Here is a 57,671-nt window from a genome sequence, read left to right as displayed (position 1 = left end):
TGCGCCAGCTGCGAAGCCGGTTCGAAGATGGCCAGCGCCAGCGGCGCCTGGGCCTGGCGCAACACCTGGATCGCCACCAGCACCCCGGCCGCACCACCACCGATGATTGCCAGGTCCAGTTCGCCATTACGCGGTGAATCAGTCATGCGCCGATTGTAGGCCATCGGCGATGACGGGCCGGGTTGCCGAAGCGGGCGGTTGCCGCCGTTTCACATCAACGCATCGGCCAGCCGTGCGATGCCTTCGCGGCTGCGCCGCCACGTGGGGCGGCTGCGCCACTGCTGCAGGTCCAGCTGCCGCGACTCACGCAGGTAGCCGTCCTCGATCGCGCACAGCTGCTGCACCAGCGCGTGGTCGTAGCAGATCAGGCCGATCTCGGCATTCAGCGCGAACGAACGGATATCCATGTTGATCGAGCCGAGTACGGCGATGTCCTCGTCCACGCTCATGTGCTTGGCGTGCAGGAACTGCGGTTCGTACAGCGCGATGCGCACGCCACAGCGCAGCAGCTCGTCGTAGTAGGCCTCCTGCGCCCATGACGTCAGCCGCTGGTTGTTGCTGGCCGAAAGGATCAGTTGCACCTGCACGCCGGACAAGGCCGCAATGCGCAAGGCGCTCAGCGTGGCTTCGTCGGGCACGAAATACGGGGTGACCATCACCAGCCGGCGCCGCGCCAGGTGGATCAGCGCCGCCACTGCATCGCGTGCGTTGCTGTAGGGATAGGCGGGACCGCTGGGCAGCAGCTGGGTGGCGATGTCGTCGCTGCACTCGGGCACATCGGCGATCACGTCCAGGCGCTGGCCGGTTTCCATGTACCAGTCGCTGGCGAACACCGCTTCCAGATGCGCCACGGCCGGGCCACGCACGCGCGCCACCAGCTCGCGGTTCGGGTGGCCGGGCACGAACTGCGGACCGGCCAGGTTCTGCGAACCGACATAGGCCACTTCGTTGTCGATCACCGCTATCTTGCGGTGATTGCGCAGGTCCATGCGCCCGCTGCGGCGCCAGCGCAGGCCACCGGGCAGCATCGCGCGCACTTCGATGTCGCGCGCTTCCAGGCGCTTGCGATAGGCGCGCAGGCCGCGCTTGGCGCCTACTGCGTCGAGCAGCACGCGGCATTGCACGCCACGTGCAGCCGCACGCTGCAGCGCCTCGACGATCGCCTCGCCCACCGCGTCGTCGAACATCAGGTAGTACAGCAGGTGCACGCGGTCTTCGGCCTGGTCGATGTCGGCGATCAGCGTGTGCAGCGATTCGTCGTAGTCGGTCAGCAGATCGACGGCGTTGCCGTGCACCGGCATGAAATCGCCCTGGCGCTGCACCAGCGGCACGATCTCGGCGCTGGCGGTGTCCGGCTGCGGGGTCCAGCGCAGGCGATGCTGCAGCGCCTGTTCCTCGCGGATGACCTGCGAGGCCTCGGCCTGGCGGCGGATGCGCTCGCGCGACAGCCACGGGTGGCCGAACAGCAGGTACAGCGGCAGGCCCAGCAGCGGCACGAAGCCCACCAGCAGCAGCCAGCTGCGCGCCGCCCCCGGCGTGGTGCGGGTGGGAATCCAGCACAGCGCGACCAGCCGGATCAGCCAGTCGATCAGCAGCAGATACGAACCCAGCAACCACTCGAACAGCATCGCGTCGCCCGTCGGGAGGTGATGGGCCATTCTGCCCAGCAGGATTTGTAGAGTCGAGCCATGCTCGACTGCCTTTCGAACCGACGGCAGAGAGCCAGCGTGTCGACCAGGGTCGACAGCTACCGGGTGCGGGGAGAGCGTGCCGACCAACGGTCGGCACCCACCACCTGGATGCCAGGCATGAAAAAACCCGCCACAAGGGCGGGTTTCTTCGCGGGGATCAGCAATCCGTGCGGATTACTTGATCTTGCCTTCCTTGTACAGGACGTGCTTGCGCACGACCGGATCGTACTTCAGGAATTCCATCTTCCCCGGGGTGTTCTTCTTGTTCTTGTCGGTCGTGTAGAAGTGGCCGGTACCGGCCGAGGAAATCATACGGACCTTATCGCGCTTGCCTGCCATGATGCTTTACTCCTCAGACCTTTTCGCCGCGCGCACGCAGCTCAGCCAGAACGGAATCAATGCCGTTCTTGTCGATGGTGCGCAGTGCATGCGCGGAAACACGAAGCTTGACCCAGCGGTTCTCGCTGGCCACCCAGAAACGGCGCTCGTGCAGATTCGGCAGGAAACGACGACGGGTCTTGTTGTTGGCGTGCGAGACGTTGTTACCCGTCTGCACTCGCTTGCCGGAAACCTGGCATACGCGGGACATTGCGCACCTCGATAGTAGTAGTTGTCAGCCCGTAGCCCGGGCGACGGCGGCCTCGATGGTTGCCCACCACACGTCAAGAGAATCAAAGGGTTACGCTGGCGTTGGGCGGCCGGGGACGTGCTCCCGGGGGCGCCGCCCGGTAGAAAACCGGACACAGCGAGCCGCGCATTATGCACGGGTTCAAGCACTTGCGCAAGTTGCCCACAGGCGGGGACTGAACCGGCAGGGCCGGGGGCACTCCGCCAACCGGCATACTGGCCCGGATCACTGCGGAGCTTTCCATGCGGCTGCTGGCCCTGACCTACGGAACCGAAGGCGATACGCGCCCGCTGGCCATGCTCTGCCATGGGCTGATCGGCGCAGGCCACGCGGTGACACTGCTGGCCGATGGCGGCACCCTGGGCAGCGCGCAGGCCTTGGATGTGCCCCACGCGGCCCTTGAGGGTGACATCCATGACGACGTGGTCGCCCTGGTGTCGCGTGGCAACGGTGTTGCCGCCGCCAGGTCCGGTCTGGCACGGATGGCGCTGCAGCATGTCAGCGGCTGGATGCGCCAGGCCGATGCGGCTGCCGAAGGCTGCGATGCGATTCTGACCGGCGGACTGGCGGCCTTCGTCGGCATGAGCGTGGGCGAACGCCGCGGAATGCCGGTCATCGGCACCGGCATGATCCCGCTGACCCCGACGCGGGCCTTCCGCTCTCCGTTCCTGCCACCGGGACGCTCGCCGGGCTGGTTGAACCGCGCCAGCTATGGGCTGGTCAACGGCCTGATCTGGCGCCAGTTCCGCCGGCCGATCAACGCGGCACGCCAGCAACTGGGGCAATCGCCGCGCCGCGCGTTGTGGTCCGGCCTGCCGATGCTCTATGGCATCTCGCCGCAGCTGCTGCCGCCACCGGCGGACTGGCCAGCCGACCACATCGTCTGTGGCCAGTGGCGGCTTCCTGATGCGCCGTGGAAGCCCCCGGTCGATCTGCAGGCCTTCCTCGATGCCGGGCCGCCGCCGGTGTACCTGGGCTTTGGCAGCATGACCGGGTTTGATCGCGAGCGCGTGCTGCCGGCCCTGCTGCAGGCGCTGGCGCCACGCCGGGTGCTGCTGTTTCCGGGGTGGGCCGGGCTGCCGACGGGCGCGCTGCCAGCAGATGTGTTCGTGCTCGGCCCGACGCCACACGAAGCACTGTTCCCGCATTGCGCACTCGCCATCCACCATGGTGGCAGCGGCACCACGCATTCGGCCTGCCGCGCCGGCATTCCCTCGCTGGTGATGCCGTTCGCCGCGGATCAGTTCTTCTGGGCCGATCGCCTGCATCGGTTGGGCGTGGCACCGGCACCGTTGTCATCGAAGCGACTGGATGCAGCAACGCTGGCGGCAGCCATCACCTTCGCTGAAACCGACGCAACACGCGCACGCGCGGCAGCCCTGGGCGCGGCGATGAGCCATGAGGACGGGGTGGCACGTGGGGTGGCAATGATCGAGCGCTGGTTGCGGCCGGTGTAACAGCGGCCAGGCCTCAGCGCAGGTGCGGAATCACCTGCGCCAGCAGATGGGCATCCTTGAGCGCGCCGTGCAGGCCGCGCTGGCTGGGAATGCGCAGGCGCTGCAGCACATCATCCAGCTTGTTGCCTTGGCCCGGCCAGCGCCCGCGCGCCAGCTTCAGGCTGCAGGTGATGCGGCAGTGCTGGGCCAGCGTGCCGGGGATACCGGACAGACGCAGCTCGTTGTCCAGGAAGCCCACATCGAAGGTGGCGTTGTGCGCGACCATCTCGCTGCCGCGCAGGAACTCCAGCAGTTCGGCCGCCTTGCTGGAGAACAGCGGCTTGCCCACCAGCATCGCATCGCTGATGCCGTGCACGCGCTGTGCGCCCCAATCCACCTTGCGCTGCGGCTGCAGGTAGGTGTGGAACTGGCGACCGGTGAGCTGGCCATCGATCAGCTCGACGGCACCGATTTCGATCACCCGGTGCCCCAGGCGGTGGGAGATGCCGGTGGTTTCGGTATCCAGTGCGACGATGCGACTCATGCGTGACGCTGTTTCCTTTTGCGTGCTGTGGTGATTTTCGCATGCCTGCAGCAGGAAGCCCTCCCTGTAGCCGAACCCGTGCTCGGCTCACGCGCGAAGCGCGGGCCTTGAGCGTTGGAGCGAGAAGCAGCCGAGCGTGGGCTCGGCTCTACAGGTGCGTGTGCATCACCCCAACGCTTCCACCACCCAATCGATGAACACCCGCAGCCGCTGGCTCATGTGCCGGTTCGGCGGGAACATCACGTGCATCGGCATCGGTGGCAGCTGCCAGTCCTGCAGCAGCGGCAGCAGTTCGCCACGCGCCACGTGCGGCGCGGCCATGTAGCTGGGCAGCGCGACCACGCCCAGCCCCGCCAACGCAGCGGCCAGATAGGCATTGCCGTCATCGAAGCCAACCGTATAGCGGCCCTGCACTTCTACGCGCTCCTCGCCGCGCTGCGCGCTGAACACCCGGGCCCGCCCACTGCGCGGGCTGAGGAAGCCGACCATGTGGTGGTCGGGTCCTTCCAGCGCGCGTGGGTCGGTCGGCAGGCCGAAGCGCTGCACATAGCCGGGGCTGGCGTGGAAACCGATCGACAGCGCGCCGAGCGGCCGCGCCACCAGTGCCGGATCGGCCGGGGTGCCGCCGCGGATCACGCAGTCAACGTTGTCGGCGATGACGTCGACCTCGCGGTCACTGACGCCGATGTCCAGCTGGATCTCCGGGTAACGCGCCTGGAAATCCGGCAGTGCGGGTACCAGCCGCAACCGCGCGTAGGGTCCGGGTACATCAACCCGCAGGCGGCCGCGCGGCTGGCTGGCCGCGTCACCCAGCCCGCCCTCCACCTCTTCCAGCTCGGCCAGCAGGCGGGCGATGCGCGGGTAGTAAGCCGCGCCATCGGCGGTGACGCTGACCCGTCGGGTGGTGCGGTTGAGCAGGCGCAGCCGCAGGTGTGCCTCCAGCTGCTGCACCAGCTGGGTGACCGTGGTGCGGCTGATCTGCAGGGTCTGCGCGGCGCGGGTGAAGCTGCCGGTTTCCACAACCCGGGCAAAGGCCCGCATCGCCTCGAAACGGTCCATGGCGGGCCATGATTGTTTGGGATTGGCAATCAATCTAGGCTGATCATCGCGGTTTATCCAGACAGCACTGGCGCGGAGGATGGCGTTCTCTCCCACGGATTCCTTCCCATGTCACAGCGTGATGTCGTTTTCCCCACCGGCCGCCAGGCCCTGTACGAGCGCAACCGCTACTCGCCGGCGATCCGATCCAATGGCTTCCTGTTCGTCTCCGGCCAGGTCGGCAGCCGCGAAGACGGCTCGCCCGAGCCGGATTTCGAGGCGCAGGTGCGCCGCGCCTTCGAGAATCTCAATGCGGTGTTGGCTGCCGCAGGCTGCACGTTCGATGACGTGATCGACGTGACCGTGTTCCTGGTCGACCCGGAGAAGAACTTCGAGAAGGCGTGGGCGATCGTGCCCGAGTACTGGGGCGAGGCGCCGCACCCGACCCTGACCGGCATCGGTGTGACCTGGCTGTATGGGTTCCAGTTCGAGATCAAGGTGATCGCGAAGCTGCCTGCAGACCGGTAGTGCCGGCCGCTGGCCGGCAACGTGGGCGATGGCCTTCGCTCGCCTGCTTTCAGGTCGTCGGGTGAGTCAGATCGGCTTGATTCGCGGCCATTCCGCATCAGTGGTATCGACAAATTCAACGCCGCTGAGACTATCGCCAACGTAAGCGCGAAAGGCCTCCGAGCAGATCAACGTGTTGCTGGAGCCTTCCATTTTTTCAAGCCGGAACAAGTGTTCATTGAAGGAGCTTTTCACGCGCAGCTTCTTGATCCTGCGAGACTCTCCATACTTGCTATACGCCATCTGGTTTTCCTCAGAGGCGACGGAGGAGAGGCAGGTCTCATGGAAGATGATGGCACTGTACTCGCTCTTTGAAGTCGTCCATCCCTTCTCTGAAATATGAGGAATATCCCTGAAGTCGACCATCTTTACATCAAATTTCAGGCAAGCGGCCAAGAACTTCCGGCTTGCAATGTAGAGGTGCGAACAGATACGGATGATGTCCTGGGAATGGCTGGCCTCAGGGCCAACCAGCACCATGGTGTCTGTGAAGACCCGCGCCGTGTCAGTTCTGGCCCTGGCGTACCAAGGGAATCGGCCGTAGGACACGGCAGGATGGAAAGGATAGAACCTGTCGTGAAGCTGGGCGTCCAGATCGCACGAGGGGCATCCCGGCGGCTTTGCTTGGCATAGCGCGTAGTAGTTCATCGAGTCGATTCTCTGGGGTTCTGCGGCGTGTTGCCGGAATTTTCCCGGCCCCGGCCTTTCCCACCAAGAGCCAATCCCGACAAGCAGGCGTTGGTGCGCATGGATTGGAGCCGGTGCGATCTGCCAGGCAACGTCCGCCTCCCGACCCTGACCGGTATCGGCGTGACCTGGCTGTATGGGTTCCAGCTCGAGATCAAGGTGATCGCGAAGCTGCCGTGACACGGGTAGTGCCGGCCGCTGGCCGGCAACGTGTCGGGGGTCGAAAAGCGTGTCGACCAAGGTCGACACCTACCAGGGCGGCTGGTCGCGCGAAAGCAGCCGAGCGTAGGCTCGGCTCTACAGACGCGCAGCCCGGTGTCCGACCCCACGGGCCGAAAGGCGTGCCGACCAAGGTCGGCACCCACAAGGGCAGGAAATCGGCACCCACCAGGGCAGAAGGTCCCACGCCGGCCACCTGAACGGGAGATTCCGACGTATTCCCGAAGCGGCCATTGATATTGTATCCGGCGAAAACCGCTTGCTAGCCTCCCCTTCATGCGCTGGATCACCCGCCACCTCCGTTCGACCCTGCTGATGCTGCTGATGGCGGCATTCGTGGTCGTGCCGGTGGCCGACGCGCTGGCGTGCACGGTGGAACCGCACGCCAGCACGGTGCATGTGGAGTCCGCACCGGATTCCGATGGCGACAGCGACGGCAAGCATGTCAGTGCCTGTGGCCACAACCACTGCCACCATTCGAACCTGAGCCTGCCGGCACACACGCTGGCCGCGTTCGGGGCGCCGCTGCCGGCGCGCTGGATGAGTGCTGGCGATGCGGCGGCCTATGCGGTTGCCCAGGATGAATTGACGCGTCCACCCCGGGCGTGAGTTGAGCGCGTCCCGCGATTGCGGGCTCCCGTTTCACTCACAACCGGAATCCCCCTATGTCGATCCTGACACCTCGGTCGCCGCGTGCGGCCGGGCTGGTCGTCGCCGTGTTGCTGGGCCTGGCCCCGGCGGCATCGGTGATGGCGCAAGCCGCCCCCTCCTACGACACCCTGCTTGAACGCCTGGACCAGCTGCCCGGCACTCGTGTGGGCACGGCACTGGCTGAGGCCGCCGATGCGCGCGCCGACCAGGCCCGTGCGCTACCCAACCCCTCCCTTTCCTGGTCGGCCGAAAACGCCTGGGGCTCCGGCACCTACCGCGGCATGGGCAAGGCCGACACCGTACTCACCCTGTCCCAGCCGCTGGAGGTCTGGGGCCAGCGTGGCGCGCGCGTTCGTGCCGCCCGTGCCGAGGCCCAGGCGGCCAACCTGCGTGGCGCGCAGAGTCGCAGCGACGTGGCCAGCCAGCTGGCGGTGGTCTATGCACAGGCGGAAAGTGCACTGCGCCGCTACACCCTGGCCGAGGAAGCACTGTCACTGACCCGCGATGACGCCAACGCCGTCAACGCCATGGTCAAGCAGGGCCGCGAACCACAGCTGCGCGCGGTGCAAGCGCAGAGCGAAGTAGCCAATGCCATGGCGTCGCTGGATGAAGCACAGGCGTTCCGCGATGCCGCGCTGGCCCGCCTGGCCGGTGCTGCACTGCTGGATGCGCCGGTGCAGTCGATCGACAACAGCCTGCTCGACCGCGCACCACCGCTGCCGCGCGGTGCCACCGATACCGCACTGGCAGTGCGCATTGCCGAAGCCGAAGCCGATGCGGCGAGCAAGCTGGTCGACGTGGAGCGCAAGCGCGCCCTGCCCGACCTCAGCGTCACCGCCGCACAGACCCGCTTCCGCGAAGGCGGCGAGCGTGCCTACAACCTCGGGCTCAGCCTCAGCATCCCGCTGTTCGACCGTAACCGCGGTGGCATCCGCGCCGCCAATGCCGACCAGCGCGCGGCCGAGGCACGCCTGGACCAGCAGCGCCGCGACAGCGAGGCCGCACGCCTGTCCGCCGTGGCCGGGCTGAAGGCGGCCGGCAGCCGCACCCGTGCCGCCGATGAAAGCGTGGTCGCCGCCGAAGAGGCCTACCGCCTTGCACGCATCGGCTTCGACGCCGGACGCATCTCGCAGCTGGAACTGCGCAGCACGCGCAGCGCCCTTATCGCCGCCCGCGCCGCCGCCGTGGATGCGCGCCTGTCGCGCGTCGGCGCGGAAATCGATCTTGCCCGCCTCGAAGGGCGCGCACCTTTTGTGGAGGCCCCATGACTCTCTCCCGTACCTTCCCGCTGATCGGCGGCGTGCTGCTGACCGTGCTGCTGGCCGGCTGCGCCGGCAATGCGCAGACACCTGCAAATGAAGACCCCGCCGCGGCCAAGGCCGGCACCGACGATGGCCATGGCCACGCGACCGACAGCAAGGAAGCCAAGGCGGAAGCCGCCAAGGCGCCGGCTGGCGCCGATGAAGGCGTGGTGCCGCTGACCCCGGAGCAGATCAAGGCGTCCGGTATCGAGGTGGTCGCCATCGGCCGCGGTGGCGGTGGCTCGACGCGCCTGTCCGGCCGCGTCGAGCCGTCGGTGGGCGCACGTGCCTCGGTGGCGTCGACCGTTACCGGCCGCGTCGAACGCGTGCTGGTCGCACCGGGCACCGCAGTGAAGCAGAACCAGGCCCTGGCCATCGTGGTCAGTGGCGAAGCGGCGGTGTTCCGTGCCAATGCGCTGGCCGCCTCGGCCGAAGCCGAGGCCGCGCGCCTGGCCTATGGCCGCGACAAGGCGCTGGTCGACCAGGGCGTGGTCGCGCGCCAGGAGATGGAAGCCTCGCGCGCACGTTCGCTGGCGGCACAGGCCCAGGCCGCTGCCGCGCAGGCCCAGGCCGCCGCCAACGGCGCGCCCGATGCCAGTGGCCGCGTGCGCATCACCAGCCCGGTGGCCGGCATCGTCGGTAACGTGCAGGTCACTCCGGGCGGTGTGGTCGCCGCCGGCAGTGCAGTCGCCGATGTCGCCGACCCGTCGATGAACGAGCTGGTGTTCACCGCACCGCCGGCGCTGGCTGCACAGGTCACGCCGGGCATGAAGCTGGAAGTGAGTGTGCCGGGGGGCAGCTTCACCGCCACCGTCACCGGCTCGGCCGCCGATGTCCGCCAGCAGGGGGGCGTCGCGGTGATCCGCGCCACGCCGGTCGATGCGCCACTGCCGCCGGCCGGTTCGCCGGTGTCAGCCGTGGTGGTCACCGAAGGCCAGGACGGTTCGCTCAGCGTGCCCGCCGATGCGGTGCAGAACGTCGATGGCAGCAGCGCGGTGTTCGTCGCCGTCGAAGGCGGCTTCAAGGCGCAGCCGGTCCTGGCCGGGCGCCGTGCCGGTGACCGCATCGAGATCCTCGGTGGGTTGAGCGGCAGCGAACGCATCGTCGGTGCCAACGCCTTCCTGCTCAAGGCCGAACTGGCCAAGGGCGAAGCCGAGCACGGCCACTGAGGAGGCGACCATGTTCAAGCTGATCATTGAAACAGCGGTGCGCCACCGCTGGCTGGTGGTGTTCATGGCCGCGCTGATCGCCGCCGTGGGCCTGTTCCAGCTCGGCAAGCTGCCGATCGACGCGGTGCCGGACATCACCAACCGCCAGGTACAGATCAACACGGTGGCGCCGGCGCTGACCCCGGAGCAGATCGAGCGGCAGGTGACCTATCCGCTGGAAACCGCGCTGGCCGGCATTCCCGGCCTGACCACCACCCGTTCGCTGTCGCGCAATGGCTTCTCGCAGGTCACCGCGATCTTCACCGATGCGACCGACATCTACTTCGCCCGCCAGCAGGTGGCCGAACGCATGCGCGAGGCATCGGAGGACCTGCCCGATGGTGCGTCGCCGATGCTGTCGCCGGTCACCACCGGCCTCGGCGAGGTGCTGATGTGGACGGTGGACTTCACCGCGTTCGATCCGGCCAAACTGGCCAAGCCCGGTGAAGCCGGCTGGCAGGCCGGCGAGGTCTACCGCACGCCGGAAGGCAACCTGCTGCGCACGCCGGAAGAGCGCGCGACCTACCTGCGCACCGTGCAGGACTGGATCATCGCGCCGCAGATGCGTTCCAGCCCGGGGCTGGCCGGCGTCGATACGGTCGGCGGCTATGTGAAGGAATACGGTGTGCACCCGGACAGTGCCAAACTGGCCGCGCACGGCCTCGGCCTGGCCGACCTGGTCACTGCCCTGCAGCGTTCCAACGTGCAGGCTGGTGCCGGTTTCGTACAGCGTGCCGGTGAGGGCCTGGTGGTGCGGGCCGATGGCCTGGCGCTGACCACCGACGACCTGGCACAGGCGCCGGTGGCGACCCGCAATGGCGTGGTGGTGCGCGTGGCCGATGTGGCCGACGTCGACCTGAGCCGCGCGCCGCGCCTGGGTGCGGCCAGCCGCAACGGCCACGAGGCCGTGCTCGGCACTGCGCTGATGATCGCCGGTGGCAACAGCCGCACCGTGGCGCAGGCCGCTGCGGCGCGCCTGGAACAGGTGAACAAATCGCTGCCGGCCGACATCGTGGCCGCGCCGGTGCTGGACCGTAGCGTGCTGGTCAATTCCACCATCAAGACCGTGGCCAGGAACCTCACCGAGGGCGCGCTGCTGGTAGTGGTGGTGCTGTTCCTGCTGCTGGGCAATCTGCGTGCGGCGACGATCACCGCGCTGGTGATTCCGCTGTCGTTCCTGTTCGCAGTGATCGGCATGAACCGCTTCGGCATCAGCGGCAACCTGATGAGCCTGGGTGCGTTGGACTTCGGCATCCTGGTGGATGGCGCGGTGATCGTGGTCGAGTCGACCCTGCTGATGCTGGGCCAGCGCCGCGCCGAACTGGGCCGTGCGCTGACCGCGATGGAACGCCTGCGCGTGGCCGCCGATTCGGCGCTGAAGATGGCGCGCCCGGCGGCGTTCGGCCAGCTGATCATCCTGCTGGTGTTCGCGCCGATCCTCACCCTGGAAGGCGTGGAGGGCAAGACGTTCCACCCGATGGCGGCGACCTTCATGCTGGCCCTGGTCGGTGCCTTCCTCTTCTCTTTCACCTTCGTGCCGGCGATGACGGCGCTGCTGGTGCGCGAGCCCAAGGTGAAGGAAGGCGATGCGCATGCGGACGACGGCGAGCACGAGACCAGGCTGATACGCGTGCTGCGTGCGCGCATCGAGCCGGTGATCCGCAAGGCCGTGGCGCATCCGCGCACGGTAGTGGCCAGTGCGGTGATGATGGTGGTGGTGGGCATCGGCTCGTTCTCGCTGCTGGGCCGCGAGTTCATGCCGACGCTGGACGAAGGCAACGTGGCGATGCAGGCCCTGCGCGTGCCATCGACGTCGCTGGAGCAGTCACTGGCCATGCAACTGGCGTTGGAGAAGGTGATTGCCAAGCAGCCGGAAGTGGAAACCGTGTTCTCGCGTACCGGTACCGCCGAGGCGGCGATCGATCCGATGCCGACCAATATCTCCGACAGCGTGATCGTGCTGAAGCCGCGCAAGGACTGGCCCGATCCGAAGCTGGACAAGGAAGCCCTGGTGGCGCGCTTCGAGAAACTGGCCGGGCAGCAGCTGGGCAACAGCTTCGAGTTCAGCCAGCCAATCGAGCTGCGCTTCAACGAGCTGATTTCCGGCGTGCGTACCGACCTGGCCGTAATGATCTTCGGCGATGACTTCAGCCAGCTGCAGAAGGTGGCCGACCAGGTGGCGTTGAAGCTGCGCGCGGTGAACGGCGCGGCCGACGTGCGGGTGGAACAGATCTCCGGCCTGCCTACGCTCAACGTAGCGATCGATCACGTGGCGGCGGCGCAGTACGGGCTGACCGCTGCGGACGTGAGTGATGCGCTGTCCACCGGCATTGGCGGCACTGCGGCCGGCAAGATCTTCGAAGGTGATCGCCGCTTCAACGTGGTGGTGCGCCTGGACGATGCCTCGCGCAACGATCCGGACCAGCTCGCGTCACTGCCGATCGCCACGCCGTCAGGGCTGGTGATTCCGCTGTCGTCGGTGGCGCGCATCACGGTGAGCGAAGGGCCGAACCAGATCAGCCGCAACAATGGCAGCCGCCGTGTGGTGGTGCAGGCCAATGTGCGTGGCCGCGACCTGGGCGGCTTCGTCGGCGAGGCACAGGCAGCGGTGGCCGGCGTGGCACTGCCGCCGGGTGCCTACCTGACCTGGGGCGGTCAGTTCGAGAACCTGCAGCGCGCGGAGAAGCGGCTGGCGACGGTGGTACCGGTGGTGTTCCTGCTGATCGGCAGTCTGCTGTTCATGGCGCTGCGCAGCGGCAAGGAAGCCATTCTGGTGTTCAGCTGCGTGCCTTTGGCGCTGGTCGGCGGCATCCTCGCGCTGCTGCTGCGTGGCATGCCGTTCTCGGTATCGGCGGCGGTGGGCTTCATCGCGGTATCCGGCGTGGCGACCTTGAACGGCTTGGTGTTGATGCAGGCGATCCGCGAGCGCCTCGACGCCGGCGACCTGCCGCTGCAGGCGGCGATCAACGGTGCCTCCAGCCGCATCCGCGCGGTGCTGACCACGGCGCTGGTAGCGATCGTCGGCTTCATTCCGATGGCGATTGCCAGCGGTTCCGGTGCGGAGGTGCAGAAGCCGCTGGCGACGGTGGTGATCGGTGGCCTGATCACCGCCACCGTGCTGACCCTGCTGGTGCTGCCGACGTTTGCCGCACGCGTGGCCAAGCCGCGGGCGGTGGGGTGAGGTGAGAGGGGGTCGGAGCCCCGCCCTTCGGGCGGGGCTCTGACCCGATCGCATCACGCTCGCCGGGCATGGCCCGGCGCTACCACCGCGCATTCTGGTAGCGCCGGGCCATGCCCGGCGACGCGTCGGGTCAGGCCTTCTTGCGTTCGGCGATGTAGGCCTGGATCTGCTGTTCCAGCACCGGCAGCGGCACCGAGCCCTGCTTGAGCAGGGTGTCGTGGAAACCCTTGATGTCGAACTTGTCGCCCAGCTCCTTCTCGGCCTGCGCACGCAGGCGCACGATGGCGATCTCGCCCAGCTTGTAGCTCAGCGCCTGGCCCGGCCAGGAAATGTAGCGATCCACTTCGGTGGTCACTTCATGCTCGCTCAGCGCGGTGTGGTCACGCAGGTAGGCCAACGCCTGCTCGCGGGTCCAGCCCTTGCTGTGCACGCCGGTGTCGATCACCAGGCGCGCAGCACGCCACATCTCGTAGGTCAGACGGCCGAAATCCTCGTACGGGGTTTCATAGATGCCCATTTCCACGCCCAGCTTCTCGCAGTACAGCGCCCAGCCTTCGCCATAGGCGGAGATGTAGGCGTTGCGGCGGAACTCGGGCAGGTTCTTCTGCTCGGCGGCGATGGCGCCCTGCAACGCGTGGCCCGGATCGGACTCATGCAGGGTCAGTGCCGGCAGGTTGTACAGCGGGCGCGACGGCAGGTTGTAGGTGTTGAGCCAGTAGGTGCCCATGCCACCGCGGCCGGCGGTCCAGAACGGCGCAATGTCCGGCGGCACCGGCACGATGGTGAAGCGGGCGCGTGGCAGCGTCATGTACTTGCCAAGCTGGCCATCGGCGCGCTTGGAGATCCACGCGGCACGCGACAGCAGCTCCTCCGGCGTCTTGGCGTAGAACTGCGGGTCGGTACGCAGGAAGGTCAGGAATTCGGCGAAGCTGCCCTTGAACTTCACCTGCTTGATGATGTCGTTCATTTCCTTCTGGATGCGTGCGACTTCATCCAGGCCGATGCGGTGGATCTCGTCCGGCGACAGGTCCAGCGTGGTGTATTCGTGGATCTGCTGCTTGTAGTACGCCTTGCCGTCGGGCATCGCTTCGGCGGCCAGGGTGGTGCGCGCCTGCGGCACGTACTCGTTGACGAAGAAGGTGCGCAGCTGCTGGAACGCCGGCACCACCTTGCCGCTGATCGCTTCACGCGCCTGCGCCTGCAGCCTGGCCTGTTCGGCCGCCGGAACGGTGTTGGGCAGCTTCTTGAACGGCGCGTACAGTGGCGACTCGGTCGGGTCCTTCAACTCGGCGACGGTGGCGATGGACACCTCGCGGCCATCGAGCACCGCGCGCGGCACGCTGAAGCCACGCTTCAGGCCGGCGCGCATGTTCTCTGTCTGCTGCCCGAAATAGCGCGGCACATCGTTCAGCCGTGCGATGTAGTTCTGGTAATCCTGCACGGTCTTCATCTCGCGCCGGGCCATGAAGGACAGGTTGGACCAGAACGAGGAGTCGGCGTTGAACGGCATCTCGTAGCCGCGCAGGCGCACCTCTTCGGCGAGGTTGAACACCTGGTCGCGGTAGATCGCGTAGTTGACCTGGTTGTCGGGCGACAGGGTCTTCGGGTCGATCTTCTTCAGCGCGGCCAGGGTCTCGTCCCACACCTTCAGGCGCGCCTGCTGCGCGGCCGGGCCGACGTCGGGCATGCGGGTGGCATTGGCCGGGGCGTCCTCGTCCTCGCTGGCCTCGCCGCCGCCATCCTGGCGCCACTTCCATTCCTTCTCGTACACCGCACGGAAGGCGGCATCCGCGGGCGATTCGGTGGCCACGCTGGCCGACGCGGCGGTGGCGGGCGGTGCAGCCAGCGCCACAGCGGGGGCGGACAGGGCGAGCAGCAGGGCAACGGCAAGACGGGTTTTCACGAGCACAGGTTCCCGGGAAGGCAGACCCCGATCATGGCACCGCCCACGGTCCAAGGCATGGGACGAAGGTCCTGCCTGCGCAGCAGGCAGGACCGGGAACCGCCCGCAGGCCGGGGACCCAGCGGCGCAGGCGCGTGGTAGAGCCGACTGTCAGTCGGCTGCTCTTCCGCCACATGCAGCAAAGCCCGCGCTCCGCGCGAAAGTCGACTGACAGTCGACTCTACCCACGGCGGGCAGGACCGGGCCCCGGCCGAAGGCACGTAGTAGGCCGACTGGGTAGAGCCGACTGTTAGTCGGCTGCTCTTCGGCCAAACGTGGCAAAGCCCGCGCTCCGCGCGAAAGTCGACTGACAGTCGACTCTACCCACAGCAGGCAGGACCGGGCCCCGGCCGAAGGCGCGTGGTAGCGCCGACTGGGTAGAGCCGACTGTTAGTCGGCTGCTCTTCCGCCAAACGTGGCAAAGCCCGCGCTCCGCGCGAAAGTCGACTGACAGTCGACTCTACCCATGGCAGGCACCCCGCAGGCCTCAGTGGCTGGCCTTGTCGCGCTTCCAGCCGCGGTGCTTGATGTCCAGGTGCAGGCTGTACAGCGCGGTGAACGCCGGGAACAGGTTCTGCAGCACACCCACCGAGTCCTGCTTGGCCGAGAACAGGAAGTAGCTCAGCGTCATCAGGCTGCCGATCACGCTCATGTACCAGAACAGGCGCGGGATGACGGGCTTGCCGGCACGCTTGGAGGCGATGAACTGGACCAGCCAGCGGCCGCCGAACATCAGTGCGCCGGTGTAACCGATCAGCTTCCAGCCGGTTACATGCAGGCCGGTCCAGTACAGCCAGGTCAAGGGCTGATCCAGCCAGTGAAGCTCCAGATCCATCAGCGCTCCTCCACCGCGGTGCGCTTGCTTCGGGTGATCAGCCAGGCCACGCCACGCAGATCGCGGATGCCGACCAGCGCACGGCCGAGGTTGTTGTACTTGGACACGCCAGCGGTACGGTGGCGGTGGTTGACCGGCACACTGGTGGTCTTCCAGCCGGCGCGCTGCATCAGCGCCGGCAGATAGCGGTGCATGTGGTCGAAATACGGCAGGTCGAGGAACGCGCTGCGTTCGAACAGCTTGATGCCGCAACCGGTGTCGGGGGTGTCGTCGCGCAGCATGCGCGCACGGATGGCATTGGCCCAGCGACTGGCCCAGCGCTTGCTGCTGCTGTCCTGCCGGTTGACGCGCCAACCGGCGAACAGCTTCACCTGCGTGTCGGCGGCGTCGCGTGCGGCGAGCAGCTTGGGAATATCGGCCGGATCGTTCTGGCCATCGCCATCCAGGGTCGCGATCCACGGCGCCCGCGCATGCTTGACGCCGGTGCGCACCGCCGTGCTCTGCCCGCTCTGGTTCACATGGTGCAGCACGCGCAGTTCCGGGGTGGTTGCCTTCAGCCCCTGCAGCACCGCCAGGGTGTCATCACGCGAGTGGTCGTCGATGTAGACGATCTCGAACGGGACTCGGCCACGCAGCGCAGCGGTGATTTCGGCGACCAGCGGGGCAACATTGTCGCGCTCGTTGAACACCGGGACGACAACGGAAAGCTCGGGTTGGCTCATAAGGCACTCGGCCAAAGGGGGGACAAAGACCGCGCATTCTCCGAAACCGAGGTTATCCGAAGATGAACCCGGCGGCGTGAGGATCCGTCCTCAGGCGCGATCGCCAAAATACTCGCGGCACCACAGCACCACAGGCGGCAGGCCTTGTTCGATCGGGGTCACCGCATCGAAGCCGAAAGCGTCATGTGCGCGCCGGGTATCGGCCATCGTGCGCACCATGTCGCCCGGCTGCATGGGCTTGTAGACCTTCTGCGCAGGGCGGCCGGCCGCCTGCTCGATCACGCTGATGAAGCGCTCCAGCTCGACCGGCGTATGGTTGCCGAGGTTGAACACCCGGTGCGGCACCGGGCCGTCGGCCGGATGCGCGAGGGCACCGAGGATACCGGACACGATGTCGGAGACATGTGTGAAATCGCGCTGCATGCGGCCTTCGTTGAACACGTCGATCGGCCGACCGGCCAGCACCGCGCGCGAGAACAGCAGCGGTGCCATGTCCGGCCTGCCCCACGGGCCATACACGGTGAAGAATCGCAGCCCGGTGGCATGCAGGCCGTACAGCTGTGCGTAGGTGTAGGCCATCAGCTCGTTGGCCGCCTTGGTCGCCGCGTACAGCGAGCGCGGCTGGTCCACGCGCTGGTCCTCGGAGAACGGCGGCGTGGCCGAGTCGCCATACACCGAACTGCTGGAGGCATACACCAGGTGCTGCACGCCACGGTGGCGGCACAGCTCGAGCATGTTGACGAAGCCGACCAGGTTGCTGTCGACGTAGGCCTGCGGGTTTTCCAGCGAATAGCGCACGCCGGCCTGTGCAGCCAGATGGATCACGGCGGTCGGCTTCACTTCGTCGAACAGCGCGGCCAGGCCTTCGTTATCGGTCAGGTCCAGCGTGCGCAGGTCCAGCGCCGGGCACAGCGCGGCCACGCGGTCACGCTTGATCTGCGGGTCGTAGTAATCGTTGAAGTTGTCCAGACCGACCACGGCCTGGCCGGCCTCCAGCAGCGCGCGGGCGGTGTAGGCACCGATGAAGCCGGCAGCGCCGGTAAGCAGGATGGTCATCGCGGGTCTCGATCAAAGCACCCCGCTGCCATCGGCGTGGCCGACGTCGCGGGGATGCGTCGGCCGGCGTGATGTGGCGCCGGGTTCAGCCCTGGCGCGTACGCAGCTTTTCCAGCACGCCGTCCAGGGTGTCCAGATCGGTGTAGTGGATGATCAGCTTGCCCTTGCCGCCACGGCCGTGGTTGATCGCCACCTTGGCACCCAGCGCTTCGGACAGTTCGGTTTCCAGCGAGGCGATGTCGGCCTGCTGCACCTTCGGCGTCGCCACCGGGCGGTTGCTCGGCACCTTGCCGGCGGCGAAGGCCTGCGCACGGCGCTCGACCTCGCGCACCGACCAGCCTTCATCGGCCGCTTCCTGCGCCAGCTTGCCGGCCAGCTCGGGAGCCAGGGTCAGCAGCGCGCGGGCGTGGCCCATTTCCAGGCGGCGGGTTTCCAGCAGCAGCCGGATCGCCACCGGCAGCTCCAGCAGGCGCAGCAGGTTGGACACCGCCGCGCGCGAGCGGCCGACGGCCTCGGCGGCCTCGGCATGGGTCAGGGTGAACTCGCTGATCAGGCGCTGCAGCGCCTCGGCTTCTTCCAGCGGGTTGAGGTCTTCGCGCTGGATGTTCTCGATCAGCGCCATCGCGATGACGGTGCGGTCTTCCAGCTCGCGCACCACCACCGGCACTTCGTCCAGCCCGGCCAGCTGCGATGCGCGCCAACGGCGTTCACCAGCGACGATTTCGTAGTTGCCCGCCGGCAGCTGGCGCACCAGGATCGGCTGGATCACGCCCTGCGACTTGATCGAGTCGGCCAGCTCGGACAGCTTGCCCTCGTCCATCTCGCGGCGCGGCTGGTACTTGCCCGGCTGCAGCTGGCCGACCGGCAACTTGCGCAGCACTTCACCCGGCAGCGGCTCGATCACCGCGGTGGTGGCCTGCACCTGGCTGACCGCGCCCTTCGGGCCCAGCAGCGCGTCCAGGCCACGGCCGAGGCCTCGCTTCTTGGCTGCCGGCTTGCTGCTGGTCATCAGACGGTCTCCACGGCCTTGCCGGCCTTGTTGCGTTCGTTGTTGCGGCGGATGATCTCGCCGGCCAGGCCCAGGTAGGCCACGCCACCGCGCGAGGCGCGGTCGTAGCCGACGATGCTCTGGCCATGGCTGGGTGCCTCGGCCAGGCGCACGTTGCGCGGCACGATGGTGCGGAACACGCGGTCGCCGAAGTGCTCGGTGAGCTCGGCCGAGACCGCATTGGCCAGGTTGTTGCGCACGTCGAACATGGTGCGCAGCACGCCTTCGATCTCCAGCGCGGGGTTCAGGCTGGTGCGCAGCGCTTCGATGGTTTCCACCAGCGCGCTCAGGCCTTCCAGTGCGTAGTACTCGCACTGCATCGGCACGATCACCGAATCGGCGGCGGCCAGCGCGTTGAGCGTCAGCAGCGACAGCGCCGGCGGGCAATCGATCAGGATGTAGTCGTACTCGTCGCGGATCGGCGCCAGCGCGCGCTTCAGCCGCTGCTCGCGCTCGCTCTGGCCCATCAGCTGGATCTCGGCGGCGGTCAGGTCGATGTTGCCCGGCAGCAGGTCGTAGCCTTCGGCGGTCTGCACGCGCACATCGGCGGCGCTGTTCTCGCCCAGCAGCAGATCGCAGGTGGAGGCCGCCAGCTCACGCTTGTCCACGCCGCTGCCCATGGTCGCGTTGCCCTGCGAGTCCAGGTCGACCAACAGCACGCGCTTGGGTGCGTTGGCCAGGGAAGCGGCCAGGTTGACGGCGGTCGTGGTCTTGCCGACGCCACCCTTCTGGTTGGCGATGGCGATGATGCGGGCCATGCGGGTGTGCCTCGTCGACGGATGGTTGGGACCGGTCATTATGCGTACAACCGGCCCCTTGCGGAAATCGTGGATCGCCAACCCGTTGTTCCACAAAGGGCTGGCGGCGCGAATCAGGGACCTGCAACGGTGACCAGGTGGCGTTCGCCGGCCAGGCCGGGCACGCTCAGCGGGGTCACCTCACGCACCTGCCAGCCAGCCGGCAGTTCCGCGATCTCCTCATGCGGGTAGACGCCCTTCATGGCCAGCAGCACGCCGCCGGGCCGCAGCAGGTGGCCACCGACGCGGACGATGCCGGCCAGGGTGTCCATCGCGCGGGCGGTCAGCTGGTCATAACGGCCGGCCTCGTCCAGCGCCTCGGCGCGCGATTCGGCGACGCGGGCATTGCCCAGGCCGAGCTGGCGCACGGCCTCGCGCATGAAGCGCGCCTTCTTGCCGTTGCTCTCGACCAGGGTGACCTGCAGGCCCGGGCAGGCGATCGCCAGCGGGATGCCCGGCAACCCGGGACCGGTACCGAGGTCGGCCAGGCTGCCATCAGCCACGAACGGCTGCATCGCCAGCGAATCGAGCAGGTGGCGGGTAACCATCTCCTGCGGGTCGCGGATGGCGGTGAGGTTGTAGGTGCCGTTCCAGCGGTGCAGCAGGGCCAGGTAGCGCAGCAGCGGCGGCGCCAGCGCGGCGTCCAGGCCCATGCTGGCCAGGCCCTGTTCCAGCGTGGCAGCCACGCTGGCGGGAAGTGGGTGTTCGCTCATGCCGCCATTATCGCCGGTTTTGCGCGCTGATTCCCCGCTTCAGTGCGGATACCAGGCCAACGCCGCACGGAACTGGCCGCTGGCCTGCCATTCGTGCAGGTGCCAGCGCGCGGCCTCGCCCAGTTCCAGGTCGCACCAGCGCAGGTGCAGGGCGCCATCGGCCCCCGGCGCCAGCTGCAGGCGGTGCAGGCCGAACGAGATGCCCTGGCCGTGCGCCTTCAGGATCGCCTCCTTGACGCACCACACGCGGAAGAACCAGTGCTCGCGGTCGGCCTCGTCCAGGCGTTCCAGCCAGGCCACCTCCTGCGGGTGGAAGAAGCGCCGCACGATTTCCAGAAGACGCGGCCGCGGCCGCAGCAGTTCCAGGTCCACGCCCAGCCGCACGCCTTCGCCCAGCGCCACCAGCAGCACCTCACCGCTGTGGCTCCAGCCGGTCCCGTAGTGGGCCAACGGGCCGCTCAGCTCCGGCCGGCCCTTGTCGTCACGGACCAGTGGCAGCGTCTGCGGATCGGTGCCCAGCGCCTGCGCCAGTACCTGCCGGGCCTGCGGTTCACCGCGCTGGCCCGGCACGTGCGGGCAGCGCCAGACCGTCACCGGGCCGAAGCGCCAGGGGCCGTCGAGGGTGGCTGGCAGGCTCATCCGCACGCGCCCATCACGCAATTGCACGACGGGTTCACAGCCGTGCGCGTCAACTGGTCACAGTTCCCCACCGGAGGTTCGATCATGGGCATCATCATCTGGCTGATCGTCGGCGGCATCGTAGGCTGGCTGGCCAGCATCATCATGAAGCGCGATGCCCAGCAGGGCATCATCCTCAACATCGTGGTCGGCATCGTCGGCGCGCTGATTTCCGGCTGGCTGTTCGGCGGTGGCATCAACGAGGCGATCACCATCCGCACCTTCCTGTTCTCGCTGATCGGTGCGGTGATCCTGCTGGCGATCGTCAACCTGTTCACCCGCAAGAGCATACGGTGATCTGAGGGGTAGCGCCGGGCCATGCCCGGCGTCACCCTGCCGCCGCTGCGCTCGCCGGGTATGCCCCGGCGCTACCTCAACTCAACCCAGCTGCACCCACGCCGGCGCATGGTCGCTCGGGCGTTCCCAGGTGCGCGGCTCGCGGTCGATGCCCGAAGCCACCGCACCGCTCTTCAGCGCATCGGAAACCAGGGTCAGGTCGATGCGCAGGCCCAGGTTGCGACGGAAGCCGGCGGCGCGGTAATCCCACCAGCTGAAGGTACCCGCCTCGTCGTTGTGCAGGCGGAAGCCATCGTGCAGGCCCAGCTGCAGCAGCTTGTTGAGCGCGCCACGCTCAGCGGTGGAGGTCAGGATGTGGTTGTCGTTCCACACCTCCGGGTCGTGCACGTCGCGTGCGTCCGGGGCAATGTTGAAGTCCCCCATCACGATCAGCTTCGGGTGCCGCTGCAGCTCCTGCGCGATCCAGGCGTGCACCGCCTCCAGCCAGCGCAGCTTGTAGTCGTACTTGTCGGTACCGATGTCCTGGCCGTTGACCACGTACAGGTTGATCACGCGCAGGTCGCCGAAGGTACCGGCGATGACGCGCTTCTGCTCGTCCTCGAAGCCGGGAATGCCGATCTGCACGTCCTGCGCAGGCTCACGCGACAGCAGCGCCACGCCGTTGTAGGTCTTCTGGCCGGCGAACACGCTGCGGTAGCCCGCGGCGATCAGCGCCGAATCGGGGAACTTGTGGTCCTCCAGCTTGGTTTCCTGGATGCCGACGATGTCCGGGCCGAAGTCCTTCAGCCACTGCTCCAGGTGCGGCAGGCGGACATTGAGCGAATTGACGTTCCACGAGGCGATCTTCATGCGGGCATTCTACCCGGGTGGCCGGGATGGGGCTCGGGCCGGATTCCCGTGTAGAGCCGAGCCCACGCTCGGCTGCATTGATCGGCACCCAGCCAGGAGCAGCCGAGCGTGGGCTCGGCTCTACAGAAGAATCGGGCCGGGCCCTGATTCAGCAGAGCCACGCCCTGCCTGGGTTCACCGCAGCAGCAGCTTCAACAACCCCGCAATCTTCGAATACGGCGGCCGCAGCCGGTCGCTGGCCGCCCAGCGCGACTGCCACAGCACCGGCAGCCGCTTGCTCATCGCATCGAACCCGGCCCGGCCGTGGTACGCGCCCATGCCACTGGCCCCTACCCCGCCAAACGGCAGGCCATCGGCGGCGAAGTGCAGCAGCGTGTCATTCACCGTCACCCCACCGGCCACCACCTGGCCGAGGATGCGTTCCACCGTCGCGCGGTCCTGGCTGAAGGGGTACAGCGCCAGCGGGCGGTCACGCGACAGCACGTCGGCCAGCGCGGCATCCAGGTCCGGATAGGCCCGCACCGGCAGAATCGGGCCAAAGATCTCCTCGCGCATCAGGTCCAGGTCATCCGGCGGGTCCAGCACCACGGTCGGCACCAGCAGGCGCTCGCGGTCGGCGCGCGCCTCATCCACCTGCGCCAGCGGAATCACCGGCACGCCGCGTTGCCGCGCCTGTGCCAGATAGCCCTGCAGGCGACGGTACTGGCCGTCGTTGATGATCCGCGTGTAGTCGTCGGCATCGCTGAAGTCGCCGTAGCGTTCGCGCACCTGCTGCTGCAGCGCCTGCACGAACTCGCGCTGGCGCGCGGTATCGATCAGCACGTAATCCGGCGCGATGCAGGTCTGGCCGGCGTTGAACCACTTGCCGGTGGCCAGCCGCGCAGCGGCTTTTTCAAGTGGAAAGTCGCTGCAAACGATCGCCGGCGACTTGCCGCCCAGTTCCAGCGTGACCGGTACCAGATGTTCGGCGGCGGCGGCCATCACCTTGCGGCCGACGGCCGTCGAGCCGGTGAACAGCAGATGGTCCAACGGCAGCGACGACACCGCTGCGGCCACCTCCGCCCCGCCCTGCACCACCGCCACCCGATCGGGCGGGAACACGCTGGCCAGCAGATCGGCCAGGAACGCACTGGTGCGCGGCGTGTGTTCCGAAGGCTTCAGCAGCACATGGTTGCCCGCAGCGATGGCGGTGGCCAAAGGCACCAATGCCAGCGTGACCGGGTAGTTCCAGGGCGAGATCACCCCGACCACGCCCAGTGGCGTCGGCCGCAGCTGCGCGCGCGCTGGCCACAACTTCCATCCCGCCGATGCCCGCTGCGGCTTCGACCAGCGCCGCAGGTGGCGGCGCAGGTGGTCGATGGCCGACAGCACGCTCATGCCATCGGCCAGCTTCGATTCAACGTGGGCGCGATGCCCGAAGTCCTCGGCGATGGCCGTGGCCATTTCGTCCAGGCGTGGCTTCAGCCCCTCGCGCAGGCGGCGCAGGTCGGCCCCACGCTGGTCGAGCGTGGGGCGCTGCGACTGCCAGGCGCTGCGCAGGGTGTGCAGGATGGCGGGGAGCTCGGCCGGGGTGATGGTGGTCATGGGCCGACTATACGGGGTGCCGCGCATCGCCATGGTAGTGCCGGCCGCTGGCCGGCAATGGGTTCATGTCTGCGGAGATTCATGGGGTTGCCGGCCAGCGGCCGGCACTACCGGAATGCGAGCCGAAATGACACGGCGCAGAAAACAGAAAGGCCGCGATCTGCACCGCGGCCCCTGAAACGCGGTGGGTGCCGACCGTTGGTCGGCACGCCGGTTACTTGGTGATATCCACGTTCTTGGTTTCGCGCAGGAACAGGCCGCCGATCACCACCGACATCAGTGCGATCGCGATCGGGTACCACAGGCCGTAGTACAGGTTGCCGGTACCGGCCACCAGCGCGAACGAGATCGCCGGCAGGAAGCCACCGAACCAGCCGTTGCCGATGTGGTACGGCAGCGACATCGAGGTGTAGCGGATGCGGGTCGGGAACAGTTCGACCAGGTAGGCGGCAATCGGGCCGTAGACCATGGTCACGTACAGCACCAGCAGCCACAGCATGAAGATGGTGCCGGCAATGTTGATGCGCGCACCATCGGCCTTGGCCGGGTAGCCGGCAGAGGTCAGGGCGGTCTTCAGTTCCGCGCCGAACGCATCGGCCTTGGCCTTGCCTTCTTCCTTGGTCAGGCCGGCGGCCTCATACGAGGTGACGCTGGCGCTGCCCACATTCACCATCGCCAGCGAGCCGGCGGCGGCGGGCTGCACGTCGTACGGCACACCGGCCTTGGTCAGCGCAGCGGTGGCCACGTCGCAGGAGCTGGTGAACTTGCGCAGGCCCACCGGATCGAACTGGAACGAGCAGGTGGCCGGGTCGGCGACGACCAGTGCCGGCGAGCTGCTGCGCGCTTCTTCGATGGCCGGGTTGGCGAAGTGGGTCAGGCCCTTGAAGATCGGGATGTAGGTGATGGCCGCCAGCAGGCAGCCGGCCAGGATGATCTTCTTGCGGCCGATGCGGTCGGACAGCCAGCCGAAGAAGATGAAGAACGGCGTGCCCAGTGCCAGCGCTGCGGCGATCAGCAGGTAGGAGGTGGTGGCATCGACCTTCAGCATGCTGCTGAGGAAGAACAGCGCGTAGAACTGTCCGCCGTACCAGACCACGGCCTGGCCAGCCGCTGCACCGAGCAGGACCAGCAACATCAGCTTCAGGTTGCCGCCCTTCAGGCTGTCGCGGAACGGGGTCTTGGAGCCCTTGCCTTCAGCCTTCATCTGCTGGAACAGCGGCGATTCGCTCAGCTGCAGGCGGATCCATACCGAAATGCCCAGCAGCAGGATCGACACCAGGAACGGGATGCGCCAGCCCCAGGCCTCGAAGGCCTCGTTGCCCAGCGTCATGCGGCAGGCCAGGATGATCAGCAGCGACAGGAACAGGCCCAGCGTGGCGGTGCACTGGATGAAGCTGGTGTACAGGCCGCGCTTGTCGTCCGGCGCGTGCTCGGCCACGTAGGTGGCGGCACCGCCGTACTCGCCGCCCATCGCCAGGCCCTGGGCCAGGCGCAGGATGATCAGGATCACCGGTGCGGCAAACCCGATCGAGGCGTAGTTGGGCAGCACGCCGACCAGGAAGGTCGAGATGCCCATGATCAGGATGGTGACCAGGAAGGTGTACTTGCGGCCGATGCGGTCGCCGAGGCTGCCGAAGAAGGCCGCGCCGAACGGACGCACGAAGAAGCCGGCGGCGAACGCCAGCAGGGCGAAGATCATGCCCGTGGTTTCATTGACGCCACTGAAGAACTGCTTGGCGATGATGGCCGCGAGCGAGCCGTACAGGAAGAAGTCATACCACTCGAAGACCGTGCCGAGGCTCGAGGCGAAGATGACCTTCTTGTGGCCCTTGGTCAGGGTGCCCGCTTTATGTGCGGTGCTGGGTGTACTGGACATGGGACGCTTCCCCTCCGAAGCAATCGTTGTTGGTGGGTGCCGACCGTTGGTCGGCACTCAATTCGGTAGATGCCGACCTTGGCCGGCACCCCATCTCGGTAGGTGCCGGCCGCTGGCCGGCACGCTCTTAGAAGCTGTACTTCGTGGTGAACTGCAACCGGGTGATGTCACCCTTGTTGCCGTTCTCCACTTCGCGACGGCCATACATCAGCTCGGCGCCGATATCGACCTTGGGCAGCGGTGAATAGAAGATGTTGCCGCGGACGCTCTGCACGCTCTTGGTCACCAGCGGGCCGAGGATGCTGTCGTTGTCGTAGTCGCTGCGCGCGTAGATCAGGTTGGTGCGCAGCTTCGGCGAGAACGCATGCCGCCAGCCGACGTAGCCGGCCAGCACGCCGGTCGGGTTGAGCTCATCGCGGGCCACGTCGTAGGCGCTGTCGGCGGTGATGCCCAGGCCGATGTAGCGGGCGATGCCTTCGCCGCCGGTCAGCTGGTAGTGCAGCGAATCGCTGTCACCCATCACCCACTTGCCGCCCAGGGTCAGGCCGCCGGCCACCTTGTCGGCCTTCGCGCCGGTGACCTGGTTGTCGACCTTCAGCTGACGGACGATGCCGCCGACGCCGAAGGTGCCCCAGTCGCCCTTCCAGCCATAGCGCAGGGTCAGGTCGGGCAGGCTGCCACGGTCGGAGTTGGCGCTGGCGTTGGTCCAGGCACCGGTGACCGGGTTGCGGGTGCCGGTGAGGGTGGTGGTTTCCGGGTTTTCCAGTGCGACACTGAAGCCGCCCTGGGTGTAGCGCACCTGCGCCTGGCGCACGAAGATCACGCCGTCGGTGGGGCCGACGAAGTCGACCGCTTCGGGCAGTGCGGCCGCGTCCATGAAGTTGGACCAGGTCTGGCCGGCCAGCCAGTTGTTCCAGTACATGTAAGCGTGGCGCAGGGTCACGCCGTAGGTGTTGGTGGCGGTCTGGTTGCCCAGCGAGTTGCCGAAGAAGTCCATCTCGAAGAACGCACCGGCCTTGTTGCCCGATTCGCTGACGTTGTCGATGCCCAGGTTGAAGCGCGAGAACTTGGCATGGGCGTTGAAATCGGTGCCCGAGCGCTTGCCGCTGCCGCCAGCGCCTTCGACCGGGGTCTGGCCCGGCAGGTACAGCGAACGGCCGGTGGCGTCGTCGGCCAGCTGGCCATCGCTGGTCTGGGTGGCCAGGAAGTCGGCCTTGATGAAGCCGCCGATCTTGACCGTGGTGCCCGGCGCGGCGCCCGGGGTGAGGGTGGTGACCTGGATCGGCTGCTTGCCGGCCGGCACCTGTGCGACCGGCTTCTGCTCGGCCTGCACCGTGCGCACTTCGGTCACGGCCTGCTGGGTCTGGCTGATCTGGGTCTGTTGTTGTTGCTGCGAAGACAGCAGCAGCTGGACCTGGCGTTCCAGTTCGGCAACGCGTGCTTCCAGTGCCTTCTCTTTGGCGGTCTCTGCGAACGCCATGCCCGGTGCGACCAGGGCGACCAGCAGGCAGGCCGCCAAAGGTGTGCGCACGGCTTTCAACGTACGGTGGCTCATGTTGCCCTCTCTCCCAAGTGGCAAGGTGATGCCGCGCGTGGGGCACGGTCGAGCCGAGACTGCGGGGCGATTATGTATAGCGGCTATTCGCCATTGGTCGAACCCGGGCCTGCAAGGCGCTCACTTTCGACCATGGTCTAACCAGGGTGGTGACGCGGCCGGGGGTGGATGGGGCAAACTGAGGGGGATCGGTCGTTGCAATGCTGCGACCGCACATACAAAGTCAACGTGCAAGTGAGGGTGCCATGGCTGATATCTACCCCGTCGATCCGCAGTTCGCCGCCAAGGCACGCATCGACAAGAAGACCTATGAACAGCAGTACCAGGCGTCGGTGGCCGATCCGGATGGATTCTGGGGCAAGGCCGCCGAGCGCCTGCAATGGATGCGCAAGCCGACGAAGATCAAGAACGTCAGCTATGACCTGTCCGACTTCCGCATCAAGTGGTTCGAGGATGGCGAGCTCAATGCCAGCGTGAACTGCCTGGATCGCCAGCTGGAAACGCGCGGCGACAAGACCGCCCTGCTGTTCGAGCCGGACGGCCCGGATGCACCGGCCCAGCATGTGACCTATCGCGAGCTGTACGAGCGCACCTGCCGCCTCGGCAACGCGCTGCGCAACCTCGGCGTCAAGAAGGGCGACCGGGTCACCATCTACCTGCCGATGATCGTCGACGCCGCGGTGGCCATGCTGGCCTGCGCACGCATCGGTGCGATCCACTCGGTGGTGTTCGGTGGCTTCGCGCCGAACTCGATCGCCGACCGTGTCAGCGACTGCCAGAGCAAGCTGATCATCACCGCCGACGAAGGCCTGCGCGGTGGCCGCAGGATTCCGCTGAAGGCCAACGTCGATGCCGCGCTGAAGCTGCCGGGCACCAATACCGTGGAAACCGTGCTGGTGGTGCGCCACACCGGCGGTGCCGTGGACATGCAGGCCCCGCGCGACCGCTGGTTCCACGATGTGGTGGACAGCCAGCCGTCCACCTGCGAACCGGAACCCATGAACGCGGAAGACCCGTTGTTCATCCTCTACACCTCCGGTTCCACCGGCAAGCCGAAGGGTGTGCTGCACACCACCGGCGGCTACCTGCTGTATGCGGCCTACACCCATGAAGCGGTGTTCGACCTGCGCGAGGACGACATCTACTGGTGCACCGCCGACGTCGGCTGGGTCACCGGCCACAGCTACATCGTGTACGGGCCACTGGCCAACGGTGCGACCTCGCTGATGTTCGAAGGCGTGCCGAACTATCCGGACACCTCGCGCTTCTGGAACGTCATCGACAAGCACAAGGTGAGCATCTTCTACACCGCCCCGACCGCCATCCGTGCGCTGATGCGCGAGGGCGAGGAGCCGGTGAAGAAGACCTCGCGCGCGTCGCTGCGCCTGCTCGGCAGCGTCGGCGAGCCGATCAACCCGGAGGCCTGGCGCTGGTACTACGAGGTGGTCGGCGACAGCCGCTGCCCGATCGTCGATACCTGGTGGCAGACCGAGACCGGCGGCATCCTGATCTCGCCGCTGGCCGGTGCGATGGACCTCAAGCCGGGTTCGGCCACCCTGCCCTTCTTCGGCGTGCAGCCGGCGCTGGTCAATGCCGATGGCGAGATCCAGGACGGCCCGACCGAGGGCAACCTGATCATCCGTGATTCCTGGCCGGGCCAGATGCGCACGGTGTACGGCGACCACCAGCGTTTCATCGATACGTATTTCCGCACCTACCCGGGCAGCTACTTCACCGGCGACGGGTGCCGCCGCGACGAAGACGGCTATTACTGGATCACCGGCCGCGTCGATGACGTGATCAATGTGTCCGGCCACCGCATCGGCACCGCCGAAGTGGAAAGCGCGCTGGTCTCGCACCCGAAGGTGGCCGAGGCGGCCGTGGTCGGCTTCCCGCACGACGTCAAGGGCCAGGGCATCTACGCCTACGTCACCCTGGTGGCCGAAGAGGCCCCCAGCGACGAGCTGCAGAAAGAGCTGGTCGCGTGGGTGCGCAAGGAGATCGGCCCGATCGCCACGCCGGACCACCTGCAGTGGGCGCCGGGCCTGCCGAAGACCCGCTCGGGCAAGATCATGCGCCGCATCCTGCGCAAGATTGCCGAGAACGCGCCGGACCAGCTTGGCGACACCTCGACCCTGGCCGATCCGTCGGTGGTGGCCTCGCTGGTGGACGAGCGCAAGGTGCGCTGACTGCGGGCGCAGAACGCGCCAGGGACGTGGCCGGGAGGAGGGACCCGGCCGTGTCCGACCCGTCCTGCACCTGCCATCACGTCGCTCTTTTTCCTGATCGATAAGCTCGACCCATGACCACCCTCCTGATTGCCGATGACCACCCGCTGTTCCGCGAAGCCCTGCGTGGAGCCGTGCAGCGGGTCATCCCCGGCGTGCAGCTGTTCGAGGCCGACAGCGTGGAAGCGCTGTACGCGCTGGCCGACCAGCACAACGACGCCGACCTGGTCCTGATGGACCTCAACATGCCCGGTGCGCAGGGTTTCAACGCGCTGGTGCACATGCGCTCGCTGCACCCGCACCTGCCGGTGGTGGTGGTGTCCGCACGTGAGGAGGCCACGGTGATGCGCCGCGCGCTCGACCACGGTGCGCTGGGCTTCATTCCGAAGTCTGCGGATTCGGACACCATCGGCCATGCGCTGGGCGCCATCCTCGATGGCGAGACCTGGGCACCGCCGGAAGCGCACAACGTGCCGCCTACCGGCAGCGAAGAACGCGAAGTCGGCCAGCGCCTGCGCGAGCTGACCCCGCAGCAGTTCCGCGTCCTGCAGATGCTCGGCGCCGGCCGCTTGAACAAGCAGATCGCCTACGACCTCAACGTCTCCGAAGCAACGATCAAGGCCCACGTCACCGCCATCCTGCGCAAGCTCGGCGTAACCAACCGCACCCAGGCCGTGCTGATGGCCGGCAAGCTGGCCATCGACGACGACGCCATCGTACTGCCGCCGGAAGAAGACTGAAGGTGACGGACTGCGGAGCCGAGCATGGGCTCGGCTCTACAGACGTCATGATGCCCCTGTAGAGCCGAGCCCACGCTCGGCTGCTCTTTGCCTCAATACCAATCACTCCTCAAGCAACCATCGACTCCACACATAGGGGTATTCCCCGATGCGCGTGGCCAGTCCAGCACGCACGGGATTGGCCGCGATGTACATCGCCTGCGTGCGCAGGCACTCATCGCCGCGCAGCGCATGGTCGTAGTATCCCGGCTGCCAGATCGGCGCGTTGGCATCAGCGCGCCTGGCGATGGATCTTCCACTCCGGGACTTCAGGATCTGCATGCGGCCGGCCAGCGTGCCCGTACGCAGCTCGATCAACCAATGCAGGTGGTCCGGCATGATCACCCAGGCCAGGGAGAAGGTACGACCGGTTTGCTCGACTGTGCGCAGCGCTTCGATCAGAAGATCGACGTTGCCCTTGTCACTGAACCAGGGACGACGCGCATGCGTCACCGTCGTAAGGGCATAGACATTGCCGGTATGCGACCAACGACCATAACGGAGTGCGGGACTGGCCATGCGAAGACGCTATGGCACGCGTGACAGCCTCTCCATCAGTGCAACACCGCAATGCTTGTCAGCCAACACCCTGATGTAGAGCCGAGTCCATGCTCGGCTGCCATGCAAAGCAGCCGAGCGTGGGCTCGGCTCTACAGATTTCCCTGCTTACCCCACGCCGTGCAGGTGTTCGTACAGGATCGTCGCGCCGATGATCATCAGGATCACGCCGCCGATGATCTCGGCACGCTTGCCGACCATGCTGCCCAGCACGCGGCCGAGCATGATGCCGACGGTGACCATCGTCAGCGTGCACAGACCGATGACCGCCGCCATCACGCCGATATGCACGTCCATGAAGGCCAGGCCGATGCCCACGGCCATCGCGTCGATGCTGGTGGCGAAACCGGTCAGCGCCAGCTTCCAGAAGCCGTGGTGCTGCGAAGGGTCTTCGTCTTCCTCGGCACTGTCCGGGCGCAGGCCGTTGTAGATCATGTGGATGCCCAGCGCACCGAGCAGGCCGAAGGCGATCCAGTGGTCGAATGCTTCCACGTACTGCAGGGCGGCACGGCCGAGCAACCAGCCGATGATGGGCGTGATCGCCTCGATGACGCCGAAGATGATGCCGGCCCGCAGTGCATCGCGGAACACCGGCTTGCGCATGGCCGCACCCTTGCCGATCGCCGCAGCGAAGGCATCGGTGGACATGGCAAAGCCGATCAGGAGGATCGAAATGGGGGACATGGACAGCGGCTGAGGTCGGGCTAGGACGGACGCACGGCCTGCGCTCGCGCCCAACCTGACGTTGCGCGCGCGGGCCGCTGGTCTCGCCAACCATCATGGTTGTCCACGCCACGGCGCACTGGCCGAGTATGTTGACGTGGACGATTCCTGCGAAGGAATCCGGCTACTCCCCAAGGGGACGCGAAGCTTAGCATCGCGATTCGCGCGTGGCGCATTTCCAGCGAAACGCGCAGGCAGGGCTGGTTTGTATAGCGATGGCTATATCGGCGCCGTGCAGCGCGCGGAAGCCGAGCATAGGCTCGGCTCTACAGTTGCCAATCAGGCGTCGCTATTGCCGGCGTCGCGCAGCGCGCCGAGGAAGGCGCGCAGCGAGGCCGGCTTGATCGGCTTGGTCAGCACGCGGTAGCCGCGTTCGCGCGCCATCCGCTTCAGTTCGTCGCGACCATCGGCGGTCAGCAGCGCACCCGGCAGCGGGTAGCCGGCCGCCTCGCGCAGCGCCACCAGCGCATCCAGGCCATCCATGCGATCGTGCAGGTGGTAGTCCACCAGCATCACCTGCGGTCGCTCGGCGATCTTCTCCAGTGCCTGGTCGACGGTGGCGGCGGTGATCACCTGCACCTGCCAGCGGCCGAGCAGTGCGCGCATGCCGTCGAGGATTTCCTCGTCGTTGTCCACGCACAGCACCCGCAGGCCCGCCAGCGAATCGCTGCGCACCGGTGTGGCCACGGCCTGGGTCGCCTTGGCAGGCTCGGTGTAGCCGGGCAAGGGCGCAACCCGTGGCAGGATGATCGAGAACATCGAGCCCTTGCCGACGCGGCTGCGTGCGTTCAACCGATGATCAAGCAGGCGCGAGATGCGCTGGCAGATCGACAGGCCCAGGCCCAACCCCTGCTCGCCCCAGTCGAACGGCTGCTGGTAGCGGTGGAACTCGTCGAAGATCTGCCGCATGTGGTGTTCGGGAATGCCAGGGCCGGTATCCCACACCTGCAGTTCCACCTCGTCGCCGCGCTGGCGCACGGCCAGCACGATGCGCCCCTGGCGTGTGTAGCGCAGTGCATTGGCCAGGAAGTTCTGCAGTACGCGGCGCAGCAGGCGGCGATCGCTGCGTACCCAGGCCGCGCGCGCGAACAGGTCCAGGCGCAGGCCACGGCCCGCAGCCACCGGCGTGTACTGCGCAGCCAGCTCGCGCATCAACGCACTCACATCGAACTCGCCGATCACCGGGTGCAGGCCACCGGCATCCAGCCGCGACACGTCCAGCAGGCCATCCAGCAGTTCTTCGGCCGCGCGCAGCGACGCATCCACGCGTTCGGCCAGGTGCTTCTGCTCATCGCTCACGTGGTCGCTGTCACGCAACGCCGAAGCGAACAGGCGCGCGGCGTTCAGCGGCTGCAGCACGTCGTGGCTGATCGCCGCCAGGAAGCGCGTCTTCGACTGCTGTGCGACCTCGGCCTCATGCGAGCGCTCGGCGACGCGCTGTTCCAGCGTCTCGTTGGCTTCAAGCAGCGCCTTTTCGGCGTGCTTGTAGTCGGTGATGTCGTTGTAGCTGGTCACGTAGCCGCCGCCGGGCAGCGCCTGGCCGCGCATCTCGATCACCTTGCCGTCGCTGCGGGTGCGCTCGAACACGTGCGGCGAACCGGCGCGCATGTAGCCGATGCGGCGGTTGATCTGTACTTCGATATCGCCCTCGCCCAGCTCGCCGCGCTCGGCGTTGTATCGGATCAGGTCGGCCACCGGGCGGCCCACGTAGAGCATGCCGTCGGGGTAACCGAACATGTCCTGGTAGCGGCGGTTCCACGCGGTCAGGCGCATGTCCGGATCGACCACGCTGACCCCGGCGCTGATGTTCTCCAGCGTGGTCGACAGGATCTCGCGGTTGAAGCGCAGTTCCTGCCCGGCTTCGTCCAGCACCGCCACCACTTCGCCAAGGTCCATGCCCGAGCCACGCAGCAGGCTGGTCAGCAGCAGGCGCGCCGAGGCCGCACCAATCGACGCGGCCAGCAGGCGTTCGGTGAACTGCACCCACGGCCGGTCGGCCGGCGCCGAGGATTGCAGCTCGCGGCCCAGCGACTGTGCCTGCTCGAAGAACGAGCGCCGCGCATGGCGCTCGCCGACCACGCGCGAGGCAAGTGCCAGCAGGTCGCCCACGTGCACATGACCGGGCCAGCCACCGGCCACCGACGGGCGCTCGGCATACGGGTCGAGGAACGGCGCGGCGCGCAGCCGCTCGTCCACACCGGGGCGCCAGCGCGCGGACACCAGCATCATCGTCGCCGCGTTGACCAGCAGCGACCAGAACGTGCCGTGGGTCAGCGGATCCCAGCCGGTCATGCCGAACAGCTGCTGCGGACGCAGCCACTCGATGCCGAACGGGCCGTGCTGCACCCAGGCGGCGTCGACCCAGCCGGCCATGGTCATCGCCGGCAGCAGCAGGGTGTACAGCCAGGTGGCGAAGCCGAGCAGCATGCCCACCTCGACACCACGCCGGCTGGCACCGCGCCAGTACAGGCCGCCGATCAGGCCGGGCGCGAACTGCGCTACCGCCGCGAACGCCATCAGGCCGTACGAGGCCAACGTGCTGTCGTTGCTGCTGGTGCGGTAGTAGCTGTACGCCATCAGCGCCAGCAGCAGGATCGCCAGGCGGCGGATCCACAGCACGCGCGAGGCGACGTCGGCGGCCTCCTGGTGGTCACCGCTCCGACGCAGCAGCACCGGCATCACCAGGTCGTTGCTGACCATGGTGGCCAGCGCGATGGACGACACGATGACCATGCCGGTGGCCGCCGAAAAGCCGCCCACGTAGGCGATCAGCGCCAGTGCGTTGCGGCCCTCGGCCAGCGGCAGGGCCAGCACCATCGAGTCGTCGGCGACGCTGCCGCCGGTGCCAAACAGGGTCACGCCGGCGGTGGCGATCGGCAGCACCATGCCCGAGATCAGCACCAGGTAGCCGCCGAACATCCAGCGCGCGCGGCGCACGTCGCGCACATCGCCGCACTCGACCACGGCCACGTGGAACTGGCGCGGCAGGCAGATGATGGCCAGGAAACTGAGCAGGGTCTGCGAGATGAAGCCCACCGGCGGCAGGCCGGTGAACAGCGTATGCACCGACTCGACCACCGCGTCGGTGCGGTTGCTCAGCCAGAGGTAGGCGAACACGCCCACGGCCAGCATCGCCAGCAGCTTGATCACCGATTCGAAGGCGATCGCCAGCATCATGCCGTGATGGTGCTCGGTGGCATCGACCTGGCGGGTACCGAACAGGGTGGCGAACAGCGCCATCAGCAGCGCCACGTACAGCGCGGGATCGGTGAAGAAGCCGGTCGGGCCGGTGTTGCCGGTCAGGACCTGCAGGCTCATCGCCACCGCTTTGTACTGCAGCGCCAGGTACGGAATGATGCCGATCAGCGCGATGATCGCCACCAGCGCCGCCAGCCGCCGCGAGCGGCCGAAGCGCGAGGAGATGAAATCAGCAATGGAGACCACGTTCTGGCTGCGCGCGATCAGCGCCAGGCGCTCGATGATGCGCCAGCCGAACAGCAGCAGCAGCAACGGGCCGATGTAGATCGGCAGATAGCCCACGCCATTGCGCACAGCGGTGCCGACCGCGCCGTAGAAGGTCCACGACGAGCAGTACACGGCCAGTGCCAGGCTGTAGACCACCGGCCGCAGCCACGGCCGGTCGGGATACATCGGCCGACGGTCGCCCCACCACGCCACGCCGAACAGCAGCGCAGCATAGGCAACCGAGACCAGCAGCAGGATCCAGCTGGAGACCACGCGCGCGTTTCCGTCAGGACAGGGGTCAGTAGATCACGACCGCTGGTCGTGCGGGTAGGTCATGGCGGTGGGTCACGACCGTTGGTCCGTCTGGTGGGTCACGACCGTTGGTCGTGACGGGGACATCCGTGCCCACTGACAGTGGGCACCTACCGGGAATCAATGGGCACCCACCAGGAAGCGGTGGGCGCCTGCCAGGTACCGGTTTACTGGGCCGGTACGCCCATTTCCTTCAGCAGCTCGGGCGCCGGGTAGACCTTGGCCAGCAGCCAGCGCAGGTAGCGCATGTCCACGTGCACGGCGCGCTTGTAGCGCGGATCGAACCACCAGCTGGCGCTGACCGATTCCCAGTTGCTGTCGAAGTTCAGGCCGATCAGTTCGCCCTTGGCGTTGAGCACCGGCGAGCCGGAGTTGCCGCCGGTGGTGTCCAGGTTGGTCAGGAAGTTGACCGTCTGGGTCTTCAGCGCCGGGTCGGCGGTGCTGCCGAAGTCACCCTTGGCGATCGCGGCCAGCAGCGGCTTGGGTGCGTCGAACGGATAGGCGTTGGTGTTCTTCTCGACGATGCCGGCCACGGTGGTCACCGGCGAGTAGGTCACGCCATCGCGCGGGTGCAGTGCCTCGACCCTGCCGTAGCTGATGCGCAGGGTGCGGTTGGCATCCGGGTACACGGCGCGGCCCTGCTTGGCACGCCAGGCGAACAGCGCCTGCATGTACGCCGGGCGCAGGCGCAGCTGCTCGCCTTCGCGGGTCTTGCTCTCGTTTTCGATGCGCAGCTGCGCGGCCACCAGCGGGCCGGCCACGGCGATCAGCGGATCGGCGGCCAGGGCCTTGCCTTCGCGTGCGGCGGCAAAGCGCGACAGGCGCTGCGCCTCATCGCCCAGCTGGGTTCCGGCGTACAGGGTGTCCAGCGCCGTGGCCAGCTGCTGCGGGGTGCGGCCGAAGGCCGCGTCGAACTCGGCCACGCGCTGCGCGTCCGGCAGCTGCTGGTAACGGGTCAGCAGGGTGGTCAGCAGGGCCTTCTCGACCTCCGGTGCGTAGCGGCGCTGGACCTGCTTGAGCACGCCTTCGATCATCGCCTGGTCGCGCTGCTGGTAACCGCTCTCGCGCTGCGCGTCCGGTTTGGCCGATTCGATGCGCAGGCGCTCCAGCAGCAGCGCCGAGCGCAGCAACTGGCTCTGTGCGGCGATCTGGTCCAGCAGCAGGTCACGCTCGCCCACCGCCGCGCCCTGTGACAGGTTGGCCAGCAGCGCCTTGATGTCGCTCTGGTACCTGCGGTCGGTGGCGGCCAGCATCGCGGTCTCGTCGGCGGCACGCTGGGCCTTGGCGTCGCTGCGCAGCAGGCCTTCCAGTTCGCCAGCGGCGCGCTTGCGGTTGTTCTTCAGCGACTGCAGCTGCGAGGCATAGCGGGTACGCGCCTGCGCGTCCTTGGCGGTGGCGGCCTCGATGGTGTCGATCATCTGCTGGAACACCGACACGCGGCGCGGCAGCACGGCATCGATCTGGCCGGCGAATTCGGCCGCGGTGCGGTGGCGATAGGTGATGCCCGGGTAACCGGCCAGCATCGCGTAATCGCCTTCCTTCGGGCCTTCCACCGACATCTGCAGGTGCGCCGGTGCCTGGTAGGGCACGTTGTCCTTGCTGTAGGCGGCCGGCTTGCCGTCCTTGCCGACATAGGCGCGCAGCAGGGTGAAGTCGCCGGTGTGGCGCGGCCACATGAAGTTGTCGATCTCGTCGCCGTAGTTGCCGATCGCGCGCGGCGGCGCGTACACCAGGCGCACGTCGCTCAGTTCCAGCTGGGCGATGCGATAGAAATCGGTGCCGTAGTACATGTTGGCCACCGAGCAGCGCACGCTGCCGTCCTTCTCGCACTCGGCCACGATCTGCTTGCTGGCCGCATCCACCGCATCGAAATAGGCGCGACCGGTCTTGCCACGCGCCTGCGCCAGCACCTGGTCGGTCACCTTGTCGAAGCCGACGGTGACCAGCACGCGGAAGTCCGGGTTGGCCGGACGCTCGTCGGCACGGTCCTTGGCGATGAAGCCACCGTTGATCAGGTCGTGCTCGGGCGAGCTGTTGTACTGGATCACGCCCATCGCCACGTGGTGGTTGGTCAGCAGCAGGCCGTCGGCGGACACGAACGAACCGGTGCCGCCACCGGCACGCACCACCGCGCTCAGCGGCGGCGCAGTGACGTTGGCCAGGTCGGCCGGATTGCCCTTGAAGCCTGCGGCCTGCAGCGACTTGGCCAGTTCCGGCAGCTGGGTCGGCATCCACATGCCTTCGTCGGCGTGAGCACCGGCGGCGAGGGTCAGGCCCAGGGCCAGGGCGGTGGGAAGGGCTTTGCGTGGTGACATGAGGCAATCCGGTACGACAGAACAGCCCGGGACCATAGCCGCTGGGGCCGCATGGGGCAACGGCTGATGGTTGGGGGCACGTACCTGTAGAGCCGAGCCCACGCTCGGCTGCTCTTCTGCCCGCCCCACCTTCCCACGCTGCGCGCGGAAGCCGAGCATGGCTCGGCTCTACAGGGATGCCACGGCGGGTTACTTCTCCCGCCGCCAGTTGATCGACCCACGGTTTTCCACCGTGCTCGACTCCACTTCCACATCAAACCCGCGGCGCAGCAGGTACTTCAGCGTGATCACCGAACCTGCGCCCACCAGCGACACGCCGTAACCCACGTACAGCTTGGGCGAGATGTACTTGCCGACGCCGATCACCGAGCCGCCCAGCGCGCGCGACTGGCTCACGCCGGCATCGTCCAGGCCCAGCTTGGCACCCAGCTGCGACGCCAGCAGGCCACTGCCGGCCGAGAGCGCCGCCGAGGCCGCGTTGACCTGCTGCGCCTGGTCGCTGCTGGCGCCGGTCAGGCTGCGTCCCAGAACCAGATAGGCCAGTGCCTCGGACTGCGACATCGCAGGATCGGACCACACGTCGGCACGCGGTTGCTGGGCACGCCCGGTCACGTCGATGCCGGCGGTGACATCACCGATCCGTCGCTCGGCACGGATGTTGATGCGCGGGTCGGACACCGCGTTGTAGTTCCAGTTGAGGTTGCCGCGGGTGATGGTCAGGTCCTGCCCGTACGCCTTGTAGCGGCCGCTCACTTCCAGGCCGCCATTGGCGGTCATTTCGCGGCCGGGCTTGGCCCAGACCTGCATCTTGCCGGTCAGCGCGCCCTTCAGGCCGAACCCGGTCATCTTCACCTTTTCGCCGAGGCTGACGGTCAGGTCCATGTCCAGCGGCGAGGTGCGCGACTCTTCCGGATCAGCCGGATCCAGCACGACCACGTCTTCGGACACCGAGGTGCCACGGTCCAGGCGCTCCAGGTCGATGTCGGCCTCGGGCACGTGGACGGTACCGCGCAGCTCCATCGCTGCCTTGGCCAGGGTGAAGTCGAGGTTGGGGTTGGCGACGATGCGCAGTTCGCTGGTGTTGGACAGCAGCACGTTCTCGCCGTGGATCTTCAGCTGCAAGGGCTGCGCATCACCGAACCACGACAGGCCACCGTCCACGTACAGCGTGCCCTGGCCGGAGTTGGCCTGCGCGGTGATCTTGGCTGAACCGTCGGGCTGGGCCACGAAGCTGCCCTTGCCCTGGTCGAAGGTCAGGCCCAGCGCGGGGAATTCGCCCTTGAAGTTGCTCAGCTGCGCGTCGCCACCCAGCGACGGCTGCCCGCGCGTACCGCGCAGGCTCACGTGGCCCTCGATCAGGCCGGTCGGGCGCACGATGTCCGGCGAGAACAGCTCCAGCCAGTACAGCCGCGACATGTTCAGATAGAGCTCACCGTTCAGTGGTGCACTGGCTTCCCAGCCGGTCTGCATCTTCGCGTCGACGAAGCCGTTGCCCTGGAAGCCCATGCCCAGGTAGCCCTTGATGCTGGACGGGGTCATGTCGAGCTTCAGCGAGAACTGGTCATAGCGCACCAGTTCGCCGCGGGTGGTATCGCCCACGGTGTTGCGGTTCTCGCCCAGGCGCACGCCGCCTTCCTTCGAGCGCACTTCCACATGGCCTTCCCAGGCCGCGCCACGCGGGCGGATCTGCGCGTCCAGGCTGACGTCGCCGCGCAGATAGATGCGGCGGCCGGACTGCGGCGGCAGCCACGGCTGCACCAGCGCCAGCGGCAGCGCGTCACTGCGCACCACCAGGCCTTCGCGCGGCCAGTTGGCCTGTGCGCACAGCGCGCCGCTGCTGGCGGCGGCCAGGCAGGCTTCGGACAGGGTGTAGGTGCTGCCGTTGATCGCGAACGCCGCCGGTGCACGCAGCGACCACGCATCACCCTTCACCGGTGCGATGCGCAGCGAGGCCAGCTCGCCGCGCCACTGCGTGCCCTGCTGGCGCACGCTGCCCTGCAGCTCGATCGCCCCCATCTCGTTGCGGGTCTGCGCAGCCAGGCGCAGGTTGGAGACACTGCCCTGCGCATCCACGTTCAAGCGCTCCAGCAGCATGCCCGCGTTGACCTGCTGGCCCTGGATCGCCAGCGTGCCGCTGTCGCCGCGCCACGGCAGGCGGCCCTTGATGCTCACGCTTTCGGCGCCGTAGCCGTCCCAGTTGAGGTTGTTGCCGACCAGGTCGGCGGTGATGTCCGGCGCGTCGCGCGGGCCCTTCACCTGTACCTGGCCACGCAGGCCACCATCGGCACCCGGCAGCAGATCGCTCAGCTGCAGCGGTTCGAAACGCGCATCGATATCGAGGCGGTCGCCGACCTTGCCCGACGCGGTCACCCGGCTGCTGCCCAGCGACAGCTTCAGGTCGCCCTGGCCCTGCGCGCCCTGCAGCGCGAACTTTCCCTGCGCATCGAGATTGCGCTGGCGCAGCACGCCCTTCAGCGACGGCAGATCGACCGTGGCTTCCAGTGTGCCGGTGGTACCCGGCGGTGCGTTTGCCGGCGGCGGCAGTTGCCGTCCCTTCGAAGCCAGGTTGCCGGACAGCCGGCCGTTCCAGCCCGGCACGAAGTAGCCAGGGTCGAAGTCCTTCAGCGTGGCCTTGGCATCCCAGTCCAGCTGCGGTGCCCACGCCACCTGGCCTTCCACCTGCAGCTGTCCACCCGGCGTCTGCGCCTGCAACTGGTGGATCGACGCGGCCTGGTCGTTGCCGCGTACGTCGAAGCGCAGCTGGGCCTTCTGCTTTTCGCGTTCGACATCGGCGCGGCCGATCGCCGCCCAGGCCTTCAGGGTACCGGCCAGGCCGAAGCGTGCTTCCTTCAGGGTGACCGGCACCGGTGCGCTGCCGGCGGTGTTCGGGTCCGGTGCCGGCACCCAAGTCAGGTCACGCGCGACCACCGAGAAGTTGAGCTTCTGCTGGTCTTCCTGACTGAAATCGGCGGTACCTTCCAGCCGCGCCTCACCGCCAAGGCCCTTCACCAGCAGCGGTGAGACCTTCAGCACCTGGTCCTGCAATGACACCACCGACGGTGCCAGTTCCAGTTCCTGATCGCCCTGCTTTACCTTGCCACGCAGGTTGGCATTGCCGCCCTTGCCGGCGGCGGTGAAGTCCAGCGACAACGGCGCGATCGCCGAGCTCGCCAATGCTGGCGACAGCAGCGCCAGATCCAGCTCGTCGCTGCGCACGCTGGCGTTCCAGGTCGGGTCGGTGCGGCCATCGAACACCAGCATCGCGTGCAGTGGCTTCGGCGCGCGCCCGGCTACGGCCACTTCCATGTGCGACAGGTCACCGCGGGCGACCAGGCCCACCGTGGCGGCCGTGCGCCCACGCGGTGCCGGCAGCACGGCAGTGACGGTCACGTCGGTGTCGTAGTCCTTGGCCGGGATGTAGCGACCCTGGGCGGTGAAGTTGCCCATGTCGCTGTCCACCACCAGCCTGCGTGCCTGGAACTCGCCATTGGCGATCTCGATGCCACCACGCACGCGACTGATGTCGATCACCGGCTCGTTGGCCTGGCTGATGCGGAAGCCGTCGATGGCGATGGCGTCGGCCTGGATCGCCAGCGGCATCTCGATCTGCGGCAGCGAATCGGGCCACGACGGCAGCTCGAACGGCTCATCGCTCTTGGCCAGGTTCAACGTCGCGTTGCTCAGCTCCAGCTTGTCCAGCAGCAGCTTGCGGCCCAGCAGCGGGCGCAGGTCCGGCTCCAGGTAGGCGCGCTCGGCGTGGAAATGGATGTCGTCGTAACGGAAGTCGACGTTGTAAAGGGTCAGCGGCCCTGCCACCGGGCCGTCCACCTTGTCCCAGGTGAAGCTGGCACCCACCGGCAGGCGCGCCACCACCTGGGCCAGCAGTACGTCACGGCCGGCCACGGTCTGCAGCAGCCAGTACACCGCCAGCAGGGCCAGCAGCACCAGGCCCAGCACGCCCACGCCGGACCAGGCCCAGAAGCGGCGGCGCCGGTAGAAACGCACGCGCGGCGGCCTGTTCGGAGTCGGTGCGGGGGAACTCACAGGTCCGCTCCGATGTTGAGGTACAGCTGGAACTGCGAATCCGGGTTGTTCAGGCCGTGCGCGATATCCACCCGCACCGGGCCCACCGGCGATTTCCAGCGCACGCCGAAGCCGACGCCGGTATGCAGGTCGATGGTGTTGTCGAAGGCACTGCCGGTATCGACGAACACCGCCGCACCCCAGGGGCCACCGTTGAAGTAGTGCTCGTACTCGGCCGAGCCGATCACCAGGTTCTTGGCACCCAGCGCATACTTGTCCGGCTTCGGCGTACGCGGGCCAACCTCACGGTAGGCGTAGCCGCGGATGCTGCGGTCACCACCGGCGAAGTAGCGCAGGCTCGGCGGCATCGCCACCAGGTCGCTGGTCCAGGTGGTGCCACCCTCGCCGCGCAGGATCAGGCGATTGCTATCGCCCACCGGGATGTACCAGCGCAGCACGGCATTGGCCTGCACGAAGCTGGTGTCCGAACCCGCACCTTCCACACCGGCGCGCATCGTTGCCGTACCGCTGACGCCCTTGCGCGGGAACAGCTCGTCATCGACGTCGACGTAGTCGGCGACCAGCTGCGGGTAGACCAGCGTCGAGGTGTTGTAGACCGCGTCGGTGAATTCGGTGCCCGAGGCATAGCGCCAGCGCTCGCGCAGCGCGTTGATCGAGGCGATCGCGGTCCAGTGTTCGTTGATCTCGCCGCTGCGGCTGGCGATCAGCTTGAAGTTGCGCAGGTCGATGTAGTCGGTCTGCTCGTCGTAGGCGCTGGCAGCGAAGGTGTACCAGCCATCAAGCCAGTTGAAGGCTGGAATGCGGTAGCTGGTGATCAGGCTCTTGCGCTTCTGCGCATAGTCCAGCTGCGTGTTCATCTTGTGGCCGCGGTTGTTCAGGAACCGCCGCTCGATGCCACCACGCACACCCGGGCCACTCTCGCTGCCGTAGCTCAGGCCCGCGGTGTAGATGGTGCGCTTGGCGCGCGTCAGCTTCACGTCCACCGGCACTTCGCCGTTTTCGTCGGCCTGGTCCGGGCGCGGCTGGATGTCGATCACGCTGAAGTAGTCCAGCTTGGTCAGCGACTCGCGCAGCCGGTCCAGCTTGCCCTCGTGGTAGTAGCTGCCCTGCTCCCAGTACACCAGCGGGTCGAACAGCTTGTCGACGAAGTAGTCCTGCTGGAAGCGCACCGGGCCCATGTTGTAGCGGCGGCCGCTGTCCCAGGTCAGGTCGATGTCGGCCGCGTTGTCGGCGCGGGTGATCTGCACCTGGCGCTGGGTGTAGTCGGCGTCGAAGTAGCCACGCTCGGCCAGGCGCCGGGTGATGGTGATCTTGCTGGCTTCGTACTGGGTGTGCTCGAAGCGCTGGCCCTTGCGGGGCTTGAATGCGGCCAGGTCGTCCTGCAGGTACTGGTCGTACATCGCCGGGCCGGTGATGTCGATGTGCTCGCGGCGCACGGTCACCGGGGCCCCCTTGTCGACATGGATGAGCACGCGCACGTGCTCATCCTGGCGCGGCGCCTCGACCTTGATCACCGGGTTGTAGTACCCGAACGGTTCCAGCGCCTGGCGGGTCTGCCGCTCGGCCTGCGACAGCAGGTACTCCAGGCGCGATTCACCCTGCTCCTTGCCGATCGTGTCGAACAGCGACAGCGATTCCTGGATGTTCTCGATGATTGCGGCGTCGTCGCCCTTGTCCAATCCCTTGATGTCCACCTTGTCGATGGTGCCGCGCGCGTGGGCCACGGAGGTGGCGGCCAGCGACAGGACCATCAGCGGCAGGGCGTATTTCTTTGGCTGCATGCGGCACAGCATACCGACCGGAGGTGACGATGCGAAATGCATCACGTCGTTGGAGATCGGTTGTTAAGTGGCGGTCAAAATACGCGCCTTTGTGGCAATCATCGGGATCGCACGCGAGGATGCCGACGTCGCGTGCGGCGACGGCGATGATCCCGATGGACATCCGCCGGCGATGTTCCGGTAGTGCCGGCCGCTGGCCGGCAACCCACAGATCCGGGGCAATGCCGGCCAGCGGCCGGCACTACCGATACGGGCGTCAGCTCGACAGATGCTCGATCGCCGCCACCTTGCCCAGGCGCTCGCCCAGCATCGTCAGCAGCGCCAGGCGGTTGCCACGCAGCGCCGGATCCTCCGCGTTGACCATCACGCCATCGAAGAACGCGTCGACCTGCGGACGCAGGCGCGCCAGGCGTGCCAGCACCGCCACATAGTCCTTCTGGTGCAGGCTGGCGCCGGTGTCATCAATGGCGGCGGTGACCGCTTCGGCCAGCGCGCGCTCGGCATCTTCCTGCAGCAGTGCCGCGTCGATCTGCGCCGGAATCTCGCCCTCGGCCTTGCGCAGGATGTTGCGGATGCGCTTGTTGGCCGCGGCCAGCGCTTCGGCTTCCGGCAGCGTCGCAAAGATGCCGATCGCATCCAAGCGGCGGTCGAAGTCGTACAGCGAGGCCGGTTTCAGCTCGGCCACAGCGTTGAAGTGTGAAGCCGGCACGCCCTTGTCGCCGTAGTAGCCCTTCAGGCGGTCGAGGATGAAGTCGTACAGCTCGCCGACGTCGGCCTGCACGTTGCGCGCCGCCAGGCCGCCGTTGGCGCTGGCCAGCAGCGCGCGCAGGTCCAGCTCGAAGCCGCTTTCGATGATCGTGCGGGCCAGGCCCAGCGCGTTGCGGCGCAGGGCGAACGGGTCCTTGTTGCCGGTCGGCTTCAGGCCTGCAGCAAAACCACCGGCCAGCGTATCCACGCGTTCGGCGATGGCCAGCACCTTGCCCAGCGGCGACAGCGCGATGTCATCACCACCGAAGCGCGGCTGGTAGGCCTCGTCGATGGCCAGTGCCACGTCGGCCGATTCACCACCTGCCACGGCGTAGTGGCGGCCGGCGATGCCCTGCAGTTCCGGGAATTCGTTGACCATGCGCGACTGCAGGTCGTTCTTGGCCAGCTCGGCAGCCCGCTTGGCCTGCGCCGGATCGGCACCGACCTGGGCTGCGATCACTTCGGCCAGTGCGGCCACGCGCGCCACCTTGTCGGCCACGCTGCCCAGCTTGGCCTGGTAGGTCACCGTCTTCAGGCCCTCACCCATCGACACCAGGCCCTGCTTCAGATCCTCGTCGAAGAAGAACTTGGCATCGGCGAAGCGCGGGCGGATCACCCGCTCGTAGCCCTTGGCCACTTCGGCCACGTTCTTCGACTCGATGTTGGCAATGCCGATGAACTTCTCGGTCAGCGTGCCGGCCGCATCCAGCACGGGGAAGAACTTCTGGTTGATTTCCATCGTCTCGATCAGCGCTTCCTGCGGCACCGCCAGGAACGCGGGCTCGAAGCTGCACAGCACTGCCGACGGCCATTCGACCAGGTTCACCACCTGCTCCAGGTTGTCCTCGGTGATGCGGGCACTGCCACCGGCCTTGGCTGCGGCGGCTTCGACCTCGGCGACGATGCGTGCGCGGCGCTCGCTCGGATCGACCAGCACGAACGCGGCGCGCAGCGCTTCAACGTAGTCCTGCGGCTGTGCCAGCGACACGGCCTGGTCGTGGTGGAAGCGGTGGCCACGGCTGACACGGCCGGCCTGCAGGCCGAACAGTTCGGCCTCGACCACAGTGGCACCGTGCAGCAGCACCAGCCAGTGCGCCGGGCGCGCGAAACCCCAGGCGTGATCGCCCCAGCGCATCGGCTTGGGAATCGGCATCGCCGCGATCGCCTCGCGCAGGATCTCCGGCAGCAGGCTGGCGGTGCTCGCGCCCGGGGTCACTGCGCGGTGCACGAAGCGCTCACCCTTGTTGTCGGTGGTCTTCTCCAGCGCGGTCCAGTCGATCCCGGCCTTGGCGGCGAAGCCCTGCAGGGCCTTGGTCGGCTGGCCTTCGGCGTCCAGCGCGATGTTCAGGTACGGGCCCAGCACTTCGCTGTGCTGTTCCGGCTGTTCCAGGCCGACGCCCGGCAGCAGCACGGCCAGGCGGCGCGGGGTGGACAGCGGGCGCGCATCGCCCAGTTCCAGCGCGATGCCACGCTTGCGCAGGCCTTCGACAACACCGTCAAAGAAGGCCTGGGCCAGGCCCGGCAGCGCCTTGACCGGCAACTCTTCGGTGCCCAGTTCAATCAGCAGGGGGGACAGTTGGCTCATCGTTTCAATCCTGTGGTGGGGGCGCAGCGCGCGACGCGTCCGGCGCCCCGGAGTAAGGGGGAGAGCGCGGCCTTCAGGCCTTCTTCGCGCCCGGGAAGCCCAGCTTCTCGCGCTGCTCGTAATACGCCTTGGCCACCGCCTGGGCCAGCGCGCGCACCCGCAGGATGTAGCGCTGGCGCTCGGTCACGCTGATCGCGCGGCGCGCATCGAGCAGGTTGAAGGTGTGGCTGGCCTTCATCACCTGCTCGTAGGCCGGCAGCGGCAGGCCCACTTCCACCAGCTTCTGCGCTTCACGCTCGCAGGCATCGAAGCGGTGGAACATTTCTTCCACGTCGGCGTATTCGAAGTTGTAGGTGCTCTGCTCCACCTCGTTCTGGTGGTAGACGTCACCGTAGGTCACCGGCTGGCCGTCCGGGCCGTAGGTCCAGACCAGGTCGTAGACGTTGTCGCAGTTCTGCAGGTACATGCACAGGCGCTCGAGACCATAGGTGATCTCGCCCAGCACCGGGCGGCATTCCAGGCCACCGGCCTGCTGGAAGTAGGTGAACTGGGTCACTTCCATGCCGTTGAGCCAGACTTCCCAGCCCAGGCCCCACGCGCCCAGCGTCGGCGATTCCCAGTTGTCCTCGACGAAGCGCAGGTCGTGCACCAGCGGATCGATGCCCAGTGCCTTCAGCGAATCCAGGTACAACTGCTGGATGTTGTCCGGCGCCGGTTTCATCGCCACCTGGTACTGGTAGTAGCGCTGCAGGCGGTTCGGGTTCTCACCGTAACGGCCATCGGTCGGGCGCCGCGACGGCTGCACGTAGGCCGCATTCCAGCCTTCCGGACCGATCGCACGCAGGAAGGTGGCCGGGTGGAAGGTACCGGCGCCCACCTCCAGGTCGAGCGGCTGGATGAGCACGCAGCCCTGCTGGGCCCAGAACTGGTTCAGGGTCTGGATCAGGCCCTGGAAGGTGATCGGAACGGTCGGGGTCGCGGACATGCGTACGAGTCTTGGCCGGCAAGGGGGTGCGCTAGTATAACGGCCGACCTGCGGGGCATTCCGTACCCGGGAGGAGCAGGCAGATGGAACATCGGCTGCCGGCAGGCACGCCCGGCGAGGCGGGCGGCGTCCCGCTGCCCTGGGGACGGCTGCATTTCGAGCAGATTGCCGCGGCTCTGGTCGCCGATGACCTGGTGGCCGAGCAGGACCGCGAGCGCATGCGGTTTTCCGCGCAGGGCGCGCGCAATGCTAGTGAAGTGCACCCGCTGGTGCTGCTGTCCAACCTCAAGCTGGCCGCCAACGGCGGCGGCGAGCTGACCCTTGAACGGCTGACCGAGTGGCTGGCGCAGCGCACCGGCAGCCGCTACCTGCGCATCGACCCGACCCGGGTCGACGTCGCCGCGGTCACCGCGCTGGTCTCCCACGCCTACGCCCGCCGCCACCGCTTCCTGCCGCTGGCGGTGGACGCCGAGCGCGTGCTGGTGGCCACCAGCGAGCCGCTGGTGCAGGAATGGCGCCGCGACCTGCAGCACCTGACCCGCCGCCGCATCGAGCTGGCAGTGGTCAACCCGCTGGACCTGCACCGCTACACCATGGAGTTCTACGGGGTGACCCGCTCGGTGCGCGGCGCCCGTGGCGACGTGCGTGGCGAGGCCAGCACCACGCTGCCCAGCTTCGAGCAGCTGGTCGAGCTGGGCCGCACCGGCGACGTCAATGCCGACGACCAGCACATCGTGCACATCGTCGACTGGCTGCTGCAGTACGCCTACGAACAGCGCGCCTCGGACATCCATCTGGAGCCGCGTCGCGAGATGGGCCGCATGCGCTTCCGCATCGACGGCGTGCTGCACAAGGTGTTCGAGGTGCCGCCAGCGGTGATGACCGCGGTGGTCAGCCGTATCAAGGTGCTCGGCCGCATGGACCTGGCCGAGCGGCGGCGCCCGCAGGATGGACGCATCAAGACCCGCTCGCCGGGTGGCCGCGAGGTCGAGATGCGCCTGTCGACCATGCCCACCGCCTTCGGCGAGAAGTGCGTGATGCGCATCTTCGACCCGGATGCTGCGTTCAAGAGCATCGACCAGCTCGGTTTCAGCCCGCAGGAGGCCGCCGGCTGGAATGCGCTGGTCGAGCGGCCGCACGGCATCGTGCTGGTCACCGGTCCAACCGGCTCGGGCAAGACCACCACCCTGTATTCCACGCTGAAGCGGCTGGCCACGCCGGACGTGAACGTGTGCACGGTGGAGGACCCGATCGAGATGATCGCGCCGGAGTTCAACCAGATGCAGGTGCAGGCAAACATCGACCTGGACTTCGCCAGCGGCGTGCGCACCCTGCTGCGGCAGGACCCGGACATCATCATGATCGGCGAGATCCGCGACCTGGAGACCGCGCAGATGGCGGTCCAGGCCTCGCTGACCGGCCACCTGGTGCTGTCCACCCTGCATACCAACGACGCGCCCTCGGCGGTCACCCGCCTGCTCGACCTGGGCGTGCCGCACTACCTGCTCGCCAGCACCCTCAACGGCATCCTCGCCCAGCGCCTGGTGCGCACGCTGTGCCCGCACTGCAAGCAGCCGAACACCCTTGGTGCTGCCGACTGGGCGGTGCTGGCTGATAGCGATGGCGCATATCCAGATGCCGCCACGCCCTGTCGGCCGGTTGGCTGCCTGGAGTGCCGGCGCACCGGATTCCTTGGCCGCATCGGCCTGTATGAGTTGCTGCCATTGGGCTCGCGGCTGCGCGGGCAGATCCGCGCCGACATGGATCTGGCCGGTTTCAGCCGTGCCGCACGTGCTGAAGGGCTGCGGACCCTGCGCCAGGCCGGGCTTGAAAAGGTGGCGCAGGGGCTGACTACAATCGAGGAAGTCCTGTCAGTACTGCCGCCCCCGGATGAATCCAGCCCCGTTCCTGATCGTTGAAACCGGCCGACCGGTGCCGTCATTGCGCCGCTACGGGCGCTTTCCGCACTGGATTCGCGTCGCCGCCGGGCTGGAAGAACACGAGACGGTGGTGGTCGATGTCGAGCACGGTGGCGCCCTGCCCGATCCGCATGCCTTTGCTGGCGTGCTGGTGACCGGCTCGGCCGCCTTCGTCACCGACCACGCCGACTGGAGCGAGCGCAGCGCCGCATGGCTGCGCCAGACTGCCCACGCCGGTCTGCCAGTGTTCGGCATCTGCTATGGCCATCAGTTGCTGGCCCATGCGCTGGGGGGCGAGGTGGCCTACAACCCGGCTGGCCGCGAGTCCGGCACGATCGAACTGGAACTGCAGCCGCAGGCGGCACAGGACCCGTTGTTCCAGGGCCTGCCGCAGCATTTCGCCGCCCACGCCACCCACCTGCAGACCGTGCTGCGTGCGCCCGAGGGTGCCCAGGTGCTGGCACGCTCGCCGCTGGATGGCTGCCATGCATTCCGCTGGGGCCGCCACGCCTGGGGGGTGCAGTTCCATCCGGAATTCGCCACCCACCACATGCGCGGCTACGTGCGTGCCCGCGCCGACTGCATCGGTCGCCACGGCGGCTGCGCCCGCACCATCGAGCGCGCAGTCAGCGCCGCGCCGCTGGCCCGCCAGCTGTTGCGCCGTTTCGTGCGCCAGGCGCGGCTGTCTTCAGCCCAGCCGACGGCAAAACAGGGATAATCGGCGGCACGGGCAGCCGCCCGGCCCCTCCTGTCCCTCCCGGATGTCCATGAAAGAGATTCGCAAGCTGCCGGCTTCGGCGGGCGCCCAGTGGTTGCTGGATACGTTCTCCCTGTACCGGCGTGCGCCGCTGCAGCTGGCCCGGATCGGCCTGGCCTGGCTGCTGGTGAGCTGGCTGGTCACCCTGTTGTCCACGCTGATTCCCGGCGCGGCAGGCATGGCCGTGCAGCTGATGACCCTGGCCATCTCGCCGATCATGTTCGGCGGCATGCTCTACGCCGTGGGCGAGATCGACGAAGGCCGCCCGGGCCTGGCCTCGCACTTGCTGCAGCCGATCCGCGACCACCGCGTCAGCCACCTGCTGGTGCCGCTGGCGATCCAGGTGCTGGCGGTACTGCTGCTGGGCGCGCTGCTGTTCATGATGATCGGTCGCGAGGGCTTCACCGCCTTCAGCGAGGTCATGACCAAGATGGAAGAGATCAGCCGCAGTGGCCAGCAGATCAAGCCGGACGATGCCGCCGCGCTGGTCGCCAACCTGCCGGCAAAGCGCATTGCGCTGTGGATGCTGCTGGTGTTCCTGAGCGCGGTGGCGCTGTCGCTGGCGATGTTCACCCAGCCGGCGCTGGTGGTGTTCGACAAGCAGAGCGGCATGCATGCGCTGCGCCTGAGCCTGCAGGGCTGCATCGAAAACATCGGCGCGATGATCGTGTTCGCCGCACTCGGCCTGATCGCCGCGTTCTGCATGTACATCCTGTTCGTGATCGTGATCCAGATCGCGATGCTGATCGGTGGCCCGCTGGCCGCGGCCTTCATCGCCCAGCTGGTACTGACCACGGTGCTGATGCCGCTGTATGTCGGTGCGGTCTACGCCGCGTGGAAGCAGATGTTCGTGCATCGCGGCAGCCGTGCAGCGCCGCCGATCCCGACCACGCCGACCTCGAGCGACGTGTTCCACGCCTGACCGGTCCCACCGGGAGCGCCGGGCCATGCCCGGCGGTGGCATCACATCGCACCCCGCACGCCGGGCATGGCCCGGCCCTACCGCATCACGCGGCGGGTTTCTTCACTACCGACGACGGCACCAGCCAGCGTGCGGCGTGGATGCCCAGCTCGTACAGCAGGCACATCGGGATCGCCAGCATCAGCTGCGAGACCACGTCCGGCGGAGTCAGCACTGCGGCTACCACGAAGATGCCGACGATTGCGTAGCCACGGCCTTCCTTGAACTGCTGCGGCGTCACCCAGCCCAGCAGCACCAGGATCACCATCGCCACCGGCAGTTCGAAGCTGCCGCCGAAGGCGAAGAAGATCGCCAGCACGAAATCCAGGTAGGCGTTCGCATCCGGGGTGATCGCGATCACGTCCGGGCTGAAGGTGGTGAGGAAGTGGAACACCGCCGGCAGCACCAGGAAGTAGGCGAAGGCGCAGCCGATGTAGAACAGCAGCACCGACGACACCAGCAGCGGTACGGCCAGGCGTTTCTCACGCGCGTACAGGCCCGGGGCAACAAACGCCCACAACTGGTACAGCAGCCACGGCACCGCCACGAACAGGGCGACGAAGAAGGTCAGCTTCAGCGGGGCGAAGAAGGCGCCGGCCGGGTTGGTGGCGATCATCGTCTGCCCGTTCGGCAGCTGCGACACCAGCGGTTCGGCCAGTGCGTTGTACAGCTTCTGGGTAAACGGCAGCAGCGCCAGCAGCACCACGCCCAGGCCCAGCAATGCGCGCACCAGGCGGCCGCGCAGTTCCACCAGATGCTCGACCAGCGAGCTTTCGCCGAAATCCTGTTCACTCATGGCTGGCGCTCCGTGCTCTGCGGCGGCGGTGTCGCGGCTGCTTCAGCGGGCGCGTCAGCAGCCGCCCCGGCAACGGCGCCAGCCTGGGCCGGTGGGTCCACGCCGGGCTGGGCAATCATGTGCGGCGGCAGATCGGCCTGCGCCGGTGCTCGCACTTCCTGCGCCAGATCGTCGCCCTGCTGCCGCGCCTGCTGGGCCTGGCGACGGAGCGCTTCGCCACTGGCGCGCAGCTGGTTCTCGGTGTCCTGCATGCCTTGGCGCACGTCCTGCATCTGCCGCTTGATCTCTTCAGCGTGCAGTTCGCGCTCCAGTTCCTGTTTCACCGAATCCCACTGGTTGCGGGCACGACGCACCCACAGGCCGGCGAAGCGGGCCGCCTTGGGCAGGCGCTCGGGACCGAGCACCACCAGAGCGACCACGGCAATCACCAGCAGTTCGCTGAAGCCGATATCGAACACCGCGACCGCTCCGGATCAGCGTGGGTTGCGGTCGTGCTCGTCCTGCACGGTGCGCGAGGCATCCTGGCTGCGCGACTCGTCGCCCAGCTGCGCGTTCGGCTTGTCGTCGTCGCGCATGCCCTTCTTGAATTCCTTGACCGCCGAGCCGAGGTCCTTGGCGCCACTGGTCAGGCGCTTGGTGCCGAACACCAGCAGGACGATGGCCAGCACGACCAACCAATGCCAGATGCTGAAACTGCCCATAAAGACGCTCGTTACGTTAGTGATCAGGCTGTCGAGCATAGCGCACCGGCTGTAAGCCGGCGCGCGTGACGAAAGTCAGTTCCCGCCCAGCGTTTCCGTGCGGATTTCGCCGTCATTGACCGGCTGGAAGCCCTGCTGCTGCGGTGGCGGGGTCTGCGGCACGTTCTGCAGCGGCGCCGTGGTGGCTTCCGCCGGGGCGGCCGGTGCTGCCTGAACAGGCGCCGGCGCAACCGCCGGGGCCGCTGCCGGACGCGGTGCGCTGCCGTTGCCGCTGCGGTTGCTGCGTGCAGCGTAGGTGGCCTCTTCCAGGCGGTCACGGAAGGCCACCACATCCATCGACGGCGAACCGGCAGCGCGGCCTTCGAAGATCATGCGCGGCGTGGTGTTGCTGCCGTAGGCATCCAGATTGGCGGCATCATCGATCTGCAGCACCGCACCATCCAGCGCGACGCCGGCAAACAGGCCGCGCGCGCGCGACCAGGACCAGATCTCGGCCTTCAGCTGGCCGTCGGTGGCAGCGGCGGCATTGCGGCCGACCGGGCCGGCGGCGACACCGGCATCGGCGCCCAGCGTGAACTTGCCATTGACCAGGTTGTCCAGGCTGCGGTCGTTGCGGAACACCAGCACCACGTCCGAGGACTGCACGCCGGCCTGGAAGCCGATGCTGCCGCCGGTCAGCTTCACGAACACCGGATTGGACCAGGCGCCGTTGGGCATGCGCACCGACATCAGGCCGTGGCCACGACGACCACCAATGACCAGACCGGCCTTGATCGTGTCGGGAATGACGATGACCGCGCGGCCTTCGTCGAGCAGTTTGTCCGGAATGCCCTGTTCGGGGATTTCCTGGATTTCAGCAAGCACGCGCACGGCATTGCGCGCACGCTGGTCTTCCTGCGGTCCGGCCATGGCCTGGCTGGACAGCAGGCTGGCGGCGATCAGCAGGGCTTGGATCGGGCGACGCATGGCAGGCTCCAGAAGTCAGTCCATAGGAAGATATAGCAAGTGACTGAAATTAGTAGCGTTGTCATGAATCCCCAATGAGCGTTCCCTGCTCACATTGATGCGCGCTATGCCTGCAATCCGAACCCTGCATCCCGGCACGGCGCCGGATCGGCGACAATACCGCCCATGCTCGACGCACCCGATACCGCCGTGCTGGCGGTCAACCTAGGCACGCCCGAGACGCCGACGGCCCCCGCCGTACGCCGTTACCTGGCCGAATTCCTGTCCGACCGCCGCGTGGTCGCGATCCCGCCACTGCTGTGGCAGCCGCTGCTGCGCGGACTGATCCTGCCCCTGCGCAGCAGTCGTTCGGCGGCCAAGTACGCCCAGGTCTGGCTGCCCGACGGCTCACCGCTGATGGTGCATACACGCCAGCTGGCGCAGGCCATGCAGGCCCTGTTGCCGACCCTGACAGTGCGCCATGCGATGCGTTACGGCGAACCGGCGCTGGCCAGCGAGCTCGACCGCCTAGCAGCCGACGGCGCGCGCCGCATCGTGGTGCTGCCGCTGTACCCGCAGTACTCCACCACCACCACCGCCTCGGTCGAAGACCGCGTCGATGCGTGGCAGCGCCGCAACCCAGGCGTAACCGTCAGCCTGGTGCGCGATTACTCGGTCGATCCAGGCTGGGTCGAGGCCGTGGCCGGATCGATCCGCCGCTACTGGGAGCAGCACGGTCGCGGCCGGAAACTGATGTTCTCCTTCCATGGCATCCCACAGCGCCTGGCCGACGCGGGCGACCCGTATCCGCAGCGCTGCGAGGCAAGCGCGCAGGCCATCGCCCACGCACTGGGCCTGGGCAGGGACGACTGGCAGATGGGTTACCAGTCGCGCTTCGGCCGCGAGCGCTGGCTGCAGCCGTATGCCGAGCCCAGCCTGTGGGCGCTGGCCGAATCCGGCGTGAAGCAGATCGACGTGGTCTGCCCGGGCTTTGCCACCGATTGCCTGGAAACGCTGGAGGAAGTGGCGCTGGGCTTCACCGAGACGCTGGCCGAGCGCGGCGCGACGATGCGCTACATCCCCTGCCTCAACGCCGATCCGGAACACGCTCGCGCCCTGGCGCGGCTGGCCGTGGCCTCGCTGGCATGAGTCTGCAGCCGTTTGAACTGGAGGTCGGTGGCGCGCGCGTCGCCGGCCTGCGCAATCACGGCGACGGCCCGCGCGTGCTGGCCCTGCATGGCTGGCTCGACAATGCGGCCAGCTTCGTGCCGCTGGCGCCGCACCTGTCGCCGTTGCAGCTGGTGGCCATCGACCTGCCCGGGCATGGCCACAGCGCGCACCTGCCGGCCGGTGCCAGCTACACCACGGCCGCCGCGATCTGCCACGTACTCGATGTCGCCGACGCGCTGGGCTGGGACCGCTTCAGTCTGCTCGGTCATTCAATGGGCGCCGGCATCGCCAGTCTCACCACCTCGGTCAGCGACCGCGTCGAGCGGCTGGTGGCGATCGAAGCACTGGGCGGCCTGCGTGGCCCCGAGGAAGAAACGGCCAACCGTCTGCGTGAACATGTAAACGCCACGCGGGGACTGGCACGCAAGCAGTTGCGCGTGTTCCCTGACCTGGCCGCGCCGATCCGTGCGCGGATGATGACCAACCAGCTCAGCGAAGGATGCGCACGGCTGCTGGTCGAGCGGGGCGTGGAACCGGTCGAGGGCGGCTACCGCTGGTGCAGCGATCCGCGGCTGATGCTGCCCACCGCGATCCGCCTCAGCGAAGGCCAGATCGACAACCTGCTGCAGGCCATCGCCTGCCCGACGCAGGTAATCTATGCCGCGCCTGCGCAGTCCTACTACCCCGAGCCGATGCGCAGCGAGCGCCTGCAGCACCTGCGCAACGGGCGGCTGGCGGTGTTTCCCGGCAACCATCACCTGCACATGGAAAACCCGGAACAGATCGCAGACGTGATACTGCACTTCTTCAGCAACGACAACGCCGGCTGAGTCGCGGCGTCCGCGCACTTCACTCCGCGCAGTTGCGGCCGATACATCAGTTGCGGGCCCCTGCGCCCGCCGCACGCGGACCCGGTCGGGCCTGCGGCGTGTGTCTGGTCCTGCAAGGAAGTCCGCATGCCCGCTCTGCTGCACCGTCATCCACAGGATGTGGCCACGGTGCCACGTCTGCCCGTCGCTGATCGCGTCGCATTCCCCGAATTCCCGGCACCCGCCCTCGTCACGCCCTGCTGCGTGCGTTGCGGCGTGGCCGTTGTCTTTAGCTGACCCAGGAGTCGCCGATGTCCGTTGCATCCTCCCGTCCCCCCGATACCGCCCGCCTGCCGCATCTGCAGCAGCTCGCGCGCCGCGCTGACCGCCGCCTGCTGATCGGCAGCGGGATATTGGCTATGGCTGCCCTGGTGCTGGCGCTGCGTGGGCCGCAGGCACAAGCCGCCGCGTTGGCGGCCGTCGCCGTATTGCCAGCCGCGTGGTTGGGCGGCCCCCAGGCGGGCCGGGCCGTCGCCCGCAACGGTCTGGCGTTGCTGTTGTCGCTGCAGCTGGCCGTGTTGTGCGCGATCATCAGCCTGTCACCGGCATTGCCGATTGCCCTGCTGCTGGGCGTGCTGCTGGGCCACCGTGATCGCCTTCCGGTGTGGCTGGCCGGTGGCGTCGGTACGCTCTCCCTGCTGGCACCGCTGCTGGACGGTACTGCGCTGTGGCCGGCGCTGCTGCAGGCCGCGATGCTGGCCGGCCTGACCCTGTTCCTTGGCCAGGTCGCACTGCGGCTCCGCCAGCAGACCGAAGCACTCGGCCACGGTCCCCGCCGGCTGGCCGCGCTGGCGCGCGACATCGCCACCGGCGCCGATCTTGGTGCACATGCTGACACCACCGCCTACGCACCAGGTTCGCTGGCCCATGCGCTGGCCGACACCGCACGCCATGTGCAGGCCCAGCGTGGACGCGAAGCGGAGGCACACGCCGAGAACGCGCAGATCCGCCAGGCCCTCGATGCCTCGCGCACCGCGATGATGATTGCCGACAACGATCACGTGATCCGCTACGTGAACCGCTCGGTGGTGGCCCTGCTGCGTAACCAGCAGGCAACGTTGCGCCAGGCCTTCCCCGATTTCGATGCCGAGCGCCTGGTCGGTAGCAGCATCCATCGCTTCCACGCCAACCCGGACCGGATCCGCGCCATCCTCAATGGCCTGCAGGTCAGCCACAACGGCAAGGTACAGATCGGCCCGGTGCACTTCGCACAGGTGGTTACTCCGGTCTTCGACGCACAGGGCGTGCGCCTGGGCTTCGCCGTGGAGTGGCATGACCGTACCCATGAGCTCGCGTTGGAGAACGCCGTCGCCGGCATCGTCGCGGCCGCCGCCGCCGGCGACCTCGACCAGCGCCTGCAGGCAACCGAAGGTGCCAGCTTCCTCGATGGCCTCACCGGTGGCATCAACCAGTTGCTGGATACGTTGGGCAGTACGGTTGACGAGGTGCGGCAGATGCTCTCGGCGCTGGCCAGCGGCGACCTCGATCGACGCATGCATGGTGAGTATCACGGCGCCTTTGCCGCGATCCAGCGCGATGCCAACGCCACCGCCGGCCAGCTGGCGCGCATGGTGGGCCGTATCCAGCAGTGCGCGTCCTCGATCAGCACCGCTGCGAGCGAAATCGCTGCGGGCAATGGCGCGCTGTCCGAGCGCAGCGAGCGCCAGGCAGCGCACCTGCAGGAAACCGCCGCTTCGATGGAAGAGCTGACCGCCACCGTGCGCCAGAACGCTGCCCATGCGCGCGAGGCGAGCCAGCTGGCAATCACCACCCAGAGCGCCGCCAGCGACGGCAACGTCGCCATGCAGCGGGTCGTCGACACCATGCAGGCGATCGAGGGAGCCTCGAAGCGGATCGGCGACATCACTGGCGTGATCGATGGCATCGCCTTCCAGACCAATATCCTCGCGCTCAACGCGGCAGTGGAGGCCGCCCGTGCCGGCGAGCAGGGCCGCGGCTTCGCGGTGGTGGCCAGCGAGGTGCGCGTGCTGGCGCAGCGCTCCGCCGCCGCCGCACAGGAAATCAAGAAGCTGATCGATGAGGCGGGTCGCCAGGTGGGCGAAGGTGCCCAGCTGGTGGCCGATGCGGGCCAGCGGATGCAGGGCATTGTCGGTGGCGTTGAGAATGTCAGCCACCTGATGCACGAGATTTCGGCGGCCTCTCAGGAGCAGTCGGTTGGCATCGAGCAGATCAACCAGACCGTGGTGCAGATGGATCAGGCCACGCAGCAGAACGCGGCGCTGGTGGAGGAGGCCACCGCTGCCGCACGTGAGCTGCAGTCGCAGGCTGGGACGCTGACTGAAGCGGTGTCGGTCTTCCGCCAGCAGGAAGCACACGAGGTCCCGCGGGCCGCCTGATCAGGGTCTGCCAAGCGAGTGGATGAGGACGGCGCCCGCAGGGCGCCGTCTTTTTATGCGTGACCTGCCCCTGGTAGTGCCGGCCGCTGGCCGGCAACCGATTGCTGTGTGGGCCTGCTGTTGGTGGCGGCCAACCTTGGTTGGCACCGCTGCTCCTCGCAGGGGGTATCCACGCATGGCGTGGATCTACCGGGCGATGTAACGCCATCGGGTTGCCGGCCAGCGGCCGGCACTACCCGGTGTTTACCGCGCACAAAGTTGCCGGCCGCTGGCCGGCAAACGACCGCTGTGTGCGCCTGCTGTTGGTAGCGGCCAACCTTGGTTGGCGCCGCTGTTCCTCGCAGGGGGATCCACGGATGGCGTGGATCTACCGGGCGATGTAACACCGTCGGGTTGCCGGCCAGCGGCCGGCACTACCCGGTGTTTACCGCGCACAAAGAAAAACCCCGCTGCGTAAGCAGCGGGGTTTTGGGTGTAAACCCTGGCGATGACCTACTCTCGCATGGCTTGAGCCACACTACCATCGGCGCAGCTGCGTTTCACTTCCGAGTTCGGGATGGGATCGGGTGGT

At 67.5% G+C, this 57,671-nt stretch carries 46 protein-coding genes, 1 rRNA gene, 1 pseudogene and 1 riboswitch (1 of these 49 running past the window's edge); of the genes and pseudogenes, 16 read left to right on the top strand and 32 right to left on the bottom strand.

Annotated features, from left to right (window positions below):
- From AC5P65_RS00240 to rpmB, 4 genes are all read right to left on the bottom strand, one after another.
- A protein-coding gene (locus AC5P65_RS00240; protein WP_111102310.1) for an FAD/NAD(P)-binding protein crosses the window boundary here: on the bottom strand, positions 1-164 show its beginning. Its footprint begins 1,258 nt before the window's first position; 164 of the gene's 1,422 nt are visible here — the first part of the coding sequence; its start codon is at positions 162-164; the stop codon falls past the left edge of the window.
- 45 nt (positions 165-209) lie between these two features.
- Entirely contained in the window at positions 210-1,628 is a 1,419-nt protein-coding gene (cls, locus tag AC5P65_RS00235) for a cardiolipin synthase (RefSeq protein ID WP_111098834.1), read from the bottom strand.
- 237 nt (positions 1,629-1,865) lie between these two features.
- Entirely contained in the window at positions 1,866-2,033 is a 168-nt protein-coding gene (rpmG, locus tag AC5P65_RS00230; protein ID WP_169411268.1) for a 50S ribosomal protein L33, read from the bottom strand.
- 10 nt (positions 2,034-2,043) lie between these two features.
- Positions 2,044-2,280, bottom strand: a complete 237-nt coding sequence (gene rpmB / locus AC5P65_RS00225) for a 50S ribosomal protein L28 (RefSeq protein WP_005411638.1) — start codon at positions 2,278-2,280, stop codon at positions 2,044-2,046.
- Between the two features lie 281 nt (positions 2,281-2,561).
- On the opposite strand from rpmB, the gene AC5P65_RS00220 reads away from it, so the two are divergent.
- Positions 2,562-3,776, top strand: coding sequence for a glycosyltransferase (locus AC5P65_RS00220; RefSeq protein ID WP_111098835.1), 1,215 nt, complete (start codon positions 2,562-2,564; stop codon positions 3,774-3,776).
- A gap of 13 nt (positions 3,777-3,789) precedes the next feature.
- Here AC5P65_RS00220 and dnaQ read toward each other — a convergent pair whose 3' ends face one another.
- A complete protein-coding gene (gene dnaQ / locus AC5P65_RS00215) occupies positions 3,790-4,299 on the bottom strand; it encodes a DNA polymerase III subunit epsilon (protein ID WP_005411640.1) in 510 nt (169 codons plus the stop codon).
- A 165-nt stretch (positions 4,300-4,464) separates the two neighbouring features.
- Positions 4,465-5,358, bottom strand: a complete 894-nt coding sequence (locus AC5P65_RS00210) for a LysR family transcriptional regulator (protein WP_111098836.1) — start codon at positions 5,356-5,358, stop codon at positions 4,465-4,467.
- A 108-nt stretch (positions 5,359-5,466) separates the two neighbouring features.
- Between AC5P65_RS00210 and AC5P65_RS00205 the strand changes: the two genes are divergently transcribed.
- Positions 5,467-5,865 carry a RidA family protein gene (locus tag AC5P65_RS00205; RefSeq protein WP_021203524.1) on the top strand — a complete coding sequence of 133 codons (399 nt, stop codon included), beginning with the start codon at positions 5,467-5,469 and terminating at the stop codon, positions 5,863-5,865.
- A gap of 66 nt (positions 5,866-5,931) precedes the next feature.
- Here AC5P65_RS00205 and AC5P65_RS00200 read toward each other — a convergent pair whose 3' ends face one another.
- Positions 5,932-6,552, bottom strand: a complete 621-nt coding sequence (locus tag AC5P65_RS00200; RefSeq protein ID WP_111098837.1) for a hypothetical protein — start codon at positions 6,550-6,552, stop codon at positions 5,932-5,934.
- A gap of 126 nt (positions 6,553-6,678) precedes the next feature.
- On the opposite strand from AC5P65_RS00200, the pseudogene AC5P65_RS00195 reads away from it, so the two are divergent.
- The 5 genes and pseudogenes from AC5P65_RS00195 to AC5P65_RS00175 all read left to right on the top strand — a co-directional run.
- Positions 6,679-6,771, top strand: a pseudogene (locus tag AC5P65_RS00195) (RidA family protein); the annotation flags it as partial.
- A gap of 315 nt (positions 6,772-7,086) precedes the next feature.
- Positions 7,087-7,419 carry a hypothetical protein gene (locus AC5P65_RS00190; protein WP_111098838.1) on the top strand — a complete coding sequence of 111 codons (333 nt, stop codon included), beginning with the start codon at positions 7,087-7,089 and terminating at the stop codon, positions 7,417-7,419.
- A 56-nt stretch (positions 7,420-7,475) separates the two neighbouring features.
- Complete coding sequence (locus tag AC5P65_RS00185) at positions 7,476-8,729, top strand: TolC family protein (protein ID WP_111098839.1); 1,254 nt, start codon at positions 7,476-7,478, stop codon at positions 8,727-8,729.
- The gene (locus AC5P65_RS00180; protein WP_111098840.1) at positions 8,726-9,931 is read left to right on the top strand and encodes an efflux RND transporter periplasmic adaptor subunit; all 1,206 of its coding nucleotides are present in this window, start codon (positions 8,726-8,728) and stop codon (positions 9,929-9,931) included. The genes AC5P65_RS00185 and AC5P65_RS00180 overlap by 4 nt, the downstream gene beginning before the upstream one ends.
- A gap of 10 nt (positions 9,932-9,941) precedes the next feature.
- On the top strand, positions 9,942-13,151 hold the full coding sequence (locus AC5P65_RS00175; protein WP_111098841.1) for an efflux RND transporter permease subunit: 3,210 nt from the start codon (positions 9,942-9,944) through the stop codon (positions 13,149-13,151).
- Positions 13,152-13,281: 130 nt separating this feature from the next.
- Here AC5P65_RS00175 and AC5P65_RS00170 read toward each other — a convergent pair whose 3' ends face one another.
- The 8 genes from AC5P65_RS00170 to AC5P65_RS00135 form a co-directional block, all read right to left on the bottom strand.
- A complete protein-coding gene (locus tag AC5P65_RS00170) occupies positions 13,282-15,054 on the bottom strand; it encodes a DUF885 domain-containing protein (RefSeq protein WP_111098842.1) in 1,773 nt (590 codons plus the stop codon).
- Between the two features lie 526 nt (positions 15,055-15,580).
- Positions 15,581-15,928, bottom strand: coding sequence for a lipid-A-disaccharide synthase N-terminal domain-containing protein (locus AC5P65_RS00165; protein WP_058979230.1), 348 nt, complete (start codon positions 15,926-15,928; stop codon positions 15,581-15,583).
- Complete coding sequence (locus tag AC5P65_RS00160; RefSeq protein WP_111098843.1) at positions 15,928-16,650, bottom strand: glycosyltransferase family 2 protein; 723 nt, start codon at positions 16,648-16,650, stop codon at positions 15,928-15,930. Before AC5P65_RS00160 ends, AC5P65_RS00165 begins: the two co-directional genes overlap by 1 nt.
- A gap of 90 nt (positions 16,651-16,740) precedes the next feature.
- A complete protein-coding gene (locus tag AC5P65_RS00155; protein ID WP_019661750.1) occupies positions 16,741-17,706 on the bottom strand; it encodes an NAD-dependent epimerase/dehydratase family protein in 966 nt (321 codons plus the stop codon).
- Between the two features lie 85 nt (positions 17,707-17,791).
- On the bottom strand, positions 17,792-18,715 hold the full coding sequence (locus AC5P65_RS00150; protein WP_005411652.1) for a ParB/RepB/Spo0J family partition protein: 924 nt from the start codon (positions 18,713-18,715) through the stop codon (positions 17,792-17,794).
- Positions 18,715-19,512: a ParA family protein gene (locus tag AC5P65_RS00145; RefSeq protein ID WP_019661751.1), complete on the bottom strand. Its 798-nt coding sequence runs from the start codon at positions 19,510-19,512 to the stop codon at positions 18,715-18,717. The genes AC5P65_RS00150 and AC5P65_RS00145 overlap by 1 nt, the downstream gene beginning before the upstream one ends.
- 113 nt (positions 19,513-19,625) lie before the next feature.
- The gene (gene rsmG, locus AC5P65_RS00140; protein ID WP_111098844.1) at positions 19,626-20,264 is read right to left on the bottom strand and encodes a 16S rRNA (guanine(527)-N(7))-methyltransferase RsmG; all 639 of its coding nucleotides are present in this window, start codon (positions 20,262-20,264) and stop codon (positions 19,626-19,628) included.
- A gap of 39 nt (positions 20,265-20,303) precedes the next feature.
- Positions 20,304-20,903, bottom strand: coding sequence for a 4'-phosphopantetheinyl transferase family protein (locus AC5P65_RS00135; protein WP_019661752.1), 600 nt, complete (start codon positions 20,901-20,903; stop codon positions 20,304-20,306).
- An 84-nt stretch (positions 20,904-20,987) separates the two neighbouring features.
- Here AC5P65_RS00135 and AC5P65_RS00130 point away from each other — a divergent pair, with 84 nt between their 5' ends.
- The gene (locus AC5P65_RS00130) at positions 20,988-21,239 is read left to right on the top strand and encodes a GlsB/YeaQ/YmgE family stress response membrane protein (protein ID WP_005411656.1); all 252 of its coding nucleotides are present in this window, start codon (positions 20,988-20,990) and stop codon (positions 21,237-21,239) included.
- Between the two features lie 81 nt (positions 21,240-21,320).
- On the opposite strand, the gene xth is transcribed toward AC5P65_RS00130, so the two are convergent.
- The 4 genes from xth to AC5P65_RS00110 form a co-directional block, all read right to left on the bottom strand.
- A complete protein-coding gene (xth, locus tag AC5P65_RS00125; RefSeq protein ID WP_111098845.1) occupies positions 21,321-22,088 on the bottom strand; it encodes an exodeoxyribonuclease III in 768 nt (255 codons plus the stop codon).
- Between the two features lie 174 nt (positions 22,089-22,262).
- Positions 22,263-23,672 (bottom strand): coniferyl aldehyde dehydrogenase, encoded by a 1,410-nt coding sequence (locus tag AC5P65_RS00120; protein WP_111098068.1) that lies wholly within the window; start codon positions 23,670-23,672, stop codon positions 22,263-22,265.
- 214 nt (positions 23,673-23,886) lie between these two features.
- Positions 23,887-25,548, bottom strand: coding sequence for an MFS transporter (locus AC5P65_RS00115; protein WP_005420402.1), 1,662 nt, complete (start codon positions 25,546-25,548; stop codon positions 23,887-23,889).
- A 127-nt stretch (positions 25,549-25,675) separates the two neighbouring features.
- On the bottom strand, positions 25,676-27,103 hold the full coding sequence (locus AC5P65_RS00110; RefSeq protein ID WP_111098069.1) for a DcaP family trimeric outer membrane transporter: 1,428 nt from the start codon (positions 27,101-27,103) through the stop codon (positions 25,676-25,678).
- A gap of 245 nt (positions 27,104-27,348) precedes the next feature.
- Here AC5P65_RS00110 and acs point away from each other — a divergent pair, with 245 nt between their 5' ends.
- Complete coding sequence (gene acs / locus AC5P65_RS00105; RefSeq protein ID WP_111098070.1) at positions 27,349-29,292, top strand: acetate--CoA ligase; 1,944 nt, start codon at positions 27,349-27,351, stop codon at positions 29,290-29,292.
- A gap of 113 nt (positions 29,293-29,405) precedes the next feature.
- Positions 29,406-30,071, top strand: a complete 666-nt coding sequence (locus tag AC5P65_RS00100) for a response regulator transcription factor (RefSeq protein WP_111098071.1) — start codon at positions 29,406-29,408, stop codon at positions 30,069-30,071.
- A 102-nt stretch (positions 30,072-30,173) separates the two neighbouring features.
- Here the strand turns inward: AC5P65_RS00100 and AC5P65_RS00095 are convergent, their stop codons facing one another.
- From AC5P65_RS00095 to glyQ, 8 genes are all read right to left on the bottom strand, one after another.
- Entirely contained in the window at positions 30,174-30,629 is a 456-nt protein-coding gene (locus AC5P65_RS00095) for an REP-associated tyrosine transposase (protein ID WP_111098072.1), read from the bottom strand.
- 147 nt (positions 30,630-30,776) lie between these two features.
- A complete protein-coding gene (locus AC5P65_RS00090; protein WP_111098073.1) occupies positions 30,777-31,352 on the bottom strand; it encodes a manganese efflux pump MntP in 576 nt (191 codons plus the stop codon).
- A gap of 88 nt (positions 31,353-31,440) precedes the next feature.
- A riboswitch (yybP-ykoY riboswitch) is annotated at positions 31,441-31,530 on the bottom strand.
- Between the two features lie 140 nt (positions 31,531-31,670).
- On the bottom strand, positions 31,671-35,129 hold the full coding sequence (locus tag AC5P65_RS00085; RefSeq protein ID WP_111098074.1) for a hybrid sensor histidine kinase/response regulator: 3,459 nt from the start codon (positions 35,127-35,129) through the stop codon (positions 31,671-31,673).
- Between the two features lie 206 nt (positions 35,130-35,335).
- Complete coding sequence (locus AC5P65_RS00080; protein ID WP_111098075.1) at positions 35,336-37,483, bottom strand: S46 family peptidase; 2,148 nt, start codon at positions 37,481-37,483, stop codon at positions 35,336-35,338.
- Between the two features lie 189 nt (positions 37,484-37,672).
- On the bottom strand, positions 37,673-41,527 hold the full coding sequence (locus tag AC5P65_RS00075) for a translocation/assembly module TamB domain-containing protein (protein WP_111098076.1): 3,855 nt from the start codon (positions 41,525-41,527) through the stop codon (positions 37,673-37,675).
- Positions 41,524-43,320, bottom strand: a complete 1,797-nt coding sequence (locus AC5P65_RS00070; protein WP_019661765.1) for an autotransporter assembly complex protein TamA — start codon at positions 43,318-43,320, stop codon at positions 41,524-41,526. The genes AC5P65_RS00075 and AC5P65_RS00070 overlap by 4 nt, the downstream gene beginning before the upstream one ends.
- A gap of 244 nt (positions 43,321-43,564) precedes the next feature.
- Positions 43,565-45,640, bottom strand: coding sequence for a glycine--tRNA ligase subunit beta (gene glyS / locus AC5P65_RS00065; RefSeq protein ID WP_111098077.1), 2,076 nt, complete (start codon positions 45,638-45,640; stop codon positions 43,565-43,567).
- A gap of 73 nt (positions 45,641-45,713) precedes the next feature.
- Positions 45,714-46,625: a glycine--tRNA ligase subunit alpha gene (gene glyQ / locus AC5P65_RS00060; RefSeq protein ID WP_111098078.1), complete on the bottom strand. Its 912-nt coding sequence runs from the start codon at positions 46,623-46,625 to the stop codon at positions 45,714-45,716.
- An 83-nt stretch (positions 46,626-46,708) separates the two neighbouring features.
- Between glyQ and AC5P65_RS00055 the strand changes: the two genes are divergently transcribed.
- From AC5P65_RS00055 to AC5P65_RS00045, 3 genes are read left to right on the top strand one after another with little or no spacing between them, the layout of a single operon-like run.
- Positions 46,709-48,544 (top strand): GspE/PulE family protein, encoded by a 1,836-nt coding sequence (locus AC5P65_RS00055; protein ID WP_111098079.1) that lies wholly within the window; start codon positions 46,709-46,711, stop codon positions 48,542-48,544.
- Positions 48,516-49,262: a glutamine amidotransferase gene (locus AC5P65_RS00050; protein ID WP_111098080.1), complete on the top strand. Its 747-nt coding sequence runs from the start codon at positions 48,516-48,518 to the stop codon at positions 49,260-49,262. The genes AC5P65_RS00055 and AC5P65_RS00050 overlap by 29 nt, the downstream gene beginning before the upstream one ends.
- A gap of 49 nt (positions 49,263-49,311) precedes the next feature.
- Positions 49,312-50,223 carry a BPSS1780 family membrane protein gene (locus tag AC5P65_RS00045; protein WP_019661770.1) on the top strand — a complete coding sequence of 304 codons (912 nt, stop codon included), beginning with the start codon at positions 49,312-49,314 and terminating at the stop codon, positions 50,221-50,223.
- A gap of 85 nt (positions 50,224-50,308) precedes the next feature.
- Here AC5P65_RS00045 and tatC read toward each other — a convergent pair whose 3' ends face one another.
- From tatC to AC5P65_RS00025, 4 genes are all read right to left on the bottom strand, one after another.
- On the bottom strand, positions 50,309-51,058 hold the full coding sequence (gene tatC, locus AC5P65_RS00040; RefSeq protein ID WP_058979271.1) for a twin-arginine translocase subunit TatC: 750 nt from the start codon (positions 51,056-51,058) through the stop codon (positions 50,309-50,311).
- Entirely contained in the window at positions 51,055-51,516 is a 462-nt protein-coding gene (gene tatB / locus AC5P65_RS00035; RefSeq protein ID WP_019661771.1) for a Sec-independent protein translocase protein TatB, read from the bottom strand. The genes tatC and tatB overlap by 4 nt, the downstream gene beginning before the upstream one ends.
- A 15-nt stretch (positions 51,517-51,531) precedes the next feature.
- The gene (gene tatA, locus AC5P65_RS00030) at positions 51,532-51,759 is read right to left on the bottom strand and encodes a Sec-independent protein translocase subunit TatA (RefSeq protein WP_026347229.1); all 228 of its coding nucleotides are present in this window, start codon (positions 51,757-51,759) and stop codon (positions 51,532-51,534) included.
- 75 nt (positions 51,760-51,834) lie between these two features.
- Entirely contained in the window at positions 51,835-52,725 is an 891-nt protein-coding gene (locus AC5P65_RS00025; RefSeq protein ID WP_019661773.1) for a lipid-binding SYLF domain-containing protein, read from the bottom strand.
- A 165-nt stretch (positions 52,726-52,890) separates the two neighbouring features.
- On the opposite strand from AC5P65_RS00025, the gene hemH reads away from it, so the two are divergent.
- From hemH to AC5P65_RS00010, 3 genes are all read left to right on the top strand, one after another.
- Complete coding sequence (gene hemH, locus AC5P65_RS00020) at positions 52,891-53,853, top strand: ferrochelatase (protein WP_019661774.1); 963 nt, start codon at positions 52,891-52,893, stop codon at positions 53,851-53,853.
- Entirely contained in the window at positions 53,850-54,704 is an 855-nt protein-coding gene (locus tag AC5P65_RS00015; RefSeq protein ID WP_495215344.1) for an alpha/beta fold hydrolase, read from the top strand. Before hemH ends, AC5P65_RS00015 begins: the two co-directional genes overlap by 4 nt.
- 290 nt (positions 54,705-54,994) lie before the next feature.
- Positions 54,995-57,100 carry a methyl-accepting chemotaxis protein gene (locus tag AC5P65_RS00010; protein WP_021204699.1) on the top strand — a complete coding sequence of 702 codons (2,106 nt, stop codon included), beginning with the start codon at positions 54,995-54,997 and terminating at the stop codon, positions 57,098-57,100.
- A 479-nt stretch (positions 57,101-57,579) separates the two neighbouring features.
- On the opposite strand, the gene rrf is transcribed toward AC5P65_RS00010, so the two are convergent.
- Positions 57,580-57,671: ribosomal RNA gene (gene rrf, locus AC5P65_RS00005) — 5S ribosomal RNA — on the bottom strand; the annotation flags it as partial.

This window comes from Stenotrophomonas sp. YJH_SMC_48-3 (assembly GCF_059369375.1).
The sequence above is the reverse complement of the archived record's forward strand: the minus strand, read 5'-3'. Positions and strand labels throughout refer to the sequence as shown.

What these genes read in the sequence shown, in the direction of transcription:
- dnaQ (WP_005411640.1), bottom strand. Translation starts at nt 4,299, where the DNA reads ATGAGTCGCATCGTCGCACTGGATACCGAAACCACCGGCATCTCCCAC.
- glyQ (WP_111098078.1), bottom strand. Translation starts at nt 46,625, where the DNA reads ATGTCCGCGACCCCGACCGTTCCGATCACCTTCCAGGGCCTGATCCAG.
- AC5P65_RS00135 (WP_019661752.1), bottom strand. Translation starts at nt 20,903, where the DNA reads ATGAGCCTGCCAGCCACCCTCGACGGCCCCTGGCGCTTCGGCCCGGTG.
- AC5P65_RS00115 (WP_005420402.1), bottom strand. Translation starts at nt 25,548, where the DNA reads ATGTCCAGTACACCCAGCACCGCACATAAAGCGGGCACCCTGACCAAG.
- xth (WP_111098845.1), bottom strand. Translation starts at nt 22,088, where the DNA reads ATGAAGATCGCCTCGTGGAACGTCAATTCGCTCAATGTCCGCCTGCCG.
- AC5P65_RS00025 (WP_019661773.1), bottom strand. Translation starts at nt 52,725, where the DNA reads ATGCGTCGCCCGATCCAAGCCCTGCTGATCGCCGCCAGCCTGCTGTCC.
- AC5P65_RS00080 (WP_111098075.1), bottom strand. Translation starts at nt 37,483, where the DNA reads ATGTCACCACGCAAAGCCCTTCCCACCGCCCTGGCCCTGGGCCTGACC.
- AC5P65_RS00110 (WP_111098069.1), bottom strand. Translation starts at nt 27,103, where the DNA reads ATGAGCCACCGTACGTTGAAAGCCGTGCGCACACCTTTGGCGGCCTGC.
- AC5P65_RS00180 (WP_111098840.1), top strand. Translation starts at nt 8,726, where the DNA reads ATGACTCTCTCCCGTACCTTCCCGCTGATCGGCGGCGTGCTGCTGACC.
- AC5P65_RS00055 (WP_111098079.1), top strand. Translation starts at nt 46,709, where the DNA reads ATGGAACATCGGCTGCCGGCAGGCACGCCCGGCGAGGCGGGCGGCGTC.
- AC5P65_RS00145 (WP_019661751.1), bottom strand. Translation starts at nt 19,512, where the DNA reads ATGGCCCGCATCATCGCCATCGCCAACCAGAAGGGTGGCGTCGGCAAG.
- tatC (WP_058979271.1), bottom strand. Translation starts at nt 51,058, where the DNA reads ATGAGTGAACAGGATTTCGGCGAAAGCTCGCTGGTCGAGCATCTGGTG.
- rsmG (WP_111098844.1), bottom strand. Translation starts at nt 20,264, where the DNA reads ATGAGCGAACACCCACTTCCCGCCAGCGTGGCTGCCACGCTGGAACAG.
- hemH (WP_019661774.1), top strand. Translation starts at nt 52,891, where the DNA reads ATGCTCGACGCACCCGATACCGCCGTGCTGGCGGTCAACCTAGGCACG.
- acs (WP_111098070.1), top strand. Translation starts at nt 27,349, where the DNA reads ATGGCTGATATCTACCCCGTCGATCCGCAGTTCGCCGCCAAGGCACGC.
- AC5P65_RS00120 (WP_111098068.1), bottom strand. Translation starts at nt 23,672, where the DNA reads ATGACCACCATCACCCCGGCCGAGCTCCCCGCCATCCTGCACACCCTG.
- AC5P65_RS00090 (WP_111098073.1), bottom strand. Translation starts at nt 31,352, where the DNA reads ATGTCCCCCATTTCGATCCTCCTGATCGGCTTTGCCATGTCCACCGAT.
- glyS (WP_111098077.1), bottom strand. Translation starts at nt 45,640, where the DNA reads ATGAGCCAACTGTCCCCCCTGCTGATTGAACTGGGCACCGAAGAGTTG.
- AC5P65_RS00045 (WP_019661770.1), top strand. Translation starts at nt 49,312, where the DNA reads ATGAAAGAGATTCGCAAGCTGCCGGCTTCGGCGGGCGCCCAGTGGTTG.
- AC5P65_RS00150 (WP_005411652.1), bottom strand. Translation starts at nt 18,715, where the DNA reads ATGACCAGCAGCAAGCCGGCAGCCAAGAAGCGAGGCCTCGGCCGTGGC.
- AC5P65_RS00165 (WP_058979230.1), bottom strand. Translation starts at nt 15,928, where the DNA reads ATGGATCTGGAGCTTCACTGGCTGGATCAGCCCTTGACCTGGCTGTAC.
- AC5P65_RS00185 (WP_111098839.1), top strand. Translation starts at nt 7,476, where the DNA reads ATGTCGATCCTGACACCTCGGTCGCCGCGTGCGGCCGGGCTGGTCGTC.
- AC5P65_RS00190 (WP_111098838.1), top strand. Translation starts at nt 7,087, where the DNA reads ATGCGCTGGATCACCCGCCACCTCCGTTCGACCCTGCTGATGCTGCTG.
- AC5P65_RS00210 (WP_111098836.1), bottom strand. Translation starts at nt 5,358, where the DNA reads ATGGACCGTTTCGAGGCGATGCGGGCCTTTGCCCGGGTTGTGGAAACC.
- AC5P65_RS00160 (WP_111098843.1), bottom strand. Translation starts at nt 16,650, where the DNA reads ATGAGCCAACCCGAGCTTTCCGTTGTCGTCCCGGTGTTCAACGAGCGC.
- AC5P65_RS00010 (WP_021204699.1), top strand. Translation starts at nt 54,995, where the DNA reads ATGTCCGTTGCATCCTCCCGTCCCCCCGATACCGCCCGCCTGCCGCAT.
- AC5P65_RS00220 (WP_111098835.1), top strand. Translation starts at nt 2,562, where the DNA reads ATGCGGCTGCTGGCCCTGACCTACGGAACCGAAGGCGATACGCGCCCG.
- AC5P65_RS00205 (WP_021203524.1), top strand. Translation starts at nt 5,467, where the DNA reads ATGTCACAGCGTGATGTCGTTTTCCCCACCGGCCGCCAGGCCCTGTAC.
- AC5P65_RS00095 (WP_111098072.1), bottom strand. Translation starts at nt 30,629, where the DNA reads ATGGCCAGTCCCGCACTCCGTTATGGTCGTTGGTCGCATACCGGCAAT.
- tatA (WP_026347229.1), bottom strand. Translation starts at nt 51,759, where the DNA reads ATGGGCAGTTTCAGCATCTGGCATTGGTTGGTCGTGCTGGCCATCGTC.
- AC5P65_RS00175 (WP_111098841.1), top strand. Translation starts at nt 9,942, where the DNA reads ATGTTCAAGCTGATCATTGAAACAGCGGTGCGCCACCGCTGGCTGGTG.
- AC5P65_RS00050 (WP_111098080.1), top strand. Translation starts at nt 48,516, where the DNA reads ATGAATCCAGCCCCGTTCCTGATCGTTGAAACCGGCCGACCGGTGCCG.
- rpmB (WP_005411638.1), bottom strand. Translation starts at nt 2,280, where the DNA reads ATGTCCCGCGTATGCCAGGTTTCCGGCAAGCGAGTGCAGACGGGTAAC.
- cls (WP_111098834.1), bottom strand. Translation starts at nt 1,628, where the DNA reads ATGCTGTTCGAGTGGTTGCTGGGTTCGTATCTGCTGCTGATCGACTGG.
- AC5P65_RS00015 (WP_495215344.1), top strand. Translation starts at nt 53,850, where the DNA reads ATGAGTCTGCAGCCGTTTGAACTGGAGGTCGGTGGCGCGCGCGTCGCC.
- AC5P65_RS00130 (WP_005411656.1), top strand. Translation starts at nt 20,988, where the DNA reads ATGGGCATCATCATCTGGCTGATCGTCGGCGGCATCGTAGGCTGGCTG.
- AC5P65_RS00155 (WP_019661750.1), bottom strand. Translation starts at nt 17,706, where the DNA reads ATGACCATCCTGCTTACCGGCGCTGCCGGCTTCATCGGTGCCTACACC.
- AC5P65_RS00070 (WP_019661765.1), bottom strand. Translation starts at nt 43,320, where the DNA reads ATGCTGTGCCGCATGCAGCCAAAGAAATACGCCCTGCCGCTGATGGTC.
- AC5P65_RS00200 (WP_111098837.1), bottom strand. Translation starts at nt 6,552, where the DNA reads ATGAACTACTACGCGCTATGCCAAGCAAAGCCGCCGGGATGCCCCTCG.
- AC5P65_RS00100 (WP_111098071.1), top strand. Translation starts at nt 29,406, where the DNA reads ATGACCACCCTCCTGATTGCCGATGACCACCCGCTGTTCCGCGAAGCC.